Raw genomic sequence first — 55,635 nt, forward strand, 5'->3', positions numbered from 1 at the left:
TTAGTAATGTTTTATTACGGCTCTCCACATGACACGTATTTTCGCTGCATTCAATATTTAGAGAGCTACTCATGTTTTTATGTATGGCTTTACCATCTGCACGGCTTATCGCTTTCCAGTGTCCAACAAATGCGTCATTTTTATCCTTGCATCCAGAAATGACAAAGGTACAAGCTAACGCCATACAGATAATCCATTTTTTATTCATTTTCGAACACCTTTTATAAAATAAGTTACACCCTATTATATCTCGTGATGTTCATATTTTTAAGCATTGATTAGATTACGAGTTTCCTTCTAACCTTCTCCACAAAGCCTGAGCACGTTTCTCATCTTCAATCTTCTCTTTTTGATCCATCAATAGCTTCATGTTCTGAAGCTGAATCTGCTGATTCTGTAGCTCCAACTGTTCCTGCTGTAGCCTGAGAGCCAGTTCTTCACGCTGCTGTGGTGTCTGCACCGTGTTCAGCTTCTGCCTGAGCTGTTCAGCGTTCTTGATACGCTGTGACGCCGCATTATAAGTATCTTCAAACGCCCCGGCCTGTGAAAGCAGGTGGTCAAATGCTTGCTGTACTTTAGGGTCACTGGACGTTAGCCCATAGCGGCTTCGCAGATCGGCCAAATTTTTTGTATCGGTGTAAATATTGTTCCAGTCACTGAGCGGCAAGACCTGATTTAGTAGCGAATCATTAAGGAAATTACCTAGCTGGTCATTTCCCGTTACTATGCTTTTATAGTGGTCATACTGGCTCTTAGCCTGCTGTATCGCCTCCTTCGCTTTGTTTCAGCTGAGACAGTGCTTCATCTGCCTGTTGCTTGGCGTTAGCGGCCAGCTGTGCAATGTTTGCCACATCAATCGTCGGAATACCGGACGCTACAGAGACTGCTGGTAAACATCCAGCCCCTATCATAATAGCCAGCATTACTGGTCTTATTTTACTTTTCATCTATGATTCCTTTTTTCATTAAGCTGATTCGCTGCATTTCATCAAGAAAAGCTGAAACCGATATTTTCGGATCATCTGTACCCAGCTTTTCCCGGATACTAGCTGCTACTCTGTTATTACCATCTTTACCAATCGTCGTTGATAAAAGTGGAAGCCAGTATTTCAACTCATCTGGCATATCAAATGATAACACCGTAGATTGCTGACCTTGCTTTATAAGAAACTCATGCGACAAAGGATTTAAATCAAATATAATATCGAACTCTTTACCTTCAATATTAAACTTCTTATATGCTTCTGCTTTCGCCTGATCGTTAGCTAACCATATCTGAGTAACAACTTGCTGTATCACTGATGCCCCATGTTTACAATTGCTGAGATTGTCAGGCTCCTGCGTATCCATCATAGAATCTTGCCCCTTGTACGACCAGCTTTTAAAATCTCCTTAATGGCGTCAGCGGTACTGTCGAAAGAAAGCGGAATCCAGCACCAGCGATTACATCTAAGTACATATTTGCTGGCTGGGATTCAAGCATGAGTTTTTTCAGAAAGAACATATTACTCAGAAAAACTTCCATCATCTGCGGTTTTTCTGGAAAAATGTCTTCTCCATAATATCGGTACAGTCGAAAGCCAGTCTGCTATACTGCTTAGGATTAAATAAATTTACAGGTGCATCACATACCCATGCATGAGGCCCCGTTGAACCATCTGGGCATACACGACACCATTTCTTTAGTCGAACATGGAGACAATTTCATCTTCTGTTTCTGCCATATTCTGCAACAAAAGAGACATTCCCCTGTTTTCAACAACTGAATGCGCTAGTACAGCCTCAATAGAATGTTTTATTTGGTTCTCTTCAGCATCAGAGCAAACGCCAGCCATCGTATGAACCATATCGAAAAGCTGGTTTCGCAATTCTGGTGAGTCTTCAAGCTGAAACAAATTAATGCCAGTTGAAACACCAGGTTTTATCACAAAGTATTGTGTAGATAATGCTCTGAGCAGATTTTCAAATGAATGATTGTAGTCAAGACAAAAAATAAGTGGATTCCAGCGACTGGCAAATACCAGCAATTCTGCTTCAAGCGTTGTTTTACCAGAACCAGTTTTCCCTACCGTTGATATATGTCCCGGTAAACGCTCACCAGTATTATTCTTCCCGACAGGGCTGTTATGCGCATTGAAGAAATAGAGTGAATCATTTGCTGAACGAAATGGCATCCACGCCTTACCATCACCAGGTGGATTACCATCTGCTTTCCCGGCTGGCGATGCATGGAGTGAAAAACCACAGGCAAGGTTCTCAGTCGATTTCGGCACCGGATACAGCGCAATCGTGCAACCAGGGAACAGAGAATAGTACGTATCTTCGTTCGTTACCGTCGAGCGGATAAAGCGCGTGTCTTTTGCTGTGAATATGGAGTCCATCATCGCGCCATTATCAATAGCTTTTTGTGGCGTGTCCCCATAGACCATAAGCGCGGCGTGGTAACGGCCAAAGAGCTTATCCCCCTGGGTGATATCCTGAACGGCATCATCGAGCGCTTTCGTCTGCTTCGTTTCCCCCTCTGCTGAAGTCAGGTCCACGGCCTGTTTTGTAAAGCTGGCCTTTGACTTGTTGCGATCTTCAAACATAAAGGTCTGCACCAGTGAAAAATCAAACTGTTCTTCCAGTGCCTCATCCCACATGCCGGGAACGGTTTTTGACGGATAATCCCGGAGATCATAGGTTGTGGCATATCTTACTCCGCCTGAATTTGGCCTGTTCTCCACATAATCATAAGGCGCAAAGTTTGTCACACTGTCAATTACTGCATCGCTGAGCCGGGTATCAGAAAGTAAAATATCCTGTTCCTTGCCATTAATAAGCAGGGATACATAGCGCCCTACCTGAGAGAAGACAGAACCGGCTGCATCCTCCTCGACCCCAAGAATGGAAGGTTCAAATGCACTCAGCATTTTTTCAACCATAATCAGGATTTCATTCATCCGGCTAATACCTTCATCCAGATCCCGGTATTTCAGGATAAAAGCCATCGCATAGCCTATCTGCCTGTATTTTCCCTTACGGTAAGGTGCAGTAAGGGTATCGACAAAATCCTGTAATACAGGCAGTTCGATATGATAGTCAGCGTCCAGTGAAATTGATGATTTGGTTGTCCATGTCTGAATCATGAGATTCTTCCCTTCTTTTTTACCAAGTGAGAGAAGAAATCTGTTTTCATTTTTAAAAAGTTTATTTAATTCAGGCTTTTCTTTTGTTGCATAAGAAACGCCTTTAAATCTCACGATACTAATTAAACGTTGACCGGAAACAGTCACCATATTTTCATGGACGTGATAATTCATCCACGGAACTCTTGTTTCCGGTGAGATACCTTTTTTGCGCAATCCGCCTGCCATAGAATTGATTCCATCGTGGGTTATACGGTGTAATTAATAAAGAACGACCGAATATCATATTCCTTATATACCGCCTTAACATAAAGCGAAAACGTGTAAGGAAGCGGCTGTCAGACTCACAAACAATTCTGACAACCACAAATAAGATCATAGGGACAATTATTGCGATTAAGCCGTACCAGCCAAAAAGCACACAACCGATACCTGTCAGCACTATGCCAAAAACCAGTATCCCAAGAATAACAAACTGAGGAACCCCCTGATATGATGCCGTTCGCCCCATCGCATTATAACTGTCAAATACATATTCATCTTCTTCCATAGAGTATTTCCTCTGAATCAGGATGAAGTTCCGAACACCTGCCACAAAGCAGTGAAGAACACAACAGCTCCCCCAATCCAGATTGCCATACTTAAATCAGTGATATAATCCCAGAACGTTTTGTCGTGATTTCCTGACATGCGAGAAATAGCCAGCCGTATACCAGACACAATCACACAGCAAAGAACAATAGTACCTGCAAGAGCGTAAAGGCCGATTTGAATATTTTTAGCATATTGATTTAGCGTATCCAACCAGCCTGTGTCACCTGCCGCCAGTGCATACGGTGAACATGCCAGCATTAGTAATGCCAGCGCATAATGCCTTTTTAAGTTGTTAGCCTTTAACATTTGTGTCTTCCTCTTCATTTTTATCAGCGATAGTTGGTTTACTTTGCTTTTGTTTAAAATATCGTGGATATTGCTGTAAAACGTCCCATTCATCGTATACAGGTCTTTCATGCGGTTCATATCGTGAAGCGGGTTCGCTCACAGCTGAATCATCAAGCGCCGGGACTTTAACCGCTGCCGAATTTGCCGCAACGATTCTTTCAACATAACTTGTTCCGTTATTTTCCTTTTTAAATCCTCTGGTATAATTCCCGCTGTAATAACACGAGAATGATTTCTTTAATGCATGTTGTTCTGACTCACTGTTTTTTAGTGCGCGGGAATAACAATCTTTAAGTATGTTCGACCCCATTTTTAAATTCGTACAGGGTGAAAAAACTGATTCAACATCTTTGATATCGAAATATTGCCGATTGATCTGTGCAAGACCAATACTGAAGTTAGCATTTTCTTTAGCAAGTTGTTTAACAGCTATCAAAGCTTCTTCTTTCGTTTGTGGCTGTCGATTGAGTGGTTTACCTACGACACCAATAGCCCAGGGATTAAAACCTGACTCTGTTTTAACTATACGACTGAGTGTATCGGGAGCAATATCCGGGGCGCACTGTATCGCCAGCGCAAGAAACGTCGCTGTAGATATCATAAGTTTTATCCATTATTAAGAATGTCGTCTTTTGCCTGCTCTCCGTGGTTTTCAATTAAATAACGGACAAATGCAGACGCAGCCATAACCTTACCCTCCTTATATCCAATCTCGGTTACGATCTCTTCCAGTTTTTGCCGTGGCCCCGGAGAGACATAAATATTATTGGAATATTTTTTTTGCTGCCTGTTAGAGTTGCTTGCCATTTTTACTCCGTCGTTAATCGTTTTTGTTTTGAAATCATAGAAAACATAAGTTCAATACGCTCAGAGGCTTCTTTGGCGTTAAAGATCTTCTCTATTTTTTTCAGAACGTCTGTGGGGATATTCGACCGATCATCGGTAAGGTGTTCAGTACCCAGGCTTACCGTTGGAAGGTTATGGTGTATCAGTTTCATTGCATTAACCTCTTCCTGTTGTATGGTTGCAATCTGGTTTCCAAAGCGCACAAAATCCATCGCGCCAGGCATTCTCTTTATTGCAGTGGTATGGATCTGAGCCGGATTAAATCTGACGAGGATATATCCGGGAAATGCGGGATAATTAATCAGTCGGTAACTGTTTTTCTTGTCTCTGCGACGGCGTCGCTCAAGAATGAGGGGACAACACGTTTTGATACCAGCTTCTGATAAATTCTGAAGCGTAGTCCTCCATGTATTCTCCCGGCAACGTAAAAGATACCAGGCATCAGACCATTGCTGCATGATGGCCTCCTTTTGATAAAATCAATTAAAAACAATAGCTAGCGCACTGCATTGGCCCCAACACAATGCATATTTACTATATTTAACAATGACTATGTTACGGATTCATTATTACACAACGAGTGTTTTTGTGAAGTGCTTTTGAGTGTTTTATTGAGATCTATTTGATGTTTTTTGCATTTTCTTTTAAATATCAATAAGATAAAGAAAAAAATTAGCTCTCTTTTTCTTTGTAATTGGTGTATGTTTGCCGTAATCGTCGCATAGATGCTCACTTGGCACTCATTAACTTTACAATTAGCTATTAAAAGACTATGGAAAAACAGATTTCAATCGCACAACACATTCATAAGCTAATGATTCAAAAAGGCATTGACAGAAGAAAACATGCATCGACAATGGCAGAAATTCTTGGCATAAAATATAATAGCGCCAAACAAAAGTTAGACGAGAAAAGGGGAATAACTTTCAATGAAGCAAAAGAAGTGTTTCGATATTTTAATGAGCAATTTATCGGAGGAAGAGATTATAACTGTGTGTTTATATTTAAAGACGATCACAAGCGTTGCAATATTGAAACTGAAGACAAACCATCTGAAATAATAGAAAAAAATGAAAAGTATGCCATTAAACAAAATGGTATTTTTATTATTAATGCGAACAAAGAACATAGTACTGATGAATCATTATATAAAGTAAAAAAAATAGAATTTTTACCATCACCTAAGTTAGCCATTTTAGATAATGAAAATGATATTTTGGAATTAATACAATCTATCACGACCAGATACGGAATAGATACCTACACATTCAAAACCAAAGAGGATATAATTAATTCCATCAAATCTAAAGAGTACGACTGTTATATTTTAGATTGGTTGCTTGATTTCGGTGAAACCTCAGAAGAAGTAATAAAAACGATAAGAGGTAAAAATGATAAAAACATCCCTATATTAGTTCTGACAGGTCAGATAAATCAATATGAAACAATAATAGGAGAAACGATAGTTAAGTATGGAGTGGAGTTGATTGAAAAACCAGCAAGATCTATTATAATAACTTCTATTTTATTAAGTAATTTATTCTTCCAAGATTAAAGGTTATTGATGATGATTAAAAAAATCACATATGAAAAACTCAAGAAAGAGCATCTCCCCTTCTTTTATGAAATAAGGTTCTCAGTTTATGAAAATATTGTTCACACACATCAGATAAGATATTTATTAAGAGAACAGGCGCTGGAAGACATATCTCAAGGTGGAGGATGGATTTGTAAAGTTGACGGAGTTTATGCGGGCATGGGCTTTGGTATATTTATACCGGAACCTATCATTGGCGGGCTGTTCATAAAACCAGAATACCAATCAATTGGTATTGGGACAGAATTGCTTCACCGAGTAACAGAATGGTTTTATCAGCAAGGTGTAAAAGAAATTATGTTGACTACAGATGAGGGGTCTAAAGCTGAATTTTTTTATCGAAAAAGAGGCTGGGTTACAGTCGGTAATGATGAAACAGGATTACAAAAAAAATTAACAAAAAGGTTGACTTGTGAAAATTTATAAAACCCTAATTCTATTGCTCATAAGTTTTAATTCACTGGCCACCGAAGACTTCTTTTATCTTAAAATTAGCAACGGAGAAAAAATAAAAATCACAACAAATGATTTAGAGAAAATGCCTTTAAATGATATTACCACATCAACTAACTTTACTGAAAGAAGCACTTTTAGTGGAGTAAGGCTTAGTTATTTAATAAAAAAACATCATATTAGTAGTGCTAGTATAAGAGTTTTCGCTTGGGATGATTATTCTTATACCATACCTGTTGATGAGATATCAAAGTATAAGGTTATTATAGCTTTCAAAAAAAACGGAAATTATATACCTATATCTGATCTTGGCCCTTATGCAATAATATATCCGAGAGATGATAACCCTGAGCTTATAAATTTAGATGTCAATGCAAGAACTGTCTGGCAGATAAAAGAAATACTGGCAAAATAAAATGAAAAAACTAGCAACTCTGTTTTTTAGCCTGATAATTATTTTCATTATAGCTGTTAGTATGACATTGAAAAGCTTCAATGAAATAAAAGAAAGATATAAAGATATAGAACCCAATCTAGATAATTACTCTGCTGCTGAGGTGCTATTTATCTCATTCGAAAGAATGAAGAATTCTTTATTTTATGATGTAGAATCTGGGAACCGAAGCTTTATTATTAAGAAAAAAATATTCGATTCTAAAATTAAAATTTTAGAAAGCAAATCCAATCATAGCAACTCTTTTTTCTATGACGCAGATTTCTTAAATAAAATATCTATTTTAAAAAATCAAAGTTTGCACCTAGATACTTTATATGCAGAGATGCCAATCAAAAAAATAACCAATAATGATCTTCTTAATTTTTTAGATAAAATGGAACCAAACCTTATAGACTTGCAGGAAATTATATATAGAATACAGATTTATAACTTTAACGAAACAAAAACAATAATTCAGGACAATACAAGTCAGACAGAAATACTAGCTATCATCTGCTTGACTCTATTTTTTATCATCATTACAATTTTATTAGGTTCTTTTATAAATTTAAAGAGAGTCGTTAAAGAAAAAAATATATTTATATCAAGTATTTACCATGAACTATCCACATCTATCCAAGCAATTATTATGGCATCAGATATAATTTCACATGATAATGAAAAATGCAATAAGACAATGATAAGTAAAATAACTAGTCACGCTAATAAACTGGTGATTAAAACCAAAGATATACTAGAGTATTCAAAATTTGAAATGGGAAATGTAAGCGTGCGAGAAACATCATTTTCCATCGACGAAATAGTATATGAAGCACTATCTAGCGCAAACAACATCAATAATAAAAATAAACTTATAATTCATAAATCAACATTTAAAAAGAAGTTAATTTCAGACAAACAAAAAATATCAAGCGTGATTGTTAATCTTTTAGATAATGCAAATAAGAACACTTTAAATGGCACAATAGTTATATCAATAAAGATACTAAACAAAAAACTTTTTATTGTTGTTAAAGACAATGGCTGCGGTTTTAATATCAATAAACTCAATTACTTATACAAACCCTTCAACCAAGGTGCGGAAAAGGATACTAAACAAGGCCTGGGACTTGGACTGACCATAATAAAAAGCCATGTATATGTTTTAAAGGGTAAAATAAGAGCCAAGTCTCAAATAAACGTAGGTACAACATTTATCATTATGATACCCATTAAGTTTGTATCTTAATGAAGATGCAGGTCTTGATAGTACTTAAAAAAAACGTCTTTGAACTTCAGATATGTTACTCCACTCCAGCCAGAGCACCAGATCCGGACCAGAAAGTAAAAAACCCGATTACCAGTCGGTTTTTTTTACGTCTCAACTTCAACATCAATCCCTTCTCCCGCTCTTCTTTCTTTTCGGTATAGCCCAGGCAATATGTTAAAATATCAACACTTAAAGGAAGGTTACAGAGAGCAAATCTATAATGGATGATGTTATAAAATTTATCAGTAAGTGGCTGGGCTGGGGTCTTGCAACATTCGCTGCTGCAGTAGTCTCTTTGTTTTTGTTCTGGGCTTCTTTTCTCGCCCTTTTTGGTACATTACACGACGACAACAATAATGAAGAAGAATTCCACAACCGTTACTCCGGCACAACACATGTAAGTTCTGCGTATGACGGGCAATATCTCACCCACCGTTTGATAAAAATGGACCTGGATTACGGCATAACCACGCAAGAAACCATGCGTAACGCCCTGAGCAACGTCAGTCAGTACCTGAAAAGCGTCAACGCTACATGTTCCTGGCAAAATACAGATGAAGGAACTGCGGCTTATGTAGCCTGCGCTAACGAACGTCTTCATGACAATTTCTATTACACGCCAAGCGTGGAAGTATCCAATAACTATGCCATTCATCGTTCTGACTGCGACACCAACACCTATCTGATGATCGATGCAATGAGAATGAAAGGTATGGAAGGTTATATTGTTTACGCCCCCGGCCATGCATTTCTGGCATGGAAGGACAGCTTCGGTAATTATAACTATCAGGAAACCACATCATACAATAATAAAGGGAAACCAGCCGATTTAAGTATTGACTGGTATACTAAAACAATAGATAAAAGCTACTATACGCCTGTTAATGCTCAAATGGCAGAGCAGATATATAACGCCCTTATCTATGATAAATCAAAAGGTCGTGTAAACATCGACACCCTGTACAGTAAAAATAAAGAAAACGCATTTATCGCTGACTGGTATTTTTATGCCAGAGACAAGCAACATAAAACAACAAAGTCAGATGCACAACTTATGCTGTCGTTACTTCACACGGACTTTACATCAACTGATAAAAAAATGGCTGTACTTCATTACCTGATGAGTAATAATCAGAAGGATAAAGCATTAGTTATGCTGGATAATATTCCTGCTGAAAAATGCGGCAGGGAGTGTTTTGCAGCCGGAGCGGAGCTGGGACAGTTAAGATTCGTTATTTTCAAGAAACCTTTTTTCATTTATGACGACTATCTCAGTAACCATGCATTAAGTGGAAAAGTTAAGTCATTTCGTAACGGAATTATCCTTTTTATAATGGCGCTATTACTGGCAGCTGGCACATTGATTGTTTCAGCACTGAACTTTAAAAAAATCAAATCCACTGGAAAGGTGTAATTCCTGCAACAAGGCCCGGTTGCCGACCCTGCGAAAAATCGGTTCTGCGCCCGCGCCTGTTGCCATCCTCGCTGAATTCCACGTTAATCTTTCCCTGATCAATCCAGTACTGTAATGGAGCTTTTTTGACTGCTTTACTCACCAAACGCCCCGATAGCGAACTTGCGCACCTGGCCTGGTGCATCCTTGTTGCCGTCAGTCTTGCACGACGGGAGGGCAAAGCGCGTTCTTCACTGGCAACGCATATGTTCATCATGCAGTGGCTGTCCACGGCCCAGAAACGCAAGCTGTTCCCGAAAACACTGGCACAGGACATAATCTGGCTACAGAACGAAGGTAAGCGATACGGCCCGGATGCGCGGCTGTACAGCAAGATAGAATACGTCTGGCTGGCAAGTTCAGGCAGACTTGCCAGTCAGAGTACACTTTTCCGATTTACCTGCATGATAGACACCCTCCGCACGATGGGATGGCAGGATCATCTTTTGTCTGATGATGAATGGGACATCGACTGGAGTACGGGAACTGAAATCTCAGCAATTTACACCCAAAAATCCCGTCTCCACTCCTCTTTCTCAGAGAAAGGGGAGCTGATAACGCCAATGGAAATCCGCCTTACCGGGGATATCAGCGGTCTGCCACCCCTGCTGGAACAATGCTGTCTCAGGACGGACACGTTACCATCTACCCCCGGATATTCTTCCCTTCATCTGCTGCCGGATGTGCCGAATACCACTTCAGAACACAAAATTTAAAACGCTGAAAAGTGCATTATTTGCACTTTTTTTGTATGATATGGAGTAGGCATTAAAGTTAAGGTCGCTGGCATATGACAGGATTCGAACTGCGTATCTGGAGACGTGGGTACAACTGGACACAGGAGCGGGCAGCAGAAGAATTAGGTGTATGCCTGCGTACGTACAAAACGTATGAGAAGACCGCGCCGCCTAAAACAGTTATCCTGGCTACCCGTGGTCTGGACGCATTATTGGTTAAGGAAATCAGCGATGTATAAAACAGTTAAAAAAAATCTCCTCCCCCTGCTGGTTATAGTTGCCAGTACAACTGCTTCAGCAACGGGAATACCGCTAATCAATGCAGGTGAACCCATTAAAGTATCTGAAACCAGTGGCTTTCTTTGTGGATCTGATGGTAATGGCTATATTCTTAATAACGGTAAGTTGCAGCCGCTTGTTTATTCAGATGTGGCCGTATGCCATGATGATAATCTCTGGTATAACGGGCGCTCATTAAGTTTTATGGACATTGTAAGTTTAGACGCCAAAGAATTTTTAGCCGCCAGAGAAAAATATGGGGTAAATAATGATGGATTTAAATGATAAAGAATTAAGTCTGGTGCTTGTGACGGGATGGATATGTGTATTATCGTGTATCCTGTTGGGTATAGTGATGCTTGCAGAAAACATACTCCCCAATATATTCCGGTAATTGAGAAGGAATACGTAGCGACATTCTTAATTATCTTGCTGATTTTATGATGTATGCTTTTCCTGGGTCAGTTATCCTTTTCGCCGTTGCCAGTTTTTTGCTACTGGTGAAGAAAGCCGTTTACAGATGGTGCTGACGGAAGCCGAATCCAGGCGATTTTCTTTTGCCGTTCACCCGGATTCGGTTTTACGGGTGGTTTACCGAACTGCGCCCCCTGCCCTCGTCCGTTCAGATTTTCTGACCAACTTTTATTTTCGGCTTGTTTTACTAAGTGGCTGTTTTTACTTATTTCACTTCCTCACGGAAAGTCGCTTCAGGACGCTGGCCAGCTGCTGCCGGTGACGCGACCGCAAGCGGATTCATTCAGCTTCACTGAAGAAGATTTTCCCTTGCAGCCGTCGCCGCTGCGTCACGCGCCAGTGCTACAATGGCGCGGCCCGGACCGGACAGGGAGCCGATTAATCAGGGGGGGTTGTTCCCGCCCTGCCCTTGTCCGGGTAATCTGCTTTTATCCCGAAAATGGAAGTTTCCCCGAATACCCGATCATCTTTAAGCCGGGTTTTTCTCCGCGACTCTCCCGGCCCCCTCCCCTATCATTACGTTACTGTTTTCACGTAATGCCAGAGCGCGGAGATTTAAAAAATTGAGCAGTCACCCTACCGCAATTTCGCAGATTTCACACAGCACTGTCTGCCGCATCGCCACGCCCCGGATTGATTTTGAGCTGGCGCTCGCCGTTCGCCAGCTGGCGAGCCGACAGGCCGGGAAACCGAAATACCTGCTGGAGCCGGAAATTACCGTCCTGCTGGCACAGGGATTTACCGATCTGCGTAAGCGGATGTTCTTTGATCTGCTGTGGAATACCGGCGCGAGGCTGAGTGAGGCGCTGGCCCTCACCCCGGAGGATGTTCACACCGGGGAGCGCTGGCCGTCGCGCCCGTTCGTGTCGCTCATGACGCTCAAGCAGCAGGGCAAGCCGGGGCGACCACCAAAGGACACGCTGCGCGACGTACCTCTGTTTGACGAGGGATTCACGCTGCGGCTGCGCGATCACCTGGACACGTTCTGTAGGTTCAGGACAAAACGCATATGGCCTGTAACAGACGACACGATCCGTAACTGGCTCCGTGACGCTGTAACGCGCTGTGAGCGTGAGGGTGTGCGGTTCTCAATCCCCGTCACTCCGCATACCTTCCGGCACAGCTTCTCCATGCATCTGCTCTGGTGCGGTATTGAGGCACTGACGCTGAAGAAACTGCTGGGACACCGGGATTTCAAGAGCACACAAATCTATCTTGACGTACTGGCTCTGGAAGCAGAGGTAGCCGGACGCTACGCCGTGCGGTTCGGCATGGATCGGGAGGAAGCGGCGGCGCTGCTGAACACAAAAAAATAATCGTGTGTAACGTTATACACTATTTACAACTATGAGAATAATGAGCTATAACTGTACCAGACGGGGTGCGAAAGAATTCGCACAGATGATAACGGTGTATAATGTTATACATTATTAGTGAGGCACTATGATTATTCTCGTTGGCAGTCATAAAGGCGGAGTGGGTAAATCCACCATCTATATTCATATCCTGATGTGTCTGATCCTGAAGAGCGGTAAACGTGTTGCTGCGCTTGAGTGCGACGACCAGCACAGCGTGAAAGACTGGCTGGACGAGCGCCGCTCACAGGGAACCGTTCCGGATGTGGACTACTATGAGTGCTATCACGATATCCCGGCAATGGCGCGTAAGCTGGACAAAAAATATGACTTCGTGCTGCTTGATGCTCCGGGACGCCGTTCACCAGAGTTCAGCAAATGCCTGGCCGTGGCCGATTTGTTTATCTCGCTCCTTGACCCCTCCTCCCAGATTGAGATCAATACGCTGGGCCTGGTTGTCGCCGATGTTCGCCAGTACCAGGCATCGGTAAACAAAACGCTGAAAGCCGTGCTGGTCATGAACCGCTGCGATACTCACCCGGCAGATGAAGACGCCTCCAATTTCAGGCGGGACATCGAGGCCGATCAGGAGAACTGGCTTCCGGTAGCCCGGCAGCGGCTCTACCTGCGCAAGCCGTACAAACGGGCCTACAACGAGGGATTATCGGTACATGAATATAATGACCGTCGCGGGAATCTGGCGCGGGGTGAGATTGAGCTGCTGCTTCGTGAGCTGGAACTGTTAGCCGCATAATTAAATAGTGTATATCGTTATACACTATAAGGGGAGTTATGAGTAAACGTACCACAAAACTGAAAATCAGCCCGGCACTGCAAAATATCGACGAGAATAAAACGCTGCGGGAGCTGGTCAGCGAAACCAGCCATCGTCCGGCATCGGGCAGTGTGATCACAAGGGTGAATTTTCCGCTACTGGAAGAGGACATAGCCAGGCTTGACCAGTACAGCGAAGAAAATCACGCCATGCGTATCAGCGTTGTCCGGGCGGGGCTTAAGGCACTGGATATGATGGGGGAGGAACAGCGGGCAGATCTGATCCGTGAAGCAGAGTTTAACCGGCCAAGAACCGGGCGAAAGCCTGTAAAAAAATAACGATGTATAACGTTGCACATCATAAAGAGGAAAACTGACACGCCATCTAAAACAATGTGTAACGTTATACACTAAACAGGAAGCTGTATGTCGTCAAATAAAAAAGAAATGATGAAAATACTGTTACTGGCTCTGGCGGTAGGCTGGGTTGTCCTGATGGTTGATAAAATGGCTCAAGGTGAACCATTTTGCGATATGCCGCAACAAGGCTCATTCCTTGCGTTGATTTGCCACTCCAGTCAGGGGTAAGTTTGGAGATCGAAAATTTTTGTACGTTAGTCTGGCAAATACCTTTCAGCAATAAAGTTGTATAACGTTATACACCAATATAGATAAATCATAATTCTCGGACCATCAATTCAAATATTATTTTAGTGTATAACGTTATACATCAAATGCACAGGCCGCTTTCGCGGCTTTTATTTTATCTCAGCCAGGGTAGACTTTATCCGGTAAAATTTCTGGAGATCCAAGAGTGATTACGTTAAGCGCAGAACAACGTCAGCTGGCTAAGTTAATCCATGACTATGCCAATAGCTTTCCTGTATCAGTTATCGGTGACGAACAGCTGTTACACGGGTGCTACGATTATATGGATGCTTTCAAACAAGTAATGGACAGCTCATCCAAGATCCAGATGGACTACATCTGTCAGCAGTACAGTGGATTTTTACGTTTTGCCCGGATAATGGAACTGATAGCCCAGGGGATCGCTGACGGTATAGTTAAAGTTCCGAAAGACCATTGACAGATTAGGTTCTGCGCCGGAACCGCCGACATTTCCGAAACTCACGATTTTATCAACCGACACTTTTTGCTGTCAGAATTAAACTGGCCATCCCATCCGGACTGGAAGAAACGACAGCAAAATCAGGTTGCCGGCCGCAGCTGAAGCTCAAAAAATGCTGGCATCTTTGTTTTTCATGCGCGTAGCGCATAGAAGGCGGCACACCGAACCTGAAATAAGGTACAGGATGCAAACCGCCGGGCCTTGCTTCCCTGAACGGGGATAATGCACCCACTACCACCGTATCTGACCAGAGCCACGGCAGCACGTCCACGCACGCTGCTGTGTGGTCACTGCCCCAACCCCCTCCCTGCAAAGCCATAACGGGCTTAGAGCGATGTTTACCGCTGAGTTAAGGCCGAAGCCCCGGTGAGCGGTCAGAATGGCGCTTTGCGACGTTCTGAGCGTGATTTCCGGGGTCTTAACGGCTGTGACCAGCGGGAGCAGACGTTTAGAGGCTTAATTGCACATTTCGGGTCTGTTTTTGCCCGCTTTAGCGGGTGCTAACTTTGAGCGTAGCGATTTCCGAACCGACGCGAGCGCAGCTCGCTGTAAGGGCGGGCATTATAAGCTGTCCACAGGACAGCCGCCGAATAAGTTATTTACTTTAAAAGAAATAGGGATCTTAAAGGATTTTTAAAAGACTAGTGGCAGTTTGTAGACACTTCGGATAGCACTGACTGAAGATCGCCTCTTGCAGTTAAATGTGTATAACGATAAATCGACATCAAAGGCAGAGATATTTTGACCATTTCAGCGACAACCAGCGCTAAAAATTGCTGAGGTGACTGGAGTATGGGCGAAGGGGTGAGCGTTATTTAAGCAGTTAGAGGGTAGGGGCGAGCCAATACCTCCGAAACAAATCGGAGTACAAAAACAAGGGAGCTAGCTGGGCGATAGCCGGGAAGTATACCGTCGCGATTTGACCATGCGCATCCTGACGCGCTCGGCAATCAGCTCCTTGATGCTGGAGAATGTGAGACTCATGTGTTTGCCCTGACGGATTTCGCGGTTAACCTGAGCGCGAACGGATTGTTCTACTTCCTTCCGTGAGCGCTCGGCGTCACGTAAGGCGCGGGTGCGTTCTTCACCCTCGGCCTTACGTTTCAGGCGGTTCTCTTTAAAGCGGGAGTGGAACTTTCTCCAGCCCTGGCTAATCAGATCTCCGATATCGAGGCGAGAGTGGCCGCGCCGTTCGCGCTGCTTGTTCTTCCACTCGGCACGGCCATTGCGGGCAGCAGCTACCGCTTCAGGGGATACGTCCAGCGCCTCAAAAAAAGCTCCGGTAAACGTGATGTCAGTCGGCATGTAACAGCCGATCTCCGGATCAAACGTTTTTTCGGAGTAAGTGACCAGACCGAAATCTTCGGCCAGCGAGCGCAGCGCACGGGTAGCACGGGTAATAGAGAGTCCACTTTTCTTTGTTTCCGTCGCAAGACCGCACTCCATCGCAATTGTCGTTAACGATGCATTAACACGGTTTATAAGCGGATCGTAGTGGTAGCAGATACCCTGTAGCAACGCCTCGATAGCCCGTAGTCGTAGAACTGGCGGCATACGGAAGCGCTTACCCTGCGAACGGGCAAATGCTACATGGAGAGTAAAGTCGTAACGTCTGGTGAAACCCTCAGCCTTAGCCATGAGCTTCTTGTTAAACGGTAGTGTCGCTTTCTCCTCATTGCTGCCTTTTCTCTTCGGCGCAACGAACTTAGGGAAAGGATTTTTGACTTGTCGGTACGCTGTAAGCGCTAGTGTTTTCGCACTATTCACACCCGTCCGCACTTATGCCGGTGCAAAGGGGTTGTATGTGATTATACATTTGCTATAATCCTTCACAGGCACGCCGCCTGCTTTTGGCCCCCTGATTATCTTCGTCCCGGCAAGTTCGAGAGATATTCGGGGGGTTTTTGCATTCAGGGGTTAGGCATTTGCCTGTTCCCCCATCCCTAGACGCTATTACCGGGAACGTCCCACCCGTAAGAATTCGTAAACCAGCGTAATCTAGCACGATCCATCAAGCGGATCAATTCAGCTGTGATAAGGCTGTACTTCTAACTACTTGTTTTAACGCTATTAGTCTCACTTTTAATGAGGTTCATGATCGTTAAACATAATGAAAGGATCAACCAAAGATCCTTTTCTTCAATCAGTTACTAACTGCTTTAAGCTTACTTTTTGCGTCTTCAAGCTCTTGCAGCAACTCGCCATATTCCTTTGCTGGGATGCAGTAAAATGCTGGTTCGTTGTAGCTCATAATCGCCAGAGGCTCTCCATTCCCTGAGTTTACGCACTCTATCGGGTTTTTTCTGAACTCCGAGACACTGACTACTCTGCGGCTAAGGATGATTTGAGGCATATTTACACTCCTCCGCGATACGTCTCATTGTCACAGAATAGAACATGAGTATGGCCGCAATCAAGTACAAACTTGAGAACAACGATCAAACTCACAAAAAAGGCCAGGCAACGACCCGGCCTAAAATCAATGTATTATCGCGGTTTAAGAGGATAAGATCCGGATCGTTAACAACCCTGTTTTGACGGGCAACATCACTCAATTTCGGGTTCTTTGGTTGCGGTCCATCAAGACGGGTAGCCTCCCAGACGTTCTTAACAGCTTCACGAGTGGAAAACTTGCCCTGCTCATCCCGGACCCTGACCTGAACAGGTTTTGACTCTTTCAGATCCAGAGCGATTTCCTGACCTCTCCGGAATCCCTTGAGGGCATCTTTCAGGCCAACCCCCCACTGTGTCGATTCCTGGCCTTCTTTATCTTTTAGAACAATATAGTAACTGTCGCTGTTACCTTCCTTATGAAGGTATGGCGCGGCTCCGTGCTTAACAATTTTACCTTCAAGATGATTAACCGAACGGTATAACGGCTCATCATCAATATTCCCTGAACCAGCTTGCGCGGACTGCTCTTCTTCCTTAGCAACCGCGATATTTTCCCGGCTGACAGTGCGTTCAGCACCACCAATGGTAAATGCAGTGTCACTGCTGCGGGATTGCTGTTCTCTCGCTTTCAGCAGCTCTGCGCGACGAAGTTCAAGGGCTTCATTCATTCTTTTATCAGTAAAATGGATATCCAGCCCTTTTTCAGCGACAACGTTTACAACCATGTCTTTAAACTTCTGCGAACCTTTGATATTGAGAGTGCTGCCGAACCGTCCTTGAGCCAGCTCCAGCGCTACGGCCACACTGTCACTGCTCAGGCCATTTTTCCGCATTGTAATCAGCTTGCCTGTATCGACAAACAATGTTTTATCACTGGTTTTGTCGAGATAATGAACATGACCTTTGCGGGTTCGCTTTGTATATAAGTTGCTGGCGTCGAGCTGCTTTTCAACAGCTTTCCTCGACTCTTCCGCAACTTTCGAGTAGTTAACAGGATTACGCAGTTTATCGATCACTCGCGCAAAACGGCCTTTTGTATCCTGTTTTTCTTCCAGCTCCGGACCGCTGATAGTAAACCCAGCGGGTTTATTACCATCATTCCTGAGCATATCCCGTATTTCTTTACTCCCCATGTTATATTCCTCATTTTTATTCAAGACGGCATCTTTCCTTTTCAGTCGCTCAAAATGCATGACTGAAATCAGTTGGTTTTTCTCTTCATAGCTGAATCGTTTATCGCCAAGTACCTCCCTTCGGATGTCATAGAAGTCACGATCTATTGTTTTGAGTAGCTTGCTGACGTTTTGGCTAACTGGTTGCTCACTTATGCGGCGGATAAGCCAGGCCGACAGGGAAGATGTATTTACGTTTGCATTAATAGATTTCTGAAAGGGAACAACCGCTTGCTTGCCAGTAATAGAACCTGCCGGGAAAAGGGCATCGCCTCTCCGTTTAATGTCAATCAACGTAGGGATACGGTTCTTCAGACGTGGAATTACAGGGTAGGGCGTCTGTAACTTCCGGATTATTCTTCTTCCTCCTCTTCTGTCTGATAGAGTGCGTCGCAATCCAGAATTTCCGTGGGTTTGCTGGTCTGCCATGTGTAAACGTGCATCACCCGACAATACGCCTTTATTTCTTTTCCCTCTCCATGCACCTGCCACATCGCCATTGGACAGGTCTTGCAAGCTATGGGTAAATGAGGAAGTACTTCCTCTTTCAGCTTGAGCAAAACCTCGCTGACTATTTCCCTTCCATTCACCTCGTATGCCATTAGAACCTCTATTTTCTTCGTAAAATTTATTTACACAGCCATTTAACAAGTCTGATTTAGTTTTATCATCGGATTCATAGTATTTATGCCTGAACCTTTCCGAAGATATTTTATCAATATATTTAATTTCAGCAGACCGTCGCTCCCATTCAGAAAATCGCCTATTGATAATATTTTGTTCAAGCGGGGGCAGGGCAGTCTTTCTGTTTACAATAAACTCATCACTGAAAATCGTTTCTTTCAGATTGGTAAATTTCTTATCACCATCGAGTTTAACCGCAATATATTCATTTTCCTTGCCAGCATTTCTTATTCTCGCTTCACCATATTCAGCGACCAAATCATAAAATGATTGACGTGTCCTTATCCCTTTATCGTGAATCTGCTGAAGTATTTTAAATTTAAATTCTTTATTCTTAGCTCGGAATTCATCCCCTTTATAACGAGATAACATGTCCGCATATCCTGTAGGTGTCAAACGCATGTTTTCTCGCGGGGATTCCAGAATATATTTTTGGTTTATGAACTCCTGAAAAGCCTCAAGGTATTTTTCATTTTGCTTATAACTTCCTACAGGATTCATTTCATTACCGGAAAGTAAATTCTTTCTGGGTATAACAATATGAATATGTGGTTTTCTATCAACCGATTCACCAGTCTTACGGTCTTTCATTGTTTTAATTTTTGGAATGTGTGCTTCAGCATAGAAGTTATATTCTTCAGATGTATACGACTTCATCAGGAATGATTTAAATTCCCGTGTGATTTCGGATAATTTCCCCTCATCAATCTGTTCTTCCTTAAAAGACAGAGTAAAGGTCAGATAACGATCTTGTCCTTTATCTGGAATGCTTTTATAAATCATTTCGGTTAGATCGAGATTACCATCAAGAATGATACGTTCATCAAGTTCATCGCGTGTAAACTCTCGACCAGACTTTTGACCTTCCTCCAGATATTCTTTTACTCCGGAATTATACCCTTTACATCTAATCAGCATCTTCCACCGCCTTTTTCATAAGCGCTTCGATATTGAGGAGGGCATTCAAAAACAAAGTATACTTCCTGTCAGATATAGTACCATTTTTATGAGCAACATTAACCTTTAACGCAAGTTGATTTATATTATTGCTGGACTTATTAAAGAGGTATAATAATTGGCGGGTATCTTTTACCTCAATGTTTATTGAGCCTTGTTTATCCAATACCAGCTTTCTGAAAAATGCTGAACGGCTGAGTTGGGATTCTTTTATTTGCTTTTCAAATGGCGAAAACTCGTCAGGAGTAATACGCAACGAAACAACAATTTCTTTCTTCTGTTTAGCAGCCATAGTGACCTACCTGAACTGGTGACGATGTTCCCGCCATGCGGGGTTTCAAAGGGGTATCCCCTTTGGCACGCGACTGTATGCAAAGGCCGCCAGGCATTTGTATACAGTCGGTAACGTGCCTCTGTTGTAGAACTGAGGTTTCACTGAATTGCACAGAGTTGCATTAAATTTCACAAAAACCGTTGACAGTTGCACTGCATTGCATTAGATTGCATTGCAAGGTTAAGTTGTTGCATTAGCTTGCACTACATTGCATTAAGTGCAGATAACCGATTAAAATGGAGCCATTCTCAACACATGGGGTAGAACATGTCAGACTGGCGTAAACAACCTAGACAGGGGAGAAGTCAATTCCTGCCACGGCTGGACGAGATCAAAAGTCGTCTTTCACTTGGCGAAACTCAGAAAATGATTTTTGAGTCGTACCCTGATTTAGAAATGAGTTACCCGCAGTTCACCCGGTATGTAAAAAAATACTGCCTCAGTGAAATAGAACGGGTAACGAAAGTACCACCAGTGAACAAAGCCGAACCTGAGCAAACGAAATCAAGTGATGGACGAGCGGTAGAACAGCCGAGAAAGGCGATCAGAAATCCAGGCGACCTGAAGAAACTTAGATCGCAATCCATCGACTTAGAAGAACTTCAAAATTCAGCAGGAGAAGAAGATGAAAGTAGCAATTCTTAACTATACTGGCACCGTTGGAAAAACAACCGTGGCAGCGCATCTGTTATCACCACGCATGAATGGCGCTACCATTTTCGCCATTGAATCCATCAATGAAACAGCCGAAGGCTTGGGGATTGATGTTGAAAAAATGAACGGCGACAAATTCCGTGAACTGTTCAAGAAAATAATGTTAGAAGACGACGCAATAATTGATATTGGTGCATCAAACATTGAAGACTTCATGAATAACATGATTAAATTTGATGATTCCCATGAGGAATTTGATTATTTCGTTATCCCCGTAACATCTGGAACCAAAGAGCAAAAAGAAACAATTCAAATGCTGGATACGCTCGCAAGTATTGGTATCCCTGCTGATAAAGTGAAAGTGGTCTTTAATCGCGTTGATGTGGATGTTGATGATGAATTTCCATTCATCATTGCACGCCATAAAAAAAGAAAAATCGTTTTCTTTAAATAAAGAGTGTGCGATTTATGAAAATGAAATCTTTGATGCTTTATCTATTAAGGGTCTGACCGTCGATGCTCTGCTTGCAGATAGCACAGATTATAAAGCGCTCCTTAAAAATAAAGAGGCCAGCGCGAAAGACAGAAACGCATGGGCTGATATGTTTGGCCTCAAATCACTTGCTAAAGGCGTAAAGCGCAACCTTGACGATGTTTACGCCAACCTCTTTTAGTCTTTAAGGAGTATTCATGCAGGATGAAATCAGAGCACCTAAAACGGCGCGTGATGCTCTCCTGATTGAGCTGATAGGTGATTTAGGCGTACTTCACGACAATATAAAATCACTTCCAGAAGCTATCAATCAGGCAACAGCAGGTTCAATCGAAACTATTGCTAATGCAGTCGAAGAGGCGGAGAAAACCGCCTCAAAACTGAGTGAAAGCATTGAGCAAAAAAAAGAGGCGGTTTTAGTTGATCTGAAAAATTCAGTAAAACAAACTCTGGATGAACACGCTGTTAGTGTATTTTCCGAACTTGAAGATAAGGTTAACGGGTTACAAAAGAGAATTGCAAATTTCGAGCTAGCCGACCCAAAAAGCAGAAGACTAAATATTATTCTCGCATGTACACTTGCCTTTTCCCTATTATTGTCAGGTTCTGCTATATTTGCTGTCTATAGCGCGGCAAAATCTACAATATCCGATCTCAACATGATCATTAGTTCGCAAGAAAAATCCCCCTCAAAATAACCACCATAGCGGGCATTACGCCCGCTAAATTCATCGCTTCATTTATAACTCAATAAGTCTCTAAACGTCAGTTCCCGCTGGTCACAGCCGTTAAGACCCCGGAAATCACGCTCAGAACGTCGAAAAGCGCCGTCCTGACCGCTCACCGGGGCTTCGGCCTTAACTCAGCAGTAACATCGCTGTAAGCCCGTTATGGCTTTGCAGGGAGGAGGGGCGTATCTGCTCACTTTCAGTGATCGTAACCGGCTGCGCCGGGTTCAGGCGCGGTTTTCACAACAGAGCACTATTTCAGAGCCGTTCCGCGCCTCCATGCGCTAAGCGCATCACCGGACAGGCTGCGCACTGCTCGCCAGTCTTACGGCCAACCATCACAGCCACACCCGGAGTGCCAGTAATACCGATCCTAGCACCATGCATCGAGGACGGATTTCTCCAGCATTTTACGCGCAGCAGCTGCGGCGGACCATAAAATATCACAGATTTTTTGCAGCCTAACGGATGACTAACGCCCCATTCGGGGCGAAGCTCAGGAGGGTAAACTTGGATTATTAACTACGGTCAATTGTACATCATTTCAGCGTGAACAGGCGAACCATACTAACTTCGAAAGCAGCTTTTCACTGTTTTTTCCCTTCTCAGTTATCTGGGGCTAATCCCGGACTCAGCCAGCTCGCGCATAACAGCATTTACGCCATCCATCATCAGATACGCTTCATCTTCTGAGGTGGAACGTTCAGCGCAATCCTGATGCGTTGTACGCTTGCAGAACTGCGCCAGCGCCCATGCTACATTCTGGTCTAGTTCTAACGTTAATGTAATTTTTTATCTGAGCACATATAATTATTCCTCTTTATTTTAAATACCTAAAATCATCATATCAATTGCAGAAACCAGTTGATCACGTAAATGTGAAGCATCCATAACCGCATCTTCAGCTTTCAGGTTTTTTACATCCGTTGTCGTTATCATGGTAGCTAGCACTACATAATCGACCTGTTCGATTGTAATAACCGGCGTTAACGCTTTTACCTGTGAATTAGAGTTAGCCTTCGGTGTTAAAGGCATAACCAGGCGAGTATTAAGATGTGCAAGCATATCTGCCTGCACATCAATAAAGTACGGGTACGCCTGTTTGTTCCGGGATTTATTTTTGTAAACTGCAAACTGTTTCACTAAATCACCCCGAAATTTTCATCATCTGAAAAAAGCCCGGTCTCTTCTACAAAGCTGTTTAACGCCTCGATACCAACCCGGTTTTCTGCGATCCAGCGTTCACGCTTGCGTTCCTTGACGGCCACTTCCAGCGCCTGGTTAGATATCGCAGAAACGTTTAAGTCCAGCTCTTTGGCCTCTTCAAGCAAACCAGCATTTAAGTACACGTTAGTACTGCGTTTTTTTTCAGCTACGTTGGTTCTCATTACAACCTCCTGCACATAAATTATGTGCATAATTATAGCGCACAAAAACAGAACAACCAATGCCGTAGTAGACGGGATTTCTCCCGCCAGTTTAGTTAGTGCGCATACCCTCTAAGGTGCTCTAACCACCATCGTAACTCATCCCATTCATGAGCTTTCATCGCAGGGATCTTTACCTCCCAGCCCTTTACAAGTGCATCTGCGATGTTTACAATTTTGTTCATTGACATAATGATTACTCCAATAATTACTTTGTCATGCGGTATCAGGTTGTTAGCGCAACCTGATACCACCCCAAGATTAATCTTTCATAAAACTTTTTAGAATTTCCTCCTTTGCTTTTTCTTGTTCGCTTGGTGAATAAGCGAAGTTATACCAGCCTTTAATATTTGCGATAATTTGTTTGTCATTACAGCCACATCGTTCAATCCAGAACTTGACATTACGTTTTAAAGAAGCAATTGCTGTTAATTCCATCTTTTATCTCTCAGATTTGATATTAATTAAAATTAACCAGAGGCTTATTAGGGGGATTACTCCCCCTATATATTTAACAGGAAAAATGCTTAATTACGTGGAGCAGCTCAGCAGTATCTTTAGCTAAATAATATGTAGGATCAGATGCTGCGTTATCCATCAAATCATTAAATTTGAGAGTCAATTCGACACCTTTAGCATAAAGGTCGAGTTTGGTGATTTTTCCGGTCTGGAAGTGAGTGATAGCTATATGTGCTTCTTTTTTAACGTCTGCGATTTTTTGGATTTTCATTTGTAGCTCCTGGCCGTTCGGCCTTCAGGGAAAGCACCGCGCCTTCCATGTAAACAATATTACACGTTATAACGTGTTTTATCAAGATGAAATTCATCAAAAAAACTCTTTTTTTATGCCCGCAGGGCATGGGAGGCACGGAGTGCCGGAGACCCCCCGCAGCGCTACGGCGCGAGGACTTAGACGGCATTACGGCTTCAGCCGTAATAAATCCCTCTCACTACTAAGCCGGTTTTTGGTCGTTCCGGCAGCACCGGGGCTTCATTGCGTCCGGCCCGCCCGGCTGAGCGGGCTGTGTGGCGCTTCAGCGACGCACAGGACGTGATTTGTCCGGGTGTTGGGGAAAGGGGACGCGGGCGGCCCCTTGAGCCTACAGGCGCGGTTCTGTGAACTTACAGGTTGGTCTTTGCTATCTGACACTAGCGATAGCCCGAAACCGTGAACGGATTCGGCGTAGCTTGCCTGATAGCAAATGCCATCAGGTTAGCGAAGTGTGGCAAACGACCCGGCCTGTGAGCGGGGAGCCGAAGGGAGCCTGATTAACAGGTTTTTTTAGCCAGTTCAGCCCGCAATTTGCTGTTATCGGACTCCAGATAAGTGATTCGATTTCTGGCCTTTTCCAGTTCTTTAGATAATACAGCCACCGGAGACAAGTCACCTTGCCCGTTATCCATATCAGCTACAAAATCCTCCCTAAACGCCAGGATTGCCGCATCAAGAGCATTTTCCAGCTCAACCACTTTTGATGGAAGCTGTATACGCTCAGTCAGGCATTGCGCCAACTCCACAGCTATTTTTGCTGCCTCCTGAGCGGGAGTCTTCGCATCATCAATGCGTGGCAATAACTGGTAGTCAGGATGCTCATTCAGCAACAGCAAAAGCATATATGTTTCACTGACTGATACGCGATTAGTATTCTGCTCTTTATCCTGCCAGGAGCGCAGAGACAGACCGAACAACGCAGCCATTTCTTTTTGTGTGCGGTTCAGAAACACCCGCGTACGCTGTGCCAGTTCACCCCTGTAATCAGCTTTCAGATCCATGTTCCTGAGACTCCTCTAGAAAACGAATAAATTCACGTGTCAGTTTTGGTAACGGAAAGTCGCTTACCCGGATAAAGTCGCCAACGTTAAGGTAAAACTCCTGATTAAGTACCTCGATACGCTCTTCTTTCGCCCCGGATGCCCGTTCTGCTTTCGTCGGGTTCGTCCGATCAAGCACCAGATATTGAAGCCGATACTTGATACCGTCACTTTGTACCGCCAGTGACTGAGAAATCCGGGCCGTTTCGCCCCGACGCCTCGCAAAAAACAAATCTTTCATGCTCCTATGCTCCTGAAGCAGAGCACCCAAACAGTGGGCCGCGGGGCATCCCCCACGGCTCACTGTCAGCGCCCCAGTGTTGATAAAAATCCAATCACTTTGATTAGCTGGTCTTTGCTGAGATCGCCCAGTTTAAGCCGATACGCTTTACCGTACATCTCACACACATCACCCGAAATCCCTCCAGGCGTTTTGATATGACACAGCACATCATAGTAACCACCATAGTTTTGTACCTCGACCAGCTGCCCGACCAGGTTGATTAAAATCCGCCGATCATCCTGAATCTTTTGTGCTCCGGCTCGGTCAGCTTCGAAATACGCGATTTGCTTTTCTGCATCAGGTAAGATCTTACGGCGTATATCCTGAGCAATTCCCCAGGGGTCGCGCATTGGGGATACTGTGCAAGCTGAGTAACCGCCAGAACTACGCGCAGACCGAGACCGGACGCCGCCAGTTAAATGAATCCGGTCTTTTTCAATACGTGCAAAGATGGAATAATGCCGAAAGGCTGGATTGACTAGGTTTATCCGGTATGCATCTTCTGTACGTCTGTCTATCTTCCAACCATCGCCCAGGAACGTACAAACCCGGTTAAAAACAGCTTCATAGCGTGAAAAAAATGTTTTTTCCATATCATCCCCCTGCAACGTCAAAAGAAGGGGGCTTACATGCCCCCTGCGGCAATCAGGCGCGGCGTTCTACCGATTTACGTCCATCGGCCTTACGCTGGCCGTAAGTGCCATACATTTCACGGATTTCATCCATTGAATGCTCTTTACGATTGCGGCTGGATTTATGTTCCTCCGGGCGATAAAACCATTGTTTTTTCTGCGACGCCCATTTACACCCTAACGCTTTTAATGCTTCTTTATGCGTCTTGGTATCGCCAGAGATCCAAACCCAATTACCAATAACCTCAAAAATAATATCTGGAAGATTATTTAATTCTGTTAATACTTGCTCTAACTCCTCGCCATAGTCATAACGTGCATTATCATCAGTTGACTGGTATTGATTAACCTTTTCGAAATTAGCCATCAAAAAATCAAATGCCGAATTAATTGCTTTCATGATTTCCGCAGCAATCGGATTATCTTTATTCCGATCAGGATGATGTTTCAGTGAGGCCTTTTTGTAGGCTTTCTTAATTTCTTCTTTGGTTAATTCACCGGATAAACCAAATACATTTAATGCTTCCTGAATATTCATTTAAAACTCCTGGCCGTTCGGCCTTTAGGGAAAGCACCGCGCTTTCCATACAAATAATATTACACGTTATAACGTGTTTTTACAAGATAAAATTCATCAAAAAATGTTTTTTTATGCCCGTAGGGCATGGGAGGCACGGAGTGCCGGAGACTCCCGCAGCGCTACGGCGCGAGGACTTAAACAGCATTACGGCTTCAGCCGTAATAAATCCCTCTCACTGCTAAGCCCAACATCTACGGAATTAAACGCCGCACAGCTGCCCATTTAAGCCTGTCCCGGTGAGCGGGCTTTCCGGCGCATGGCGACGGGAAGCGCGTGATTTCCGGGCGCGTGGTGCGTCAGCTTGCTGACGTGCCCGCGTGGCTGTTCCTCCAACTCGAAAAAAAAGGCTTCCTGAAGGAAGCCTTTTTAATAATTATTTTTTCCTGAACTCAAAACCAAGTTTGCCTGTAGATTTATCCTGTAAGGTAACTACAGCGTCAAATTTTTTCCCGGCTTTGCTGGTAAACCCTTTAATCTCACTGGATTTGCCTTTTTTTATCACCGTTTCTACCTGACTTTGTGTCAATTTCTTGCCGGAAAACTCAGACCAGATTTTGAACTCACAACCGGTACAGAAAAATCCTTTTGGCCGGATCAGGATTTCTTTGCTGCATGAAGGGCAGGGGACATTGAGCCGGGATATAGAACCTTCAACCCTAGATTTTGCGTCCATATCCGGCCTGCCGTCTTTGTCAGGGAACGTTGTCTTACATTCAGGGTAGCAGGAACATCCCCAGAAAAAGCCATTCTGCCCCTTACGCTTACGCAAAAAACCGTTGTTACAGACAGGGCAGGGGGTGCCATTAGCAGAAATGTTAATCCCATTTTTACCCAGATCACTAATTAATCCGCTGATGTACTTATCGGTTTCATTAACAAAATCTTCAACGGTCATTTCTCCGGCTTTAATCTGAGCCTGTTTTTCGGCCCATTGTGCAGAGATATCCGGTTTAATAACCTCATGGGGAAGGGCGGCGCAAAATTCCTGCCCCTGTTTCGTGGTTTTCCAGACAAGCTCTGAATAACCTTTCTCTTTTTCGATGGAAATCAGCCCAGCATTTGCTGCCAGCTTTTCCAGAATCCCCGCTCTCGTTGCTTCTGTACCAATACTACCACGGTCTTCGCTGCCCTCGTCTTTGGCCTCCAGCGCTTTACGCAACACCGGATCATCAATAAATTTCGCGGCGCGGGTCATTGCCGCCAGTAGCGTTGATTCAGTGAAATACTTCGGCGGTAAAGCTGGTTTTATATCGACGGAACCGGACTCACACAGGCCAGTGTCACTAAATTTCAGCGAGGATAAATCAAATCCGGCCTGTTCGGTGTCGTCGGTGACTTCATCATCGCTTTTTTCCGCGCTCCCCAGTGCTTCCCAGCCTTTCTGAACCGTGACACTCTGCGTGGCGGTAAAGGTATCCCCTTTGATATCAAAATGTACCTTCGTTTTGTTACGGATGGCATCAGGCCAGAACAGGCCAATATAGTGCGTGGCAACCAGACGGTATACGTTCTTTTCCTTCTCGCTTAACTGAACACCGGCTCCGCTTTTCGTGGTCGGTACGATAGCGTGATGAGCTTCAATCTTACTTGCGTTAAAGGCTTTGTGCTTCAGTTCCTTATTCATTTCTGTGGTCGCAGTCGTCAGTTCCGGCAACGTTGCGCTGATAGCAATGGCGATATCACCCGCCTGATAATAATGCTCGTCGGACAGGTAACGGTTATCTGTGCGTGGATAGGTCAGCAACTTATGTGTTTCATACAGGCCCTGCATGATATCGAGCGTTTCTTTGGCCTTGTAGCCGTAACGTTTCGCACAAATCTGTTGCAGGGTGGAAAGGTTAAGCGGCATCGGGGGTTTTGTATTTTCCGGCTTGGTGGTGGCAATCGTCACGATGGCCTCTTTGCCTGTGATACGTTCCGCAATATGTTTCGCCTGGGCTTCTGAAATCAGACGGTTTTTGTCGTCGATCTGATCGCTTTCAGTTGTCTGATATTTCGCTTTTACCTGATTTCCGTTCATCGAAAGTGAGGCAAAAACATCATAGTAAAAACTCTCACTATGATTCTGGTTTGCCAGCGTGCGCATATTCACCAGGCCGAGAACGGCGCTCTGCACCCGCCCCACGTTAAGAACGCCCTCATAACCTTTCTCACGGCCTTTCAACGTACAGCCCCGCGTCAGCTTATAGCCAAAGCTCTGATCACACAGTGAGCGAGCCAGAGCACTATTTGTCATGCCACTGAACTTGTCGCCAGGCTTCATAAGCTGCATATTCGCAAGCGCTTTTTGTACTGGTGCAGGGTTAAGATCAGAAATGAGCAAACGCTCAACAGGTTTTTTATTCCCGGCATGACCCAGGATTTCATCAACCAGTAAACACCCCTCATCATCAGGATCGCCAGCATGTACAATACTGTCAGCCTTATCAATAAGAGAAATGATAATGCCTGTTTGTGCCTCAGATTCAGGCTTTATTTTATAGGTTGGCGGATATACTGTTTTCATTTCTTCTAAATCACTGAAGCGCCATACCGCAAATTTAGGGTCGTAGTCCTGCGGGTCGGACAACTCCAGCATATGACCATAACACCAAGTAACAATATCGGAACCATGTTCAAAGTAACCGTTTTTCTTTTCTATATTAGGATTGCCGCCTAACCCTTCAAAAATCGCTTTAGCTAATGACGGTTTTTCTGCAATAAAAAGCCTCATAAGTATTCCTTAAATTAATTCTGACGCATTAATTTCATGATGAACCAGTTCACCACCCAGCAAAACAAACAAATAAGAGAACGTTTTACCTTTATCAGCCAGCCATTCTTTATAAGCTGAAAGGACAAGCTGCCAGTCGGCTGTACCATAATGAGATTCGATAACCCCTGTCTGACAACGGCGATTTTCATCATATTTTTCACCAGAAAACACCATTCCCTCCCCTGAAATAGCAAGGTAGTGACCGCTGTCATGCTCTGGAAATGGCGGAGTATCAACCTCCATTGTTCTGTAATCGACAACAGTCGTGCCGATAATGATCGTTGTGATAGTCGTCATTCATTTATCCTTTGCATCGAATTAATTTGTTAGCGCAGCGAATAGCTCTTTCTTCTGAAATTAATCGTTTCCAGTTGTCTTCATTGATCGGCTCCTTAAATCTCATTTCCACTCCGTTAAAAGCAAAAATGCCTTCCCGGTTGAGGATATTGGTTGCGACATCCCATTCTGTCACCCGCAAAAATGCCGTTACCGCGAAACCTGATTTCGCTGCAATTTTGGAAACAATACATTCATCCGATTTAATTAACGCAGCAAAGGGAATGATTTTTTGATGCCCAATGGAGATAACAGAAAATGGAAAGATTGAATAAAATGCAATCTGGTGACAGTACTGACCATAGTCATCAATAGCGGCCAACCAAAAATTCTCCATTGAATTTAACTTTCTATCAATGTTTTCATCTGGCATTTCAGGGTTTAACAAATACCCCCCGTAACATAAATAATAAGGGTGTTCAGATTCGCAAAAATCCGATAGTTCTTCAATCGGCTTATCTTTCCAGTCTTTCAACAAACTAAACTCATTGGCATCAAGTAGAAACTTTCGATTTCCAACATCAAACAGTGCATATTGCATAATATTATCCCTCGACTTCTTTTAGCCACTTTCTACATATTCGTGTTTACATGCCTGATATGCTCTACAGAACCCAAAACCTCCAGGCTATCAGGGGCAACTTTGCGCCAGTGATTTTTTTGTACAGAACCATAGCTCCTGTCCCAGCGATGCAACCTCTTACCGTCCTGGAGAATACACACCATCCGGTTTTCTGGTGTGCGTAATGACTTCATCACTTTGACCAAATCATTGTCGGGATTAAATTCAATCAGGGATTCACATCCGTGATTTGATACCACGAGGATTTTTATTGTCATAACCATGTCCAAGAACACTCATGTAATTAATTCGCAAATACTCACTCCATGCATACTGAGTATTTTTATCAATGTATTTACCCTGTTTATCCTTCTCCAGACTCCGGTTGCAAAAAGCACTTAGCGACTTTTCAAAATCTGTGGCAAGTATTTTATGATCGGGAAAAGTTGTCATCACTCACTCCTTCACTAAAAGCGGGAAACTGATTCGTACATCGCTGACATCGTTATCGAACCATATTTCAAAGAAGTCATGCGTTTGTTCGTAAAAACCATTATCCAAATAGAATCTTTCAGCCTGTTCTTTTTCTTTTGTGAAAGCATGTTGCATAAACGTAATGATTTGTACATTACCCGGATCAACAAATCCCATCACATACTGTCTACCTTCTCGCTGAAAAGAGTTTTGCCAGTCTTGAGAATCGGTAAAAAACTTTTCAAGAATAGCCAAGTCGGATTTACCTGTAAAAAACAAGCCAGACAATGAGCCGTAATCACCAACATGCAAATCAACGTAACAATCATGAGTAAAATCAATACTACTGAAATCCATAACAGTCACCTTATATAATAATTGCTTGCTCCGGCGAGGGCAGTCGGCTGAACAAAGAGAAATCAGTATTTAGCCGTTCGGACTGAATGGTATGCAGTAACAGTCTTTCCTCTCTGGATAACAGAAAATCACCCCAATCGTACTCCTGCCAAACATCGAGTGTTTCTTCACCCGGTTTATTTACGAAGGACTCCATTTTAGGTTGAACTCTGACTGGTGCCCAATTTTCATAGGCTTCATGAACTCTGCTTTTCCACTTATCGAAACCACCATTCAACATTATGTCCTGTGAAACCATATCAAACTCATTATCTTCAATATAGGTTGTCACGCGATGATTAATCATCCCCATATCTTCTATATGCCACTGGTAGTCAGCAGTAAACGATTTGAAGTGTTTATCAGTTTTTAGTAAAAGACCATTTATAGCCTTTCTTCCTTTCCGCATACCAACCCAGATATTTTTATTTGGGTGTGGTCTGCCCGTTGACAGTGCATCACCTTCAATTCTGAAATCCAGTTCAGGAATAACTATTGATTCAAGATGACATTTGTTTGCCATTAGATGAAAAAGTTTTGGGACAATGTGCAGATACATGATTATTTTCCTCTACCAGCCATAAGGATAAGCAGGAAACGTTAACCAGCTTTCCAGCAGATATTCTGTTTTTTTGTTCCAGTAGAAGTAAAATCCCCGTGAGTTAAAACATACCGGATAATTATCAATCTCTCCGATGTTTTGTGCTCCTTCAAATAAAGGATTAACATAGAAATCAACTTCGAAAGAATCCGTGAGATTAGAAGCCACAAAATCCTTACGAGATAGTTTTTTTATATTGTCACGTTCATCATCAAAGCCTACCGTTCCGCCAGTAAAAGCTCTGTGCTCAAAATTACTCCATGTAAGTTCATCTAATGAATCGACATGCTTTTGTGTAATTTCCAGAAAGGATCTTTTAACTGTTTCCTTATCATCATAGTTAGCCTTTTCTGGGAAGCTGATAAGAAACTCAGCCGTTTCGCCCTGATCATGATTGAATAAAGGCTTTAACTCGTCCTCGTTTTCAAATTCTTTCTTGAAAGCCTCAATATCACGAACGAAACATGACATGTAGTAATATCTGTCAGTCTGGAATAGTCCTTGTAAATCTTCACCATGAAGCAAAGCAAACTGGCATATGCGATCATATAAATCCATTACCTTTTGATAATTTTCATCAGGGACAGTTATCTCTACCTCAGCCGCGCTTTCAGTCATAACTGAAGTAACATAAACATCCGCACTGACAAGCACCTGCCCTATGCATATACGATTATTAAAACGCTCTTTATCGGATTCAGTCATCATTATTTTATTCCTGTTTGTTTTTCTGGCTGGTAAATTTTCACCTATAGCTTAACTTTTCCATATTTCTGCAAAACCTTATCGACATACTGACTTACGCCATAAGGTGCAGGACATTCATTGTTTAAAAAATCTTTTCTGGCATCAAAGGTATGATTTGGCAAAAATGAACCATGCTTTTTCTTTATAATATTAAAAAAAGTTTTCTCTGCATCAGAACAGCCATCTCTACTGGAGCCATTCATTTTCCCCCAAAGACAGAGAGTAACTTTGCAGGGATCATCAGCTAAAGCTGAAGATGCATATAAAAAGCAGCTCAAAATAGATACGCTAAAAATTAAATTACGTTTCATACAGTTATCCTTTCATTAATTAAGTCTCTAAACGTCTGCTCCCGCTGGTCACAGCCGTTAAGACCCCGGAAATCACGCTCAAAACGTCGCACAGCGCCATTCTGACCGCTCACCGGGGCTTCGGCCTTAACTCAGCGGTAAACAACGCTGTAAGCCCGTTATGGCTTTGCAGGGAGGGGGCTGGGGCAGTGACCACACAGCAGCGTGCGTGGACGTGCTGCCGTGGCTCTGGTCAGATACGGTGGCAGTGGGTGCATTATCCCCGTTCAGGGGAGCAAGGCCCGGCGGTTTGCTTTCTGTGCTTCATATCAGCTACGGTGTGCCGCCTTCTATGCGCTCCGCGCATAAAAAGAAGCATTTGGATTTCTTGTAAAATGTAACCGTGACACCTTCAGAAATTTATTTCTGTGGGTGGAGGGGTTGGACAAGCGCAGCGCGTCAGTTCTTCCTGTGTCGCCACTCCCACGGAGGTATCGGGTTACTCTCAGACCACAGGCCGCGCCTCTGCTCCTGAGCTTCTTTTTGTAAAGCCGGTAGTGCAGTATCTGCGTTGTACTGGTCATATACCCACGCCGCGCCAGAAATGATCTGGGCGCGATTAACATTGACATATTTCGTTTCCACAAGCCCAAGAACACGCCCGTAACGATCTGTCTGCGTATACGTCACCTTGACTTGTTTCCCTGCGACAAGCTTTTTAAGCTGGTTTGCCGACCATGTTCCAAAAGGTTGTATCTTCTCAGGTGCATCAATGTTTGCCAGGCGAATCCTGACAGGCTTGTTATCTTGCAATACTTCAATGGTATCACCGTCCAGAACGTGTATGACTTTTCCATTCAGTTCGGCTGCGTGAACAATCACAGGACAAAGAAAAATTAGTAGTGAAAATAACTTTTGTATATTCATTTTTTGTAGTTCTCATTGATTTTCCATTCATCACGAAGAAGATCCATAACTTCAACTGTATTTCTATGAAGAGGTGAATAAATAGTCCCTTCGTGACCAGCCATTGCACCATAGAGATATTTTCTTATTTCATAGACGGCCTCTTTTGAATTTCCAACAATGATTTTCTCAGGTTTGCAACGCATAGATTTTTTGATTAAAGGTGACATATTGAATCCCTTGATTAGAATTTATTAACCTTCTCCGGTTAGTGCAAGATACTTTGCATAAACCTTTTTTGCATATTTCATGCGGAATGGTGCATTAGCCCCTTTAAATCCCGCATTATAAGCACCAACAGATTCCCAATTAACACCATTAGATGAAATGTTCTTGGCAAGAATCCATGCCCCGACATAGATGTTTTGGCATGGTTTTTCCAACAGATCGTTACGAGTAACCCCCATACCATTTAACACTGGAAACCAGGATGAATTTATTTGCATCAAGCCCACATCTTCACTAATAACCTTCCCTCCCTTTTTATTATAACCAATCGCACCGGGATTCATGCCGCTTTCAACTTCTGCGATTGCCAAAAGCAACCGATGGTCAATTTTAAATCTTTCGGATGCCGACATGAAACAGCCATGAAATTCGTTGTGATGTGAAGTCGTTGCATATGCTGAAATTACGTTCCCTACCATCATTACTAAAATAAAAATAATAATGCGCATAGTTGATACCCTACAAACACAGGAAAAAGACAGGTAATAAATGGTACTTCTTTAACTGTTCGTGAAATTGATATCCCAAGACCAATGCTAATCAGCATGACGGTTGCAGCGTATTGGGGGGCAATCCAGACAGCTAAAGCCGGGAACAGGTAAAAATCCCCGCTGCAAACACACGCTTTTCCTTCTCTTATATAGCCTATGATTTGCATTATCACTACTGGCATAACAAAAAGAACTACACTAAGTATCATTTCTCCATCTTTAGTTATTTGTGGCGATAGCAGGCTGACACTTAAACAAGAATAAATTAGGCAATCTGGAACCCAGCGCGTCATCAGGTCAGTATAAGCCACATATCCAAGAATCAAAACTACGCCGGAAAGCCACATATCCCTACCGAGGGGAAATATAACGCATGACGGAATTATGCATATAACAGAGTATATAATACTGAATTTTGTTTCTTGGTTTTCATTCTTCAGTTTTTTACTATCGGTTATAACCTCCTTCTTGGCCCGCTCATATAAATATGGAAGTGATTTTGCTGCGATAACAGAAAACAAGACAACCATAATAAAGCACACAATCATAACTATCTCACATAGACTATATACCCTGAACCTATAAAGGCAGGTTTTTGGATTTTACCGGACACAGTATTTATATAAGTTGCATCAGAAACACCAACAGAAGAACTGTTCGCGGTCCATTTCATAATCTCTCGCATCATCCCTTTTGATGCTGGAGTATATACATATCCTACACCACTATTAATAACCATCTTGATATTGCCGCTTTTTGGCAACCATGTTGGTATGGTTACAGAAGATGTCACATCGCCTGTAGCGCTGTTATTTTTCTGATAATAGTCATCAAAGGCACTTACATAATTCATGAACTGTCCAGCTCTGGACTCTTCGTCGGTATTATCCCATGTGTTTTTATTATCAGCGCTAATTGAAATAATGCCAGCAACAGATAAAGCAATACAGAAAATAGCAAGCATTGAGTAATTCATAGTGAATATACCTATTGAGCCTTGATAATATAAATTACTGCTGTATTTTTGGGGCGAGTTTCACTGGAGATTCTAGCTCCGCCCCATAACGTATTAACATCCCCCGTCCTGTCCGCATATGTCCTGACTTCTTCACCACCCGGTGTATTTCGAGTTGGAGATCCAGGAACATTGTCATGCAGACTCGTCTCGGTTCCTGCAATATGTGTGTGATTCTGTAAAGTGTCCTGCTGATAGCTCAAAATCCCTCTACCAGTATCTGTATCACGCCCAGCACCGCGATCAAGCCCCCGTAAAAATACCCCTCTGAAATCCGGCACCTGACCAGACGGATATTTCGTTGCCAGCTCTGTATATGCTGATTTATTAAACGCCTGACCGTTACATTCAAGCCATCCGGAAGGGATACTGGTTGATCCCCAGATTGCGATAGTGCCAACCGGCACACCTGAGCTTTTAGTCCACTTGCCGTTAACACATGGCACCGAGTCCCCGGAGCTGTCCTTACCAATGATGCCTGAAGGTGAACAGGCTCCTCCGATCGTTACCGTCTGTGCTGGATAGATATACCTCCCCTGGACTGTACCAGCACTGGTTACGTTACCGGAGGCACTGACCGTTCCTGCGGTGAGAGTTCCGCTTACCTTCGCATTTGTTGCATTAGCAGTAGTGGCCGTTAACGTGCCAGTTGTAACCGTATTGGATATCGTCGCATTTTGTGCATTTATCGCAGCAGCATTATTAACATCGTTACCGCCCATATTAAGGGCTGTACTCATGGTGTTCAGCTCCGGATGGCCCGGAACCGCTTTACGATAGAGGTAATCGTTCGATATCGCGCCGTTTTGGTAAAAACCAGCAATCACTATATGTCCGTCACCGGGATTAAAACCGCCAAATGCCGACAGATTCTCACTCCACGCCCCCAGCGCTCCTTTCGCGATCCCTCCTTCAATGTAACCACCGGAAGCACCAATTTTCGTAGCAATATTTCGCGCCTGGCTGAGTTTTAACTCAACGCCACCTGTGAGAAATGTCATTACATGAAATTTCCCCGTCGCTGGCTGGAAGATCTTTGTCTGATAAGTAGCCGAAAAATTATTCATGCTGGAATAACCAGCCGGGAGATAATTGGCACTAATCAATATAGGCACAGTCAGAGTGAACGGTGACGTTGCCGTTGCGCTTGCAGAAATAGCCGTGGCGTTATCCGAGATATATTTATTGACGGCTGTCTGTACAGTTCTTGCCTGCCCTGCCGCCACCGTATTTCTGTATTCATTAACAGTCCACACAGAAGCCGGGATAATGATAGCGGTAAGGACAACAAATAATATACCCAGCGCAATCACCGAGTCTGAAACCTGATATATCCCTTTCTTTAACTTGCTTCTCATCTGTTACTCCCCGGAAAATCATATGCGATGGATTTAAATTGGTCGCTTAATGACTTGAGATTTCCTGCTGATATTTTTGCTCGGATGGTATCAGCGCAGGTTGCATGTCTTAAATTAAAACCTGATATTTCCACACTGCGTCTGGAAATGAGATTATCAGCACTGACGGTGTTCATTACCTGATGAGCGACCACATATAGCGTACTGGCTACGTGATTCCTGGCCCCCGCATTAAACTCTTCGCAGAACATAATGTATCGCTCTATCGCTTCCTGAACAGAGGACGCATGGATTGTTGATACAACAAACATGCTCAGGCTGGCCTTCAGAACTTCATGTGCGGTCGCACCATCACGGATTTCTCCTAGCAGAAATGAAGATGCCCCCATACGAAAAGCTTTCTTGGTTGCTGATGCGTAAGTCTCTTCACCACTTACTTCAAGCTGAATACAGCGCCCTTCGCCATGTCGTCCCATGAGTACGGTTTCAATAGGGTCTTCAATTGATACCCCCAGATTACCGGTAAACGCAATGCGACGACTCAGGATTGCCGCTGCTGAAGTCGTTTTCCCCGATCCCATTGCCCCAGCAATCAAAAAAAGACCTGTGATATGCGGTACTTCTATAGACATTCGTAATGCAGAACTAAGCGGTATTCTGTCAACAGGTAAGACACATTCTGGTGTCTGTCTAATAATCAGATTGATGCCACTAAATAGTGTAATCGTAACCCTGTAAAGGCGCGTATCATGGAAGACAGAAAATTCTGTATTACTGGTTTCATTAAAACGCTCAATGCAAAGTTGTTTGAGATTATCCACATCCTCAGAAAGATAATCAGGCACTTTGGATAAGAAAGAGCTTGCCCCTTTTAATCCTTTTATCTCAACGTAATCTTGACCTATATAGAGATCAATAAAATCGTTATCTTTTAATTTCTGCATGGTTACGTCCGGACAACCGCCCTGAATCAGGGCGGTATTTATGGTGATATCAGGATTTAGTAGTGAAAATGATTGTATTGGTATCACCAGTACAGGCTGCGGTTGCATCAGCAGCGGTAACTTCTCCCGTAAACGACTGGTTATTGATCTTCGTGGAAGACATATCAGACGTACCAAGCGACTGCGCCAGTTTGATGCAGTCCTTAGAGGAGAGATCGGAGTCAGTCACTGTAAACCCTACACCATTACCTTTCACGGCCACAATACCACCAGAACGGTTGTAGATTTTACCTCCCGAAACCGTAACGTTGTTCGGTACGGCACCCGATGCAATCAACGAGGCAGAATAATCAGTTGTGCCATAACCATTGCTGGCCCTGAGCTGGCGAGTCTCATTAATCAATGTGCTAACCAATGTCACCTCAGTTGTAGCGTACAATTTATAATACGCAACAATACCGACAGAAAGAACCACGCCGATAATTACCAGCGAAATACCTAACGAGGTAACGGAGTCCGTAATATTCGCAATACCACGTTTCAGAGTTTTCATTTTAATTCCTTATTTTGATTAAACAACATAAAATTCAGCCATCAATAATCAAATAACTATTGATAGCACTATGGGAAATTTAGATTAATACTTACTGATACCCTGTTTCTGTTTAATTAAAGAAAAAAGCTCTTTGGATAAGATCAAACATAACAACAATCAGTAATGAAATAACAATACCGCTGGCGAATAGACTTAGGATTCTTACTCTGTCTCCTGTTTTTTCAACATCAGTTATCGTTTTATCAAGCCACCGTTCCGCGAACCGATGCAAAGAAGCCGCAGGATTTGATGTTTCAAAAAGGCTCTGCATCTTGATAATCGCATCCTCACCTGGAAACTCATACCCGGTAACATCCAGAGCCATACCTAAGTTTTGCTCTCCGGACTCAATGGCTCTCATTGTGGCTTCAAGGCGTTCAGCCATCCAGTCTGACTGGCATGATTCAAACATCTTCCTGATTGTCTCCTCCATAGAAATACCGACTGAAAGCATGGCATTTACATTCAGAATAAACGTAGCCCCATGTAAACGACGATAAATAGAGTATGGCGGCAATCTGTCAGCATAAAACCTTAAATTCCCTGTCCAAGTTGGCAGACTCTTACTGACAACGTAAACAATCCCCCCAATGAACAAAATCATAATCCAGTAATAACTGGTTATTCCAATAAATATATAATAAATAGCAAGCTGAAAACCATTCCATTGTGCTAACGGCACTGATTGTTTCAATACCGGAACAAGAAGAATACAAAAGAGTGAAATAATACCAAGCGCCAGTGAAATCATATATGCAGTTATCATCACGGATGAACGAACCGCAGATAATATTCGTGATGTTCCATCAGCAACTGTTCTGGCATTAGTGAAGCCATCAGCCGTTCTGCCTGCATTATCACATGACTCAATAATACTTAGCTCTTGTTCAGGAAGCCATTCTTTAAATGACTGTGCCAGCGTATAACCTGCCGCAAGGTTCTCACTACACTCTTTTAATATTTTAGCAATAGGATTGCCCGGATTTTTTCCTCGTCGGGTATAACTTTCAATCAGTCTATTAAAAGTATCCTCAGCGCTAACACCATCAAGTAGATACTGACAAAAACTATCGTATATTTCCCTTCTGTCATTTGCACTGAACGTCTTTTGATAAATAAATCGTTCAAACCTGTTCATAGGAACTTATCATCCCTGTCAAGATTGCAGATAGATTTATGTGTAATTACAGGGTCAATAACGCCGTCATTGATGAGCTGTATAGCATTCTGACACAGAGTAATTCCCCCATTCTTACGCCAGTATGAATATGCTGCAAACTTACCTTCTTTTTCATACAAACGCATAAACTCATAATCAGTTTCGATTACCTCAAAAACTCCGGTCCTGCCTTTTATTCCCGTATGATTGCAACATTCACATCCATCCGTGTTTAACAGATAAACGTAGTTTACAGTGGTATATTTATCAATAACCCCGTGAAATAAGTTATCTACACGATGGCGATTTTCCACATAGCTTAATTTGCATTCAGGGCAAAGCTTCTTAACGAGCCGTAATCCGATAAGGCATGTAATCAGCGTTGCATCAGTAAGCAAATCCTGATCGACCCCCCATCTTCGAAGCCTCTGAATAATATCAATGGGATGATTAGTATGTATCGTGGTTACAACGATATGCCCGGTCTGAGCCGCCTCAATCACGCCGTTACCCGAAGTGTTATCCCTGACCTCACCAATATAGATACAATCTGGATCAAGTCGCATCAGGTTAGACATGGATTTTCCCCACGCCCGCCCCATTTTTGAGCTATCGCTCCGGTCAGCAATAATCAGCGGCGTCTGAAATGCTCCCTCTATAGGCGACTCTATGGGATCTTCTACAGACAACATGTTCATGCCGGGGTTTTCCGAAGTGTAGATTTCCGCCATGCACTGACTCAGCGTACTTTTACCGTGACCTGTCGGCCCACTGGAAAGAATTACTCCCGCAGGCTTCGCCAGTGAGCGCTTAATGGCGTTCTGCTGCGCCTCGCTTAAACCCAGCTCGCCTAACGTCAGAGATTGCTTTCGTCTCGATATCAGCCTGATAACAACAATTACCTTACCGGAACTCCCTGGACGGCTGGCAAAACGTCCTGTACTTAGTCCATAAGCCTGAACGTACTCCTCTCTGATTTTTGCGTCGCAAGGTTCACTGTAACTAAAGGTACTGGCGCTACGTTCAGCACACATCGAGTTGAAAAGTGTCTGAACAAGGCGCTGACCGTACTCAACACTATTTTCAAATTGCTGCATTACATTTCGCGAGCCATCAATTCTGAAAAAAACCTGAGTAAAACTCCCTATTTGAATATGAATGTCTGACGCTCGCATATCTACAGCTTTTTTTATTATCTGTAATATTTCATCCTGAATATCAGTCTGGTCTGAGTCAGTTTCATTATCATTCGTATTGAAAGTGTGATTTATTTTTTCAATAAACTGTCTGTTAGAGTACTCAACAGAATGTTCATAACCTTTCGCACGGAGATTTTTCCTTAAGTCATAAAAATGCGTATTGTTTTGAATGTCATTTACAACATATAAAACATGGTGCTTAGTATTATTATCCAGAATCAGCCGCGCATTCTCCTTAAGAATATCAGGCACAGCGCCAATCATTTTACTTAATGGAATGTAACTATGGGTTTTATCATTTATCTCTGTCATTTTTATCCCTTTCAGTTTAGCGGGAATTGTTTTCCATCCGTAATCCTACGAACCATTACACCATTCAGGCTGATACTCACTACCTGATAACGTCCCCCAGGTAAGAACTCACCAGTGGTGACAGTTCGTGTTGTTCCGTCAGGTAACGCAACGTTAGCTTTTCGACCATTAATTTTTACCAGCGAAGGTATTACTTCCGAATTTTGTTGATTTGATGATGTAACAGCGCTAGTTGTATTATCTTCACTATCACCGTTAGCTTCACGTTTAGCTTTATTAGCTGCGGCTTTAGCTTCATAATAGAACCTTTCGCTCTGGAGTTTATCCAAATCTCCCAGAGTTGTTACCTCCGCATGAGCAATTCCATATAAAGAAATAAAAACAAATGAAAAATAGCGACTAAATCTACCGAGAACCATATACAGACCCCTCTATTTTATACTGAATTGTGCTACTACCCGTATCAACCGTGTAAATAATTTTATTCAACCTGATTCCGGAGAACTCATCTCTAACAAAGATAAGTTGCGGTGGAATGGCCGTTTCCACATCGAAGGTATACTCTTGCCAATCCTGTAATGGCATTTTTTCCCCGAACTCATTTTTATCAACATCCTTGATTTCAACTGCATTAAGGGCTGCATTGATATTCACCCTCTGAAACAGAGAAATGATTTTAAGCAACTGCTCACCAGAATCAGTTACCGGGTCGTCCCCATTAGGTTTTACTGAGTTTTTTATACTAAAAGTAATCAGCGACGTTTGATTAAAAAAGAATTTCGCCTCGACACCGAAGATATCCCGAATTCTTTTAACAACATCTTTAGTTGTCGTAGCTGAATTCTCAGGCCGGATAAGCGTCACATTAAGTTCGGTGCTATTGCACTCAACTGTAGTTGGTATCCAGCCTGATACAGACAACGGCATACGGTCCTTAAGATGTGAACACGAAGCAAGAAATTCTGATACCGATGGTGTGCTTGTCCAGGGGTGTTTTAACTTATCAAGCGCTGTTTTATAGCGGGCCTGCCGATTTATCTCCTCAATTTTCTGAGCCTGTATTATACGAAGCTGCCTTAATTTCTCCTGCTGTCGTGTATTATATTGATTAAGCAAGAGCAAAATAGAAATGACGACTATTGTTGCTCCCGCCAATGCTAATAACTGGTTTTTGGTCATGCCCCACGTGAGAGGCTTCAGCCTGAAATCCTTTGACAGATTTTTTGGACTAAGCAGAACATCAAGCTCAAGAGAAGTTGTGACAAAACTGAAACGCTCTGTATCTCCGTACACGGGGATATCCATTCCAGTAGTGTTTCCCCGTAAATCTGATTTCAGATCAATAATGACCTGGTTAAGTTGCGATTCCTGGTATATTTCATCTGAGTAGGGGTGAATCCCTCCTTTCTCGGTCTTTCCAACAAGGGTAAAAATATCTTCGCCCTGTTCGTCTTTTCCCAGACTGATAACAGCAATACAGCATCCCTCAAGCAGGGATGCCAGTGTGACGATCAGTGAATAACCCCCTCGAAGTTTTTTCTTCGTCCTGGGAGCAAAACCGGCCTGGATAGAGTCACTTTTCCTGATAGCAACCACATCCAGTTTGCGTTCTTTACCGATTCGACGAACTTCTTTCATCAGGTTACGAGTTGCACGTATCGTTTCCCATTGCAGGCCAACAACGAAACGCCGCTTATGATATTCAAGAATATGAATGCGTCCCTCATCTACTGAGGTTAAATCAACTTCAGAACGACGTGTTTTATTTTTAGCGAACATATGGTGTCACCGTAATAACAAAACTCTGTTTTGTTTTCGCTCCTGACAATGCCCCACCGAATAAGATATTGTTTGGTGAGCCAACGCCCTGCCTGTTTGAATCATTCGTATTCTGCTCGAACCCACTCATAATTAATGTCTGCCCCGGTTTGAGCCAAACTCGCTGCTGCAATGAACGGGTATCAATATCAGGTGCTTCAATTTTCTGCGTGTCGGAAGTAATAGTGCGGATCTGTTTAAGGCTGGATATATCCATAAACATATTCAGCATAAGACGATCTGAGTCTTTCAAAATCTTTGGCAGTATTGTGATATTTGTACCCGTTGTAACGCTTCCCGGAGTCAGCGACTGCGTAGGAACAGTATTGTTTCCTGTCGCATAAGCTGTTGTAGACACGTCTTTAAGATACGTTGTTTGCTGACCAACAAGAACAGGCGCAGCGGCCATGTTCGTTGTCATGATGGTACTGTTTTTTACATCTGTAACTTTGGCTTGTTTCGACAAAGCATCAAGCAGGAAAGATGATCCGGCAAACTGAGCTGCCGCGCCTGTTGCTGTATCCAGTACGTTAAATCCACCGGAAATAGCATCGCTCGACATACCGCTATTGGTATTAACGAGCGACATTCCATATTTGCCATTCAGGGATTTCCAGACAAGCTTCCAGTCAATTCCGACCATATCGGAGGTATCAGTATTAACCGTGTAAGTGACGACCTTTAAAATCACCTGCCGACTAAGAGTACTGTTTTCCTCATCCAGATACTCACCGATCCGGCTCACAACGTCAGGAACGTCTGTCACCATCAACGTGCCGGTAGTTGCATTCAGGCTCAGGCGGCCAACACCGGGAGTTAACATGCTCTGTACTGTACCTTTAAGATCAGAGTAGAGGTTGTTCCCCATCTGTACATCAGACGACATAGTAGAGCCGCCAGCCCCTGAAACACCGGAACCCGATCCACTGCTGCTGTTGCTGCTATCAGTACCAGTGGAATTCGATAACCCACTAACTACAGTACCTTTTAGAGTATATTTAGCATCAGCTGGCTCAATATCAAAACGACGAGTTTCGAGGTAGTAGAAAGTTACCCCGCCATTTTCATATTTCCATGAAATCCCAAGTCGCCCGGAAACAAGATCCAGTAACCCTCCCAGCCCACCTGCATAACTGACATCTGTAAGCGTGCTTACAACTGCCGCTGTAGTTACAGCGCTGTCTGTAGCGGTAGCAGAGTCTGCACCAAAAGATGCCAGAGGCTTCATTTCATCACTGCTGACGACAGGAGAAGGAACAGAAGCCAATCGCTGAGTCCTGGAACCACCGCTGCCGCCGTGGCTAAGGTAGGATGCTGCATCAGGAGTAACCTGGATTCTGATACGGCACTGTTCACCTATATCCTGACTGAACTGAAATATGTCCTGTGGTTTAATTGTCTTATATGTTACCTGACAATTAATAATTTGACGCGGGGCATTATATTTTGGCTTTGGCAGCGGAGTAGTGTTTACATATTGGCTACTTTTAAACTGAACCACCGGGGAATTATCCCCCATTTGCTGTATTAATGATGAAGCTTTAATTCCTGTATCTTCTGCATCTTTTTTTACTTCATTCATTCGCTGGAAAGCACAGCCGGATAGCAGCAACGCCGGAATGACGACAGATAATATATTTAGTTTCATAAATTCACTTTTGATCGCTGATAACGATGAGGCATTGAATTGGATATCCGGTAACATAAATCGGAGCCGGTGCGTTTTTATAAAGTTCAAATAACTGACGTGTAGCGTCTTCAAGATTTGCACTGAAAAATGAAAGTGGATAATCCACTGGATAATCATTATCCGTATCTTTTCTTATTCTCCATTTACCGTCCATTGACGGACATTTATCTTTAGATACCCACTCTTCAAAACCTTTCAACAGTGATGGGCCTTTATCAATTTTCCATGCTTTTAATACAGGTAAAGGTTTGGTAACTGGTTTGGGTTTCTCAGGTACTTGTTGTGCAGAAGGCAACGTCGCAACTGGCACCAAAGGAGGATGCAGAACGTTAACATTTTCAGGTGTAGCGTCGGGGCGACCATCATTGCGCGTCGCTACACGTACTACCTTTTCATTCATCAATTTGTTGCCAGGGGTTAGCACAGAGCTGGCTGGCTTAATTGCCGGGGCAGAAAAGTAAATGACAACCTCTTTTGTGGAATCATTGACAGTAGAGGTAAGCCCTGCGCTGGCAAGCATTCGCTGTAACACATAAGGCCACTGATCGTTCCCCGCCCACGAAACCTTACCACGGAACTTCTGAGCAACTTCTGGCGACAACTTAATCCCCCATGAAGCCGGAACCACACTTCGCACGGCTTTGTAGAGAGGTTCATTCTTCCCGTTTGACAGAACTAATAACGTTTTATCAGAGTAGGGCTGTATTACTGGAGTGGTAATTCCCGGCTGCTGTTTGGCCGTTACATTATCCACCTGCTGACTCCCTACATTTATGTAGCTCGGCGCTGCTGACGCTTGCACTGGAACTGATTCAAAACTTACCCAATCACCTTTAGGTTCGCTAAGTTTTGGTGGAGAGCTACATGCTGATAATGCATTAGTAGTTAGCGCAAGCAGAATTAATTTATTTGTTTGCATGTCAGTGCCTTTTATTTATCTCACCCTCAATCACTGCTGAGAAGCTATCATTGAAATCCGCATTGATTGAGCTTTCACTTTTCCGCATTGGAACAACTATTCCGTCGAGCTGCGTTCTGGTGGCAATAGGAATCTTGGGTGTTGGTAAATTTGCTCTGGACTTAAATACCTCTTCTTCATACCATTTTATTTTTCTTGCTTTAATGTTTACAGGTTTCGAAGAGTTACTCCCCTGGACAAAAATAAGTTCCTCGTCATAAGGCATATCAAGGATTTCTTGCGGTAACATCAGAGGGCGGGACTGAACATTTCTGTTCCGGGTTCTGCTCCTGTTCTTCCCTCCTGTACTGTCTGAATAACTGACAACAGGAACTGTAGTCGTACCAAGCGCCTTACTGTATTCCTCGGCGGCGGCGAAATCCTGTTTTGCTGGAGCAAAAACAATCTCGATATGAAACGCATTCATCATGCCATTGGCTGTTTCAACACCATACATGTTATTAGCCCGGAGCTGGGATTTAGTCTGGAATATAAAATTAAATCTGAACCCATACCCACGAAGCAAAGCAGGGCCATTTTCGAAAGCTTTAATACGCCCCATAACTTTTGTTTCATCCATGAACATACCAATCTGATACTTTAATCTTAATTCTCCATCTTCATCCAGACCTCCATCTTCTGGTAAGACTTTTGAATTAGCCCTCATCAACTGAGTGAAAAACAGATTCATTAACGTTCCAAATTTCTCTACTGCTCCTTCAGTTACAGAAAAATAAACACTCATTTTCTTTTCACGCATTTTAGAGAAATCAATATCATTACCAGATACAGCCCAGGCAACTTTTTTCTCACCGTACACGCCAAGAACTTCTGAAAGAATATCCATATATATACCCCATGATTTCGGGTTAGCAGACATGGAAACCACATTCATTAATTCACGTACTGTTTCAGCTGATAATGGTCTGTTTTCATTATCACGCGATTCTATTGTGTCTGATATCCATTGAGGTAATTCTTCGCCCAAACTGGTTATCTCATACACCTGCGGAAGCGTCAGAGGTAATTCTGGCGTCTCCATTAAATAAAGAATAAGCGCAGAGCAAACCTTACCTGCATTGTTGTAAAAAGATTGATTATTCCCATCTGGATCGACAAAAAGCGTCGATGATAGGGATTTTATATCCCCGAACCTGTCAAGTTCATCCGTTGATAAAAAAGAAAGTGGATTCCAGCGATGTGTTTCAAGCAATTCAGGAGAAAACCTGTAACATTCGTGTCCACATGCAGCACGAAAACCTGACGTAATGTTCCAGTTTTCAAACTTGGGGTCATTCACAGCCGCTGAGTCAGGGAAGGATAAAAGATTAACCACAACAAAACTAACCCCCTTACCGCTGCCTGGAGGCGCAGCAAGTAAAATAAAGGTTTGTCCATATGAAGTGAGGAATATATTTTTAGTCGGATGTTTACCTATGATAATTCCGGGGTATTTCTTCTTTTTCTTAGTCATTTCTGTTCCTTTAGGGAAGTTGGATTAGTTGTAATCACCTTTATAATGAAATGGTTCAAGTTCTTTATTATTTGCGAATCGAGCATTGCCGTACAACGAGTTATTTTTTGGCATAAAGTGTAACCACAGCACTACCACAACGACCAGAACGGGAAGGAAAATTATCCATGCAGTAAGTACACTCCCCCATATTGCACTTGAAAATTCAGGATGCCGATAGGGTAAATGAACTCCATTATATAACGTCCACCATGTAACCTCAGAAAAGGAATAACCTGCAAGGTGCAGATATAGTGCGCCTCCTGCATAGTTTCCTATTACAATGCAGATGACGACAGCGACAATAAAGATGATTATCCAGAGTAATATTTTCATATTATACCCCTGATATGCCATTTAAAAGGCGATTTTTTATTTCTGGCTCATAATGTACTTCAAGTATTTCGGTATGATGCATATACAGAACAATATCAAAAGATGTTCTTACCCGTCGTTCGATGTAGTCATAGTCCAGCCCCATACCTACTGGAGACTGTTTTACCATGCCACAAACACGGCCATAGCCTGAAAGAGTATCATTTGCATGGGCGGTTGTTATGGTTCCGGGATGCCCGGTATTCAGTAACTCCATAAAATCCCATGCTTCATCACCTGTTAATTCGGCCAGGAAGATATGGTCTGGCTTCATACGCAGAGAACAAGAAACAAGTTCTTTAGGCGTCATTATATCGCCGTAAATCAAATGTACATGATTAGGATGAAGGGGAAGCTTTAATTCATTTACAGCCTCAATTGTCAGCATCCGACGATAAGAAGGGAAAATGTCTACTAATGACTTAGCAAACGTTGTTTTCCCGGAACCTGTTCCCCCAAAGATGATAATATTTAGTTTCTTTTCTATCGCCAGAATGAAAAATCGCTCCCAATCTTTTATCCGGTGATATTCTTTTAATTCGACCTGCCATGATTCCAGCTCATGCCCTCTGCCCACAACCGCTTGCGCGTTAGCAAAACGGCCACTATTGATATAGTCCCGCAAGGTGAAACGTTGCAAAGAAGGTTTACGGAATGTCATAGATATGCTTCCTTTTTCACAGGCAGGAGGCATTACTATTAATCCGCGCTCATTATCAGGGAGTTCAACTGTTTTTATAGGTGACTTTGCTGTCAGGCTCTGATTATTATATGCAGCAAGGGCGTTAGCCAGCTTCTGACACATACTTAAGTCAAGACCTGCTCTTTCTTCACAAAACCACCCTTTATCACTTTCCAGCCATATCTCGCCGGGCCTGTTGATTGCTACATCCCTAATACCGGGACGGTTCAGGCACTCATATACTCCACTTTGTTTAAGGAAGTCTCTGGCAAGGGCTGCATTGTCAAAAGACATTAATGAACCTCCATTTCATCATCGGAGAAGAAGTAATCATCCATTGATATAATATTTTTTGTTATAACCTCATTATTTAACATCGAATCACAATCTATCGATAACCTACCACATCCTGAGTTATTCAATGAATCCAGAACATCAGTAAGTTCTTCAATTGAAATATCCCTTGTCTGGAATTGCGCCATTTTTAGTTCCTTACCTTGCGAGTCTTGAATACAGAAGAGAAATCAACATCCTGTGCAACGATTACGTTAATAACCGTTCCCGGTAATACATAACCTGTCGGAGGAATATTTATACTATTCTCAAGAGCTTTAGATGCCATATTTTCAGCATTGCTTTCGCTGTTATCGAAAGAATAAGTGGAGTTGTTTTTCTTGGTTGCATTGGCTGCACTGGCAAATGCATCCTGAATGAATGACAACATGACAGCCCCACCAAAGCGTTCGCCATAATGATTGTCAACATAAGCCTCTGTACCACTTTCTCCCATTGCACCAGTACCAAGCGCGTTGAGGTTTGCCCGAACCCCAGCAGTCGTCTCCAGATCCGTCCAGGTAGTGAATACACTACTTTGTCCCGGCCGCATTTCAACTTTCTGCTCACCATCCAGCTCTGCGCCAGCCTCAGCAAGAATCACGCTACCATCCGAAGAGTACAAAGGCTGAGTCAGGATGCACTTCACAAAGCCCGGATGATTGGTTTTTACCGCGTTATACAATGCACACCGCACGTTAGCTTTACGTTTAAGCAGGAATTTGCGATCCGGCGAAGGATAAGCTGCTGTTGGCGCATAACTGGTGCCCTTTAAGTCAGACAGACTGCCTCTGGAGTTATCTTTAGGTGCCCCCAACAATGCGCTATTGTCAACGTCTGGTGTGACCGGTTCTGCATTAGCATAAGCTTTGATTCGCTGTTCATCCGGGTCAGTTCCCGCACTGGCCGTTGAAGATGAACCGCCCCCTCCACTACCGCTATCCTGAACCAATACTCCCCCGGTCAGCTTACGCAAATACGCCTGGTTTGGCTGCGCGTCTTCCGGGGTTACATTTCCAGATGGCGACGGCGGTTTCCTTTGTTGCCCCTGTTCTTCCTGCTCCCTCTTTTTCCGTTCTTCTTCCTGTCGTTGTTTGATTATGAGGTCTCTTTTCTTCTGAATATCATCATCCGTGATCGGTTTTGCAGCCAAAGCAGCATCAGGTTTCACTTTTGATTCATCAATTTCTTCATGTTGATTAGCATTCATAGCGCTGTAAGCGGAATAAAAAATAATGCCAATAGTCAGAATAATGAAAAGAACACCACCACCAATTACAAGAATTATTTTAGCTCTGGGTTTCTTATCTTTCTTGACACCAAGTAGATTGAAATCCCCTCTCGGCACATTTACAGGCGAATCATCGGCATTATTCTTTTCGGACATTTTTAGTCTCCCTTATCTCTCCCGTAGTTGTGCCGTTATAATTATAAAACCCGGTATTATTCACACTTGTTCTGATTGCCAGCACAAGTTTATTCAATCGTAATTTAAACATCGAACTTACGCTATGAATAACAAGAATGTCATTAACATTATGGAAATTGACTAATGTTTCAGTTCCATCAGGCAAAACTTCGTAAACAACCGGGCGGGGGGCATTTGTTGGAAATCTCATGCAGGTGAACGTTCCGTTGTCCCAGACTTCCGATGGCGAGATAATCAGATCACCTTTCTTCTCATAGCGTCTGTTTTCTCTCCCTGAACATGGATTCTGATTTAAATCCCGCCCAACAAATGGGCTATCTCCTACTTTAGTCGGTTTAGGGTAATTAAATCGTAGTAAATACGTGGATTGTGCAACGTCTTTAACTAACTTTAATTCGAAAACATAAGTCCGCCTGTTTGTATTAACGATAAAGTTTGTATCAGGCTCCTGATCCGTTTTGGCTTTTATCGCTACCATATCCCCAGATTTGTTTGGGCCAATATCCCAGGCATTAGGATCACCTGTTACCATAATGCCATCATCTTTCCAGATTGTTTCTCCAGCCTCTAGCTTGATAGAAGAGGCTCTTCCGATTACTGAATTTATCCTAAAAACATTATCCGGGGAGTAGGTAGCTGTCTGAATACGCTTATCAAGTTGTGTTCCTTTGCCAACCGTTTCTGCATGAACCACAGAAGCAAGAGAGGCGAGGATACAGAACGCCAGCAAGTTCTTTCTCATGGTCAATATCCCACCTCCTGACTCAACTGATATGATTTGACTGCAAACCCTCGCGGATTCATCCACTCATCCTTTTTAGATTTTGGTGGTTTACTGTAGTCAAAACTTATCGTTGCCAACCATGTAGTTGAAGGAATACTGCTATCTGGCTGACCGATATTATCAGTTACAGTCTTATTGAATCGTATTTGTATGGTTGAGAGCTTTCCATCATCACTGGTTACGGGATCGCTGACATTGCGAATAGTTACTCGCAGCTGTTGCTTGTCAGCCAGTTTCTCAAGGTATCCCTTTTTGGAAAGTTGGAAATTTTTATATTCAGTGAAAATATTAGGATATGAACTCATTTCAATAAATTTAGACCGAAAGTCCTGATTTGAAATGTCATAACTTTCCCTATTGAGAATGTACGTTACAGACCAGTATGCATCATCTGATTTAAAAACACTTTGCTCTGCTCCGGGGCGTACTATATCCGTAAATCCGGAATTGTTATCCACACGAATGACATACGGCACTACCGTTTTTAGCGGCGTAAGTAAAAGCACAGCGCCGATAGACATAAACGCAAGCGTACCAAAAAACATACTTAGCCTTTTGGCATTTTTGACTTTTTTCTTTTCTTCTTCTGCTACGTGTTTTTCAAACCATTGTGCGGCCTGTGCATAAGATCTAGCTGCCTCAGAAATATTTCGGCCCACTTCCGAGGTGGTATTATTCCTTCCTTTTTCTACATCGTAGTTTTCTTTAATAAGTTCTTTTTTTCTTTCACCAAACATATTACTCTCCAGAAGAATTATTCGCATCGAACTTATTAACTTTTATCCAGTCGTCAACATGCCTGTTATCCTTAACTGGCGAACCACAGCCTGATAAGAAAAACAAACAAATAAACGACCACAAATATAATTTCATGGTCATAATTAAGTTCACTATTGAAGTTAATCGGTACAGGAAGGGTCAAGCTGGTTTAATGCGGTTCCTGAAAGCTCCAGCCATTCGCGTAGCAGCCCCCAAACCAGTTGGCTTAAGGAGTAATTTTTTCAAACCATGAACACCACTAGGCGAACCACCCATTACTGATGCTGCATAATTTGGAATTTCTGTTGCAATTACCGTAAAAGTACCGAAATAAAAAAGAACAGCAAAAGCTCCTTTAAAAGACCCACTCATCACTCCATTAGGATCTGATGTCATCACATATGAATTCAAAAATGATATTTCTAGCGTTATAGCAACACCAAATATTATTTGCGTCAACATAAACCCTCCGAGCAGAGATACCCACCCCCAGAAATATTGACGTGTCTGATCGAACAATCCAAATGCAATAAATAATGGTCCAACAACAAGAAATAATGAGGTGGCAAGTTTCAATGTCATTAAAGTTGCTACACAAACACCCAAAAAAGGAACACCTCCTAGCAAAAAGCAGATTAAAACCAAAATACTACCTACAGTTTCTTTCAGATGGGATATCGGAGAAATATCCATGTTTTGAAGAAAATCCCATAGACCATTAACAAAGGAGTTAATCAGTGCATCTACTTGATTATTCCCTACTGGTGTATTAGAAAGTTGTTGCATTGTCCATATTGGCATATCGTTAACAAAGGGAACAACAATATGCATATACGAATCGACGTGAAAAGCACTAAATATTATGAAAGATGACTTAATCGCATGAAATATTTCCTCCTGAATAAAACCATTGAATCCTTTAAAATACCAAGACAATGCATTGAGTGTTTTATCAATCACAAAAAAAGCCCCGAAAAGGGAACCGACACCAATCATTAGTAATGAGGTGCCGGTTGATATTGTTCCTGATAATGCGCTATCGACTGCTTGGTATAGAGTTTCCGCAATACGTAACTCTATCGCCATATTTTACTCCGGTTGTTTCACATATATAAAATTTTCAGCTATCAACTTCCCAGATTTAATATACATCGAAGCAAGGCCATTAGCGTACATTAAAGTTGTTTCATTTTTAACCTCCCAATCATTGTTATTCACAATCACATCGTCACTTAGTAATGTTTTATTACGGCTCTCCACATGACACGTATTTTCGCTGCATTCAATATTTAGAGAGCTACTCATGTTTTTATGTATGGCTTTACCATCTGCACGGCTTATCGCTTTCCAGTGTCCAACAAATGCGTCATTTTTATCCTTGCATCCAGAAATGACAAAGGTACAAGCTAACGCCATACAGATAATCCATTTTTTATTCATTTTCGAACACCTTTTATAAAATAAGTTACACCCTATTATATCTCGTGATGTTCATATTTTTAAGCATTGATTAGATTACGAGTTTCCTTCTAACCTTCTCCACAAAGCCTGAGCACGTTTCTCATCTTCAATCTTCTCTTTTTGATCCATCAATAGCTTCATGTTCTGAAGCTGAATCTGCTGATTCTGTAGCTCCAACTGTTCCTGCTGTAGCCTGAGAGCCAGTTCTTCACGCTGCTGTGGTGTCTGCACCGTGTTCAGCTTCTGCCTGAGCTGTTCAGCGTTCTTGATACGCTGTGACGCCGCATTATAAGTATCTTCAAACGCCCCGGCCTGTGAAAGCAGGTGGTCAAATGCTTGCTGTACTTTAGGGTCACTGGACGTTAGCCCATAGCGGCTTCGCAGATCGGCCAAATTTTTTGTATCGGTGTAAATATTGTTCCAGTCACTGAGCGGCAAGACCTGATTTAGTAGCGGATCATTAAGGAAATTACCTAGCTGGTCATTTCCCGTTACTATGCTTTTATAGTGGTCATACTGGCTCTTAGCCTGCTGTATCGCCTCCTTCGCTTTGTTCAGCTGAGACAGTGCTTCATCTGCCTGTTGCTTGGCGTTAGCGGCCAGCTGTGCAATGTTTGCCACATCAATCGTCGGAATACCGGACGCTACAGAGACTGCTGGTAAACATCCAGCCCCTATCATAATAGCCAGCATTACTGGTCTTATTTTACTTTTCATCTATGATTCCTTTTTTCATTAAGCTGATTCGCTGCATTTCATCAAGAAAAGCTGAAACCCAGATTTTCGGATCATCTGTACCCAGCTTTTCCCTGATACTAGCTGCTACTCTGTTATTACCATCTTTACCAATCGTCGTTGATAAAAGTGGAAGCCAGTATTTCAACTCATCTGGCATATCAAATGATAACACCGTAGATTGCTGACCTTGCTTTATAAGAAACTCATGCGACAAAGGATTTAAATCAAATATAATATCGAACTCTTTACCTTCAATATTAAACTTCTTATATGCTTCTGCTTTCGCCTGATCGTTAGCTAACCATATCTGAGTAACAACTTGCTGTATCACTGACGCCCCATGTTTACAATTGCTGAGATCGTCAGGCTCCTGCGTATCCATCATAAGAATCTCGCCCCTTGTACGACCAGCTTTTAAAATCTCCTTAATGGCGTCAGCGGTACTGTCGAAAGAAAGCGGAATCCAGCACTCAGCGATTACATCTAACAACATATTTGCTGGCTGGGATTCAAGCATGAGTTTTTTCAGAAAGAACATATTACTCAGAAAAACTTCCATCATCTGCGGGTTTTTCTGGAAAAATGTCTTCTCCATAATATCGGTACAGTCGAAAGCCAGTCTGCGATACTGCTTAGGATCAAATAAATTTACAGGTGCATCACATACCCATGCATAACGCCCCGTTGAACCATCGGGGCATACACGACACCATTTCTTTAGTCGAACATGGAGACAATTTTCATCTTCTGTTTCTGCTATATTCTGCAACAAAAGAGACATTCCCCTGTTTTCAACAACTGAATGCGCCAGTACAGCCTCAATAGAATGTTTTATTTGGTTCTCTTCAGCATCAGAGCAAACGCCAGCCATCGTATGAACCATATCGAAAAGCTGGTTTCGCAATTCTGGTGAGTCTTCAAGCTGAAACAAATTAATGCCAGTTGAAACACCAGGTTTTATCACAAAGTATTGTGTAGATAATGCTCTGAGCAGATTTTCAAATGAATGATTGTAGTCAAGACAAAAAATAAGTGGATTCCAGCGACTGGCAAATACCAGCAATTCTGCTTCAAGCGTTGTTTTACCAGAACCAGTTTTCCCTACCGTTGATATATGTCCCGGTAAACGCTCACCAGTATTATTCTTCCCGACAGGGCTGTTATGCGCATTGAAGAAATAGAGTGAATCATTTGCTGAACGAAATGGCATCCACGCCTTACCATCACCAGGTGGATTACCATCTGCTTTCCCGGCTGGCGATGCATGGAGTGAAAAACCACAGGCAAGGTTCTCAGTCGATTTCGGCACCGGATACAGCGCAATCGTGCAACCAGGGAACAGAGAATAGTACGTATCTTCGTTCGTTACCGTCGAGCGGATAAAGCGCGTGTCTTTTGCTGTGAATATGGAGTCCATCATCGCGCCATTATCAATAGCTTTTTGTGGCGTGTCCCCATAGACCATAAGCGCGGCGTGGTAACGGCCAAAGAGCTTATCCCCCTGGGTGATATCCTGAACGGCATCATCGAGCGCTTTCGTCTGCTTCGTTTCCCCCTCTGCTGAAGTCAGGTCCACGGCCTGTTTTGTAAAGCTGGCCTTTGACTTGTTGCGATCTTCAAACATAAAGGTCTGCACCAGTGAAA

The 55,635-nt window shown here is 42.9% G+C and carries 71 protein-coding genes and 1 pseudogene (1 of these 72 only partly in view); 16 read left to right on the top strand and 56 right to left on the bottom strand.

What is annotated here, in order from left to right; all coding sequences use genetic code 11:
• The 10 genes and pseudogenes from AC3RPL_RS26155 to AC3RPL_RS26200 all read right to left on the bottom strand — a co-directional run.
• Positions 1–208 (bottom strand): annotated as a pseudogene (locus AC3RPL_RS26155) (hypothetical protein); the annotation flags it as partial.
• Between the two features lie 75 nt (positions 209–283).
• Positions 284–766 (bottom strand): type IV secretion system protein, encoded by a 483-nt coding sequence (locus AC3RPL_RS26160; RefSeq protein ID WP_490742207.1) that lies wholly within the window; start codon positions 764–766, stop codon positions 284–286.
• A complete protein-coding gene (locus AC3RPL_RS26165; RefSeq protein ID WP_490742145.1) occupies positions 753–947 on the bottom strand; it encodes a hypothetical protein in 195 nt (64 codons plus the stop codon). The genes AC3RPL_RS26160 and AC3RPL_RS26165 overlap by 14 nt, the downstream gene beginning before the upstream one ends.
• Positions 937–1,353: a hypothetical protein gene (locus AC3RPL_RS26170; RefSeq protein WP_490742146.1), complete on the bottom strand. Its 417-nt coding sequence runs from the start codon at positions 1,351–1,353 to the stop codon at positions 937–939. Before AC3RPL_RS26170 ends, AC3RPL_RS26165 begins: the two co-directional genes overlap by 11 nt.
• 329 nt (positions 1,354–1,682) lie before the next feature.
• Positions 1,683–3,356, bottom strand: a complete 1,674-nt coding sequence (locus tag AC3RPL_RS26175; protein WP_490742147.1) for a VirB4 family type IV secretion system protein — start codon at positions 3,354–3,356, stop codon at positions 1,683–1,685.
• Positions 3,283–3,678, bottom strand: a complete 396-nt coding sequence (locus AC3RPL_RS26180) for a hypothetical protein (RefSeq protein WP_289347194.1) — start codon at positions 3,676–3,678, stop codon at positions 3,283–3,285. The genes AC3RPL_RS26175 and AC3RPL_RS26180 overlap by 74 nt, the downstream gene beginning before the upstream one ends.
• Positions 3,679–3,695: 17 nt before the next feature.
• Positions 3,696–4,028 (bottom strand): TrbC/VirB2 family protein, encoded by a 333-nt coding sequence (locus AC3RPL_RS26185; protein WP_490742148.1) that lies wholly within the window; start codon positions 4,026–4,028, stop codon positions 3,696–3,698.
• On the bottom strand, positions 4,015–4,671 hold the full coding sequence (locus tag AC3RPL_RS26190; protein ID WP_490742149.1) for a lytic transglycosylase domain-containing protein: 657 nt from the start codon (positions 4,669–4,671) through the stop codon (positions 4,015–4,017). Before AC3RPL_RS26190 ends, AC3RPL_RS26185 begins: the two co-directional genes overlap by 14 nt.
• Before the next feature lie 5 nt (positions 4,672–4,676).
• Positions 4,677–4,877 (bottom strand): hypothetical protein, encoded by a 201-nt coding sequence (locus tag AC3RPL_RS26195; RefSeq protein WP_490742150.1) that lies wholly within the window; start codon positions 4,875–4,877, stop codon positions 4,677–4,679.
• Positions 4,878–4,879: 2 nt separating this feature from the next.
• Positions 4,880–5,374 (bottom strand): transcription termination/antitermination NusG family protein, encoded by a 495-nt coding sequence (locus AC3RPL_RS26200; RefSeq protein WP_490742151.1) that lies wholly within the window; start codon positions 5,372–5,374, stop codon positions 4,880–4,882.
• 314 nt (positions 5,375–5,688) lie between these two features.
• On the opposite strand from AC3RPL_RS26200, the gene AC3RPL_RS26205 reads away from it, so the two are divergent.
• The 12 genes from AC3RPL_RS26205 to AC3RPL_RS26260 all read left to right on the top strand — a co-directional run bounded on the left by AC3RPL_RS26205 (position 5,689) and on the right by AC3RPL_RS26260 (position 14,831).
• The gene (locus AC3RPL_RS26205) at positions 5,689–6,471 is read left to right on the top strand and encodes a response regulator (protein ID WP_490742152.1); all 783 of its coding nucleotides are present in this window, start codon (positions 5,689–5,691) and stop codon (positions 6,469–6,471) included.
• 12 nt (positions 6,472–6,483) lie between these two features.
• Positions 6,484–6,939, top strand: a complete 456-nt coding sequence (locus AC3RPL_RS26210) for a GNAT family N-acetyltransferase (RefSeq protein ID WP_289347231.1) — start codon at positions 6,484–6,486, stop codon at positions 6,937–6,939.
• Positions 6,926–7,381 carry a putative pterin-binding protein gene (locus AC3RPL_RS26215; protein WP_490742153.1) on the top strand — a complete coding sequence of 152 codons (456 nt, stop codon included), beginning with the start codon at positions 6,926–6,928 and terminating at the stop codon, positions 7,379–7,381. Before AC3RPL_RS26210 ends, AC3RPL_RS26215 begins: the two co-directional genes overlap by 14 nt.
• 1 nt (position 7,382) lies before the next feature.
• On the top strand, positions 7,383–8,651 hold the full coding sequence (locus AC3RPL_RS26220; protein WP_490742154.1) for a sensor histidine kinase: 1,269 nt from the start codon (positions 7,383–7,385) through the stop codon (positions 8,649–8,651).
• Between the two features lie 241 nt (positions 8,652–8,892).
• Positions 8,893–10,086, top strand: a complete 1,194-nt coding sequence (locus AC3RPL_RS26225) for a hypothetical protein (RefSeq protein ID WP_490742155.1) — start codon at positions 8,893–8,895, stop codon at positions 10,084–10,086.
• Positions 10,087–10,211: 125 nt separating this feature from the next.
• Positions 10,212–10,841 (top strand): DUF2913 family protein, encoded by a 630-nt coding sequence (locus AC3RPL_RS26230; RefSeq protein ID WP_490742156.1) that lies wholly within the window; start codon positions 10,212–10,214, stop codon positions 10,839–10,841.
• A gap of 252 nt (positions 10,842–11,093) precedes the next feature.
• Complete coding sequence (locus AC3RPL_RS26235) at positions 11,094–11,426, top strand: hypothetical protein (RefSeq protein ID WP_490742157.1); 333 nt, start codon at positions 11,094–11,096, stop codon at positions 11,424–11,426.
• A gap of 752 nt (positions 11,427–12,178) precedes the next feature.
• Positions 12,179–12,931, top strand: a complete 753-nt coding sequence (locus AC3RPL_RS26240; protein ID WP_490742158.1) for a tyrosine-type recombinase/integrase — start codon at positions 12,179–12,181, stop codon at positions 12,929–12,931.
• Between the two features lie 127 nt (positions 12,932–13,058).
• Positions 13,059–13,724: a division plane positioning ATPase MipZ gene (locus AC3RPL_RS26245; RefSeq protein WP_476408766.1), complete on the top strand. Its 666-nt coding sequence runs from the start codon at positions 13,059–13,061 to the stop codon at positions 13,722–13,724.
• Positions 13,725–13,762: 38 nt separating this feature from the next.
• Positions 13,763–14,083 carry a hypothetical protein gene (locus tag AC3RPL_RS26250; RefSeq protein WP_006122554.1) on the top strand — a complete coding sequence of 107 codons (321 nt, stop codon included), beginning with the start codon at positions 13,763–13,765 and terminating at the stop codon, positions 14,081–14,083.
• Positions 14,084–14,170: 87 nt separating this feature from the next.
• Positions 14,171–14,332, top strand: coding sequence for a hypothetical protein (locus tag AC3RPL_RS26255; protein WP_490742159.1), 162 nt, complete (start codon positions 14,171–14,173; stop codon positions 14,330–14,332).
• Between the two features lie 226 nt (positions 14,333–14,558).
• Positions 14,559–14,831 (top strand): arylsulfatase regulator, encoded by a 273-nt coding sequence (locus AC3RPL_RS26260; protein WP_490742160.1) that lies wholly within the window; start codon positions 14,559–14,561, stop codon positions 14,829–14,831.
• A 924-nt stretch (positions 14,832–15,755) separates the two neighbouring features.
• Here AC3RPL_RS26260 and repA read toward each other — a convergent pair.
• From repA to AC3RPL_RS26280, 4 genes are all read right to left on the bottom strand, one after another.
• Positions 15,756–16,640: a plasmid replication initiator RepA gene (gene repA / locus AC3RPL_RS26265; protein WP_490742161.1), complete on the bottom strand. Its 885-nt coding sequence runs from the start codon at positions 16,638–16,640 to the stop codon at positions 15,756–15,758.
• Between the two features lie 376 nt (positions 16,641–17,016).
• The gene (locus AC3RPL_RS26270) at positions 17,017–17,226 is read right to left on the bottom strand and encodes a type II toxin-antitoxin system Phd/YefM family antitoxin (protein ID WP_490742162.1); all 210 of its coding nucleotides are present in this window, start codon (positions 17,224–17,226) and stop codon (positions 17,017–17,019) included.
• A gap of 91 nt (positions 17,227–17,317) precedes the next feature.
• On the bottom strand, positions 17,318–20,041 hold the full coding sequence (locus tag AC3RPL_RS26275) for an LPD7 domain-containing protein (RefSeq protein WP_490742163.1): 2,724 nt from the start codon (positions 20,039–20,041) through the stop codon (positions 17,318–17,320).
• Positions 20,031–20,372, bottom strand: coding sequence for a plasmid mobilization protein (locus tag AC3RPL_RS26280; protein WP_137273499.1), 342 nt, complete (start codon positions 20,370–20,372; stop codon positions 20,031–20,033). Before AC3RPL_RS26280 ends, AC3RPL_RS26275 begins: the two co-directional genes overlap by 11 nt.
• A 309-nt stretch (positions 20,373–20,681) precedes the next feature.
• Here AC3RPL_RS26280 and AC3RPL_RS26285 point away from each other — a divergent pair, with 309 nt between their 5' ends.
• From AC3RPL_RS26285 to AC3RPL_RS26300, 4 genes are read left to right on the top strand one after another with little or no spacing between them, the layout of a single operon-like run.
• On the top strand, positions 20,682–21,059 hold the full coding sequence (locus AC3RPL_RS26285; protein ID WP_490742164.1) for a hypothetical protein: 378 nt from the start codon (positions 20,682–20,684) through the stop codon (positions 21,057–21,059).
• Positions 21,040–21,522, top strand: coding sequence for a StbB family protein (gene stbB, locus AC3RPL_RS26290; RefSeq protein WP_490742165.1), 483 nt, complete (start codon positions 21,040–21,042; stop codon positions 21,520–21,522). The genes AC3RPL_RS26285 and stbB overlap by 20 nt, the downstream gene beginning before the upstream one ends.
• Positions 21,461–21,742: a hypothetical protein gene (locus tag AC3RPL_RS26295; protein WP_490742166.1), complete on the top strand. Its 282-nt coding sequence runs from the start codon at positions 21,461–21,463 to the stop codon at positions 21,740–21,742. Before stbB ends, AC3RPL_RS26295 begins: the two co-directional genes overlap by 62 nt.
• A 16-nt stretch (positions 21,743–21,758) precedes the next feature.
• On the top strand, positions 21,759–22,259 hold the full coding sequence (locus tag AC3RPL_RS26300) for a hypothetical protein (RefSeq protein ID WP_490742167.1): 501 nt from the start codon (positions 21,759–21,761) through the stop codon (positions 22,257–22,259).
• Between the two features lie 639 nt (positions 22,260–22,898).
• On the opposite strand, the gene AC3RPL_RS26305 is transcribed toward AC3RPL_RS26300, so the two are convergent.
• The 42 genes from AC3RPL_RS26305 to AC3RPL_RS26510 all read right to left on the bottom strand — a co-directional run.
• The gene (locus tag AC3RPL_RS26305) at positions 22,899–23,078 is read right to left on the bottom strand and encodes a DUF7706 family protein (protein ID WP_490742208.1); all 180 of its coding nucleotides are present in this window, start codon (positions 23,076–23,078) and stop codon (positions 22,899–22,901) included.
• A gap of 36 nt (positions 23,079–23,114) precedes the next feature.
• Entirely contained in the window at positions 23,115–23,432 is a 318-nt protein-coding gene (locus AC3RPL_RS26310) for a CcdB family protein (RefSeq protein ID WP_490742168.1), read from the bottom strand.
• Complete coding sequence (locus AC3RPL_RS26315) at positions 23,432–23,677, bottom strand: type II toxin-antitoxin system CcdA family antitoxin (protein WP_490742169.1); 246 nt, start codon at positions 23,675–23,677, stop codon at positions 23,432–23,434. Before AC3RPL_RS26315 ends, AC3RPL_RS26310 begins: the two co-directional genes overlap by 1 nt.
• 300 nt (positions 23,678–23,977) lie before the next feature.
• On the bottom strand, positions 23,978–24,154 hold the full coding sequence (locus AC3RPL_RS26320; RefSeq protein ID WP_006122538.1) for a hypothetical protein: 177 nt from the start codon (positions 24,152–24,154) through the stop codon (positions 23,978–23,980).
• 73 nt (positions 24,155–24,227) lie between these two features.
• Positions 24,228–24,446: a hypothetical protein gene (locus AC3RPL_RS26325; RefSeq protein WP_490742171.1), complete on the bottom strand. Its 219-nt coding sequence runs from the start codon at positions 24,444–24,446 to the stop codon at positions 24,228–24,230.
• Between the two features lie 539 nt (positions 24,447–24,985).
• Entirely contained in the window at positions 24,986–25,489 is a 504-nt protein-coding gene (locus AC3RPL_RS26330) for a hypothetical protein (protein ID WP_490742172.1), read from the bottom strand.
• Positions 25,473–25,769: a hypothetical protein gene (locus AC3RPL_RS26335; protein ID WP_490742173.1), complete on the bottom strand. Its 297-nt coding sequence runs from the start codon at positions 25,767–25,769 to the stop codon at positions 25,473–25,475. The genes AC3RPL_RS26330 and AC3RPL_RS26335 overlap by 17 nt, the downstream gene beginning before the upstream one ends.
• 65 nt (positions 25,770–25,834) lie before the next feature.
• Positions 25,835–26,404, bottom strand: a complete 570-nt coding sequence (locus tag AC3RPL_RS26340) for a hypothetical protein (RefSeq protein WP_490742174.1) — start codon at positions 26,402–26,404, stop codon at positions 25,835–25,837.
• Between the two features lie 52 nt (positions 26,405–26,456).
• Positions 26,457–26,981, bottom strand: coding sequence for a J domain-containing protein (locus AC3RPL_RS26345; protein ID WP_490742175.1), 525 nt, complete (start codon positions 26,979–26,981; stop codon positions 26,457–26,459).
• Positions 26,982–27,396: 415 nt separating this feature from the next.
• The gene (locus AC3RPL_RS26350) at positions 27,397–29,736 is read right to left on the bottom strand and encodes a type IA DNA topoisomerase (RefSeq protein ID WP_490742176.1); all 2,340 of its coding nucleotides are present in this window, start codon (positions 29,734–29,736) and stop codon (positions 27,397–27,399) included.
• A gap of 9 nt (positions 29,737–29,745) precedes the next feature.
• On the bottom strand, positions 29,746–30,075 hold the full coding sequence (locus AC3RPL_RS26355; protein WP_490742177.1) for a hypothetical protein: 330 nt from the start codon (positions 30,073–30,075) through the stop codon (positions 29,746–29,748).
• A gap of 4 nt (positions 30,076–30,079) precedes the next feature.
• Positions 30,080–30,655: a DNA topoisomerase III gene (locus AC3RPL_RS26360; RefSeq protein WP_490742178.1), complete on the bottom strand. Its 576-nt coding sequence runs from the start codon at positions 30,653–30,655 to the stop codon at positions 30,080–30,082.
• A 258-nt stretch (positions 30,656–30,913) separates the two neighbouring features.
• The gene (locus AC3RPL_RS26365) at positions 30,914–31,129 is read right to left on the bottom strand and encodes a hypothetical protein (RefSeq protein ID WP_490742179.1); all 216 of its coding nucleotides are present in this window, start codon (positions 31,127–31,129) and stop codon (positions 30,914–30,916) included.
• A gap of 3 nt (positions 31,130–31,132) precedes the next feature.
• Positions 31,133–31,507 (bottom strand): hypothetical protein, encoded by a 375-nt coding sequence (locus AC3RPL_RS26370; RefSeq protein WP_490742180.1) that lies wholly within the window; start codon positions 31,505–31,507, stop codon positions 31,133–31,135.
• Between the two features lie 10 nt (positions 31,508–31,517).
• On the bottom strand, positions 31,518–32,105 hold the full coding sequence (locus AC3RPL_RS26375; protein WP_490742181.1) for a DUF6012 family protein: 588 nt from the start codon (positions 32,103–32,105) through the stop codon (positions 31,518–31,520).
• A 12-nt stretch (positions 32,106–32,117) separates the two neighbouring features.
• Positions 32,118–32,855 carry a hypothetical protein gene (locus tag AC3RPL_RS26380; protein ID WP_490742182.1) on the bottom strand — a complete coding sequence of 246 codons (738 nt, stop codon included), beginning with the start codon at positions 32,853–32,855 and terminating at the stop codon, positions 32,118–32,120.
• Between the two features lie 41 nt (positions 32,856–32,896).
• Positions 32,897–33,205, bottom strand: coding sequence for a TrbM/KikA/MpfK family conjugal transfer protein (locus tag AC3RPL_RS26385; protein ID WP_071988837.1), 309 nt, complete (start codon positions 33,203–33,205; stop codon positions 32,897–32,899).
• A 438-nt stretch (positions 33,206–33,643) separates the two neighbouring features.
• Positions 33,644–34,111, bottom strand: coding sequence for a thermonuclease family protein (locus tag AC3RPL_RS26390; RefSeq protein WP_490742183.1), 468 nt, complete (start codon positions 34,109–34,111; stop codon positions 33,644–33,646).
• Positions 34,108–34,320 carry a P-loop NTPase family protein gene (locus AC3RPL_RS26395; RefSeq protein ID WP_490742184.1) on the bottom strand — a complete coding sequence of 71 codons (213 nt, stop codon included), beginning with the start codon at positions 34,318–34,320 and terminating at the stop codon, positions 34,108–34,110. The genes AC3RPL_RS26390 and AC3RPL_RS26395 overlap by 4 nt, the downstream gene beginning before the upstream one ends.
• Before the next feature lie 24 nt (positions 34,321–34,344).
• Positions 34,345–34,797 carry a lytic transglycosylase domain-containing protein gene (locus AC3RPL_RS26400; protein WP_490742209.1) on the bottom strand — a complete coding sequence of 151 codons (453 nt, stop codon included), beginning with the start codon at positions 34,795–34,797 and terminating at the stop codon, positions 34,345–34,347.
• Between the two features lie 5 nt (positions 34,798–34,802).
• Positions 34,803–35,417, bottom strand: coding sequence for an A24 family peptidase (locus AC3RPL_RS26405; RefSeq protein WP_490742185.1), 615 nt, complete (start codon positions 35,415–35,417; stop codon positions 34,803–34,805).
• A 2-nt stretch (positions 35,418–35,419) separates the two neighbouring features.
• The gene (pilM, locus tag AC3RPL_RS26410; protein WP_490742186.1) at positions 35,420–35,845 is read right to left on the bottom strand and encodes a type IV pilus biogenesis protein PilM; all 426 of its coding nucleotides are present in this window, start codon (positions 35,843–35,845) and stop codon (positions 35,420–35,422) included.
• Between the two features lie 11 nt (positions 35,846–35,856).
• Positions 35,857–37,242 carry a shufflon system plasmid conjugative transfer pilus tip adhesin PilV gene (gene pilV, locus AC3RPL_RS26415; protein WP_490742187.1) on the bottom strand — a complete coding sequence of 462 codons (1,386 nt, stop codon included), beginning with the start codon at positions 37,240–37,242 and terminating at the stop codon, positions 35,857–35,859.
• Complete coding sequence (locus AC3RPL_RS26420) at positions 37,239–38,186, bottom strand: ATPase, T2SS/T4P/T4SS family (protein WP_490742188.1); 948 nt, start codon at positions 38,184–38,186, stop codon at positions 37,239–37,241. The genes pilV and AC3RPL_RS26420 overlap by 4 nt, the downstream gene beginning before the upstream one ends.
• A gap of 49 nt (positions 38,187–38,235) precedes the next feature.
• Positions 38,236–38,739: a type 4 pilus major pilin gene (locus AC3RPL_RS26425; RefSeq protein WP_490742189.1), complete on the bottom strand. Its 504-nt coding sequence runs from the start codon at positions 38,737–38,739 to the stop codon at positions 38,236–38,238.
• A 112-nt stretch (positions 38,740–38,851) separates the two neighbouring features.
• On the bottom strand, positions 38,852–39,919 hold the full coding sequence (locus AC3RPL_RS26430) for a type II secretion system F family protein (RefSeq protein WP_490742190.1): 1,068 nt from the start codon (positions 39,917–39,919) through the stop codon (positions 38,852–38,854).
• Complete coding sequence (locus AC3RPL_RS26435) at positions 39,916–41,451, bottom strand: ATPase, T2SS/T4P/T4SS family (protein WP_490742191.1); 1,536 nt, start codon at positions 41,449–41,451, stop codon at positions 39,916–39,918. The genes AC3RPL_RS26430 and AC3RPL_RS26435 overlap by 4 nt, the downstream gene beginning before the upstream one ends.
• An 11-nt stretch (positions 41,452–41,462) precedes the next feature.
• Positions 41,463–41,870 carry a type IV pilus biogenesis protein PilP gene (gene pilP, locus AC3RPL_RS26440; RefSeq protein WP_490742192.1) on the bottom strand — a complete coding sequence of 136 codons (408 nt, stop codon included), beginning with the start codon at positions 41,868–41,870 and terminating at the stop codon, positions 41,463–41,465.
• Positions 41,857–43,230, bottom strand: a complete 1,374-nt coding sequence (gene pilO2 / locus AC3RPL_RS26445) for a type 4b pilus protein PilO2 (protein WP_490742193.1) — start codon at positions 43,228–43,230, stop codon at positions 41,857–41,859. The genes pilP and pilO2 overlap by 14 nt, the downstream gene beginning before the upstream one ends.
• On the bottom strand, positions 43,220–44,974 hold the full coding sequence (gene pilN, locus AC3RPL_RS26450) for a PilN family type IVB pilus formation outer membrane protein (RefSeq protein ID WP_490742194.1): 1,755 nt from the start codon (positions 44,972–44,974) through the stop codon (positions 43,220–43,222). The genes pilO2 and pilN overlap by 11 nt, the downstream gene beginning before the upstream one ends.
• Positions 44,922–45,878 (bottom strand): hypothetical protein, encoded by a 957-nt coding sequence (locus AC3RPL_RS26455; protein WP_490742195.1) that lies wholly within the window; start codon positions 45,876–45,878, stop codon positions 44,922–44,924. Before AC3RPL_RS26455 ends, pilN begins: the two co-directional genes overlap by 53 nt.
• Before the next feature lies 1 nt (position 45,879).
• Positions 45,880–47,391 carry a type IV secretory system conjugative DNA transfer family protein gene (locus AC3RPL_RS26460; RefSeq protein WP_490742196.1) on the bottom strand — a complete coding sequence of 504 codons (1,512 nt, stop codon included), beginning with the start codon at positions 47,389–47,391 and terminating at the stop codon, positions 45,880–45,882.
• A 24-nt stretch (positions 47,392–47,415) separates the two neighbouring features.
• Positions 47,416–47,766, bottom strand: a complete 351-nt coding sequence (locus tag AC3RPL_RS26465) for a hypothetical protein (RefSeq protein ID WP_490742197.1) — start codon at positions 47,764–47,766, stop codon at positions 47,416–47,418.
• A gap of 1 nt (position 47,767) precedes the next feature.
• Complete coding sequence (virB11, locus tag AC3RPL_RS26470) at positions 47,768–48,781, bottom strand: P-type DNA transfer ATPase VirB11 (protein WP_490742198.1); 1,014 nt, start codon at positions 48,779–48,781, stop codon at positions 47,768–47,770.
• The gene (locus AC3RPL_RS26475) at positions 48,781–48,969 is read right to left on the bottom strand and encodes a hypothetical protein (RefSeq protein ID WP_490742199.1); all 189 of its coding nucleotides are present in this window, start codon (positions 48,967–48,969) and stop codon (positions 48,781–48,783) included. Before AC3RPL_RS26475 ends, virB11 begins: the two co-directional genes overlap by 1 nt.
• A 2-nt stretch (positions 48,970–48,971) precedes the next feature.
• Positions 48,972–50,207: a TraB/TrbI/VirB10 family type IV secretion system protein gene (locus AC3RPL_RS26480; RefSeq protein WP_490742200.1), complete on the bottom strand. Its 1,236-nt coding sequence runs from the start codon at positions 50,205–50,207 to the stop codon at positions 48,972–48,974.
• Entirely contained in the window at positions 50,191–50,991 is an 801-nt protein-coding gene (locus tag AC3RPL_RS26485) for a TrbG/VirB9 family P-type conjugative transfer protein (RefSeq protein ID WP_490742210.1), read from the bottom strand. The genes AC3RPL_RS26480 and AC3RPL_RS26485 overlap by 17 nt, the downstream gene beginning before the upstream one ends.
• Positions 50,992–50,993: 2 nt before the next feature.
• On the bottom strand, positions 50,994–51,770 hold the full coding sequence (locus tag AC3RPL_RS26490; protein ID WP_490742201.1) for a VirB8 family type IV secretion system protein: 777 nt from the start codon (positions 51,768–51,770) through the stop codon (positions 50,994–50,996).
• A gap of 181 nt (positions 51,771–51,951) precedes the next feature.
• Positions 51,952–52,878: a TrbL/VirB6 family protein gene (locus AC3RPL_RS26495; RefSeq protein ID WP_289347201.1), complete on the bottom strand. Its 927-nt coding sequence runs from the start codon at positions 52,876–52,878 to the stop codon at positions 51,952–51,954.
• A gap of 3 nt (positions 52,879–52,881) precedes the next feature.
• The gene (locus tag AC3RPL_RS26500; protein WP_490742202.1) at positions 52,882–53,232 is read right to left on the bottom strand and encodes a hypothetical protein; all 351 of its coding nucleotides are present in this window, start codon (positions 53,230–53,232) and stop codon (positions 52,882–52,884) included.
• A 75-nt stretch (positions 53,233–53,307) separates the two neighbouring features.
• Positions 53,308–53,970 carry a P-type DNA transfer protein VirB5 gene (gene virB5 / locus AC3RPL_RS26505; RefSeq protein ID WP_289347198.1) on the bottom strand — a complete coding sequence of 221 codons (663 nt, stop codon included), beginning with the start codon at positions 53,968–53,970 and terminating at the stop codon, positions 53,308–53,310.
• Positions 53,960–55,635, bottom strand: partial view of a VirB4 family type IV secretion system protein gene (locus AC3RPL_RS26510; RefSeq protein ID WP_490742203.1) — the 3' portion only. 748 nt of this gene lie beyond the right edge of the window; 1,676 of the gene's 2,424 nt are visible here — the last part of the coding sequence; its start codon lies off the right edge, out of view; its stop codon occupies positions 53,960–53,962. Before AC3RPL_RS26510 ends, virB5 begins: the two co-directional genes overlap by 11 nt.

The sequence above is a fragment of the Erwinia papayae genome (assembly GCF_058241465.1).

Bases quoted from the DNA above. Each gene is read 5' to 3' on its own strand.
- AC3RPL_RS26255 (WP_490742159.1), top strand. From the start codon at position 14,171: ATGTCGTCAAATAAAAAAGAAATGATGAAAATACTGTTACTGGCTCTG.
- AC3RPL_RS26325 (WP_490742171.1), bottom strand. From the start codon at position 24,446: ATGAAAATCCAAAAAATCGCAGACGTTAAAAAAGAAGCACATATAGCT.
- pilN (WP_490742194.1), bottom strand. From the start codon at position 44,974: ATGTTACCGGATATCCAATTCAATGCCTCATCGTTATCAGCGATCAAA.
- AC3RPL_RS26390 (WP_490742183.1), bottom strand. From the start codon at position 34,111: ATGAATATACAAAAGTTATTTTCACTACTAATTTTTCTTTGTCCTGTG.
- AC3RPL_RS26285 (WP_490742164.1), top strand. From the start codon at position 20,682: ATGTCAGACTGGCGTAAACAACCTAGACAGGGGAGAAGTCAATTCCTG.
- AC3RPL_RS26345 (WP_490742175.1), bottom strand. From the start codon at position 26,981: ATGAATATTCAGGAAGCATTAAATGTATTTGGTTTATCCGGTGAATTA.
- AC3RPL_RS26295 (WP_490742166.1), top strand. From the start codon at position 21,461: ATGATGAATTTCCATTCATCATTGCACGCCATAAAAAAAGAAAAATCG.
- AC3RPL_RS26375 (WP_490742181.1), bottom strand. From the start codon at position 32,105: ATGTATCTGCACATTGTCCCAAAACTTTTTCATCTAATGGCAAACAAA.
- AC3RPL_RS26320 (WP_006122538.1), bottom strand. From the start codon at position 24,154: ATGGAATTAACAGCAATTGCTTCTTTAAAACGTAATGTCAAGTTCTGG.
- AC3RPL_RS26165 (WP_490742145.1), bottom strand. From the start codon at position 947: ATGAAAAGTAAAATAAGACCAGTAATGCTGGCTATTATGATAGGGGCT.
- AC3RPL_RS26475 (WP_490742199.1), bottom strand. From the start codon at position 48,969: ATGGCGCAATTCCAGACAAGGGATATTTCAATTGAAGAACTTACTGAT.
- AC3RPL_RS26460 (WP_490742196.1), bottom strand. From the start codon at position 47,391: ATGACTAAGAAAAAGAAGAAATACCCCGGAATTATCATAGGTAAACAT.
- AC3RPL_RS26400 (WP_490742209.1), bottom strand. From the start codon at position 34,797: ATGGTAGGGAACGTAATTTCAGCATATGCAACGACTTCACATCACAAC.
- AC3RPL_RS26250 (WP_006122554.1), top strand. From the start codon at position 13,763: ATGAGTAAACGTACCACAAAACTGAAAATCAGCCCGGCACTGCAAAAT.
- AC3RPL_RS26365 (WP_490742179.1), bottom strand. From the start codon at position 31,129: ATGACAACTTTTCCCGATCATAAAATACTTGCCACAGATTTTGAAAAG.
- AC3RPL_RS26380 (WP_490742182.1), bottom strand. From the start codon at position 32,855: ATGATGACTGAATCCGATAAAGAGCGTTTTAATAATCGTATATGCATA.
- AC3RPL_RS26270 (WP_490742162.1), bottom strand. From the start codon at position 17,226: ATGCCTCAAATCATCCTTAGCCGCAGAGTAGTCAGTGTCTCGGAGTTC.
- AC3RPL_RS26405 (WP_490742185.1), bottom strand. From the start codon at position 35,417: ATGATTGTGTGCTTTATTATGGTTGTCTTGTTTTCTGTTATCGCAGCA.
- AC3RPL_RS26300 (WP_490742167.1), top strand. From the start codon at position 21,759: ATGCAGGATGAAATCAGAGCACCTAAAACGGCGCGTGATGCTCTCCTG.
- AC3RPL_RS26180 (WP_289347194.1), bottom strand. From the start codon at position 3,678: ATGGAAGAAGATGAATATGTATTTGACAGTTATAATGCGATGGGGCGA.
- AC3RPL_RS26315 (WP_490742169.1), bottom strand. From the start codon at position 23,677: ATGAGAACCAACGTAGCTGAAAAAAAACGCAGTACTAACGTGTACTTA.
- AC3RPL_RS26340 (WP_490742174.1), bottom strand. From the start codon at position 26,404: ATGGAAAAAACATTTTTTTCACGCTATGAAGCTGTTTTTAACCGGGTT.
- AC3RPL_RS26360 (WP_490742178.1), bottom strand. From the start codon at position 30,655: ATGCAATATGCACTGTTTGATGTTGGAAATCGAAAGTTTCTACTTGAT.
- AC3RPL_RS26330 (WP_490742172.1), bottom strand. From the start codon at position 25,489: ATGGATCTGAAAGCTGATTACAGGGGTGAACTGGCACAGCGTACGCGG.
- AC3RPL_RS26420 (WP_490742188.1), bottom strand. From the start codon at position 38,186: ATGCAGAAATTAAAAGATAACGATTTTATTGATCTCTATATAGGTCAA.
- AC3RPL_RS26495 (WP_289347201.1), bottom strand. From the start codon at position 52,878: ATGGCGATAGAGTTACGTATTGCGGAAACTCTATACCAAGCAGTCGAT.
- AC3RPL_RS26480 (WP_490742200.1), bottom strand. From the start codon at position 50,207: ATGTCCGAAAAGAATAATGCCGATGATTCGCCTGTAAATGTGCCGAGA.
- stbB (WP_490742165.1), top strand. From the start codon at position 21,040: ATGAAAGTAGCAATTCTTAACTATACTGGCACCGTTGGAAAAACAACC.
- AC3RPL_RS26335 (WP_490742173.1), bottom strand. From the start codon at position 25,769: ATGAAAGATTTGTTTTTTGCGAGGCGTCGGGGCGAAACGGCCCGGATT.
- AC3RPL_RS26370 (WP_490742180.1), bottom strand. From the start codon at position 31,507: ATGGATTTCAGTAGTATTGATTTTACTCATGATTGTTACGTTGATTTG.
- virB11 (WP_490742198.1), bottom strand. From the start codon at position 48,781: ATGTCTTTTGACAATGCAGCCCTTGCCAGAGACTTCCTTAAACAAAGT.
- AC3RPL_RS26195 (WP_490742150.1), bottom strand. From the start codon at position 4,877: ATGGCAAGCAACTCTAACAGGCAGCAAAAAAAATATTCCAATAATATT.
- AC3RPL_RS26455 (WP_490742195.1), bottom strand. From the start codon at position 45,878: ATGCAAACAAATAAATTAATTCTGCTTGCGCTAACTACTAATGCATTA.
- pilP (WP_490742192.1), bottom strand. From the start codon at position 41,870: ATGGTTCTCGGTAGATTTAGTCGCTATTTTTCATTTGTTTTTATTTCT.
- AC3RPL_RS26170 (WP_490742146.1), bottom strand. From the start codon at position 1,353: ATGATGGATACGCAGGAGCCTGACAATCTCAGCAATTGTAAACATGGG.
- AC3RPL_RS26175 (WP_490742147.1), bottom strand. From the start codon at position 3,356: ATGGCAGGCGGATTGCGCAAAAAAGGTATCTCACCGGAAACAAGAGTT.
- AC3RPL_RS26220 (WP_490742154.1), top strand. From the start codon at position 7,383: ATGAAAAAACTAGCAACTCTGTTTTTTAGCCTGATAATTATTTTCATT.
- AC3RPL_RS26425 (WP_490742189.1), bottom strand. From the start codon at position 38,739: ATGAAAACTCTGAAACGTGGTATTGCGAATATTACGGACTCCGTTACC.
- AC3RPL_RS26465 (WP_490742197.1), bottom strand. From the start codon at position 47,766: ATGAAAATATTACTCTGGATAATCATCTTTATTGTCGCTGTCGTCATC.
- AC3RPL_RS26430 (WP_490742190.1), bottom strand. From the start codon at position 39,919: ATGAACAGGTTTGAACGATTTATTTATCAAAAGACGTTCAGTGCAAAT.
- AC3RPL_RS26205 (WP_490742152.1), top strand. From the start codon at position 5,689: ATGGAAAAACAGATTTCAATCGCACAACACATTCATAAGCTAATGATT.
- pilO2 (WP_490742193.1), bottom strand. From the start codon at position 43,230: ATGTTCGCTAAAAATAAAACACGTCGTTCTGAAGTTGATTTAACCTCA.
- AC3RPL_RS26280 (WP_137273499.1), bottom strand. From the start codon at position 20,372: ATGGCTGCTAAACAGAAGAAAGAAATTGTTGTTTCGTTGCGTATTACT.
- AC3RPL_RS26225 (WP_490742155.1), top strand. From the start codon at position 8,893: ATGGATGATGTTATAAAATTTATCAGTAAGTGGCTGGGCTGGGGTCTT.
- AC3RPL_RS26185 (WP_490742148.1), bottom strand. From the start codon at position 4,028: ATGTTAAAGGCTAACAACTTAAAAAGGCATTATGCGCTGGCATTACTA.
- AC3RPL_RS26435 (WP_490742191.1), bottom strand. From the start codon at position 41,451: ATGACAGAGATAAATGATAAAACCCATAGTTACATTCCATTAAGTAAA.
- AC3RPL_RS26395 (WP_490742184.1), bottom strand. From the start codon at position 34,320: ATGTCACCTTTAATCAAAAAATCTATGCGTTGCAAACCTGAGAAAATC.
- AC3RPL_RS26385 (WP_071988837.1), bottom strand. From the start codon at position 33,205: ATGAAACGTAATTTAATTTTTAGCGTATCTATTTTGAGCTGCTTTTTA.
- virB5 (WP_289347198.1), bottom strand. From the start codon at position 53,970: ATGAAAAGTAAAATAAGACCAGTAATGCTGGCTATTATGATAGGGGCT.
- AC3RPL_RS26275 (WP_490742163.1), bottom strand. From the start codon at position 20,041: ATGCTGATTAGATGTAAAGGGTATAATTCCGGAGTAAAAGAATATCTG.
- AC3RPL_RS26210 (WP_289347231.1), top strand. From the start codon at position 6,484: ATGATTAAAAAAATCACATATGAAAAACTCAAGAAAGAGCATCTCCCC.
- AC3RPL_RS26485 (WP_490742210.1), bottom strand. From the start codon at position 50,991: ATGAGAAAGAACTTGCTGGCGTTCTGTATCCTCGCCTCTCTTGCTTCT.
- AC3RPL_RS26350 (WP_490742176.1), bottom strand. From the start codon at position 29,736: ATGAGGCTTTTTATTGCAGAAAAACCGTCATTAGCTAAAGCGATTTTT.
- pilV (WP_490742187.1), bottom strand. From the start codon at position 37,242: ATGAGAAGCAAGTTAAAGAAAGGGATATATCAGGTTTCAGACTCGGTG.
- AC3RPL_RS26490 (WP_490742201.1), bottom strand. From the start codon at position 51,770: ATGTTTGGTGAAAGAAAAAAAGAACTTATTAAAGAAAACTACGATGTA.
- AC3RPL_RS26245 (WP_476408766.1), top strand. From the start codon at position 13,059: ATGATTATTCTCGTTGGCAGTCATAAAGGCGGAGTGGGTAAATCCACC.
- AC3RPL_RS26235 (WP_490742157.1), top strand. From the start codon at position 11,094: ATGTATAAAACAGTTAAAAAAAATCTCCTCCCCCTGCTGGTTATAGTT.
- AC3RPL_RS26200 (WP_490742151.1), bottom strand. From the start codon at position 5,374: ATGCAGCAATGGTCTGATGCCTGGTATCTTTTACGTTGCCGGGAGAAT.
- AC3RPL_RS26190 (WP_490742149.1), bottom strand. From the start codon at position 4,671: ATGATATCTACAGCGACGTTTCTTGCGCTGGCGATACAGTGCGCCCCG.
- pilM (WP_490742186.1), bottom strand. From the start codon at position 35,845: ATGAATTACTCAATGCTTGCTATTTTCTGTATTGCTTTATCTGTTGCT.
- AC3RPL_RS26355 (WP_490742177.1), bottom strand. From the start codon at position 30,075: ATGACGACTATCACAACGATCATTATCGGCACGACTGTTGTCGATTAC.
- AC3RPL_RS26500 (WP_490742202.1), bottom strand. From the start codon at position 53,232: ATGAATAAAAAATGGATTATCTGTATGGCGTTAGCTTGTACCTTTGTC.